General features: G+C 56.6%; 51 protein-coding genes and 2 tRNA genes (2 of these 53 only partly in view). 22 read left to right on the forward strand and 31 right to left on the reverse strand.

The window, feature by feature from the left end; genetic code table 11:
• From cckA to AC0TOF_RS16735, 4 genes are all read left to right on the forward strand, one after another.
• A protein-coding gene (gene cckA / locus AC0TOF_RS16720) for a cell cycle histidine kinase CckA (RefSeq protein WP_473769065.1) crosses the window boundary here: on the forward strand, positions 1 to 231 show its 3' portion. 2,343 nt of this gene lie to the left of the window's left edge; only the last 231 of its 2,574 coding nucleotides appear in the window; the start codon falls outside the window, past its left edge; the stop codon is at positions 229 to 231.
• Positions 232 to 255: 24 nt separating this feature from the next.
• Entirely contained in the window at positions 256 to 1,476 is a 1,221-nt protein-coding gene (locus tag AC0TOF_RS16725; protein WP_473769066.1) for a TIGR03862 family flavoprotein, read from the forward strand.
• 73 nt (positions 1,477 to 1,549) lie between these two features.
• Positions 1,550 to 2,674, forward strand: a complete 1,125-nt coding sequence (locus AC0TOF_RS16730; protein ID WP_473769067.1) for an NAD(P)-binding domain-containing protein — start codon at positions 1,550 to 1,552, stop codon at positions 2,672 to 2,674.
• A 31-nt stretch (positions 2,675 to 2,705) separates the two neighbouring features.
• Complete coding sequence (locus AC0TOF_RS16735) at positions 2,706 to 4,037, forward strand: serine hydrolase domain-containing protein (RefSeq protein WP_473769068.1); 1,332 nt, start codon at positions 2,706 to 2,708, stop codon at positions 4,035 to 4,037.
• On the opposite strand, the gene AC0TOF_RS16740 is transcribed toward AC0TOF_RS16735, so the two are convergent.
• From AC0TOF_RS16740 to AC0TOF_RS16770, 7 genes are all read right to left on the reverse strand, one after another.
• Positions 4,009 to 5,244 carry a mechanosensitive ion channel family protein gene (locus AC0TOF_RS16740; RefSeq protein WP_473769069.1) on the reverse strand — a complete coding sequence of 412 codons (1,236 nt, stop codon included), beginning with the start codon at positions 5,242 to 5,244 and terminating at the stop codon, positions 4,009 to 4,011. The genes AC0TOF_RS16735 and AC0TOF_RS16740 overlap by 29 nt on opposite strands.
• Positions 5,245 to 5,403: 159 nt before the next feature.
• On the reverse strand, positions 5,404 to 6,000 hold the full coding sequence (locus AC0TOF_RS16745) for a PRC-barrel domain-containing protein (protein WP_122001716.1): 597 nt from the start codon (positions 5,998 to 6,000) through the stop codon (positions 5,404 to 5,406).
• Between the two features lie 194 nt (positions 6,001 to 6,194).
• On the reverse strand, positions 6,195 to 9,983 hold the full coding sequence (locus AC0TOF_RS16750; protein WP_473769070.1) for a vitamin B12-dependent ribonucleotide reductase: 3,789 nt from the start codon (positions 9,981 to 9,983) through the stop codon (positions 6,195 to 6,197).
• A gap of 737 nt (positions 9,984 to 10,720) precedes the next feature.
• Positions 10,721 to 11,209, reverse strand: a complete 489-nt coding sequence (locus tag AC0TOF_RS16755; RefSeq protein WP_473769138.1) for an NUDIX hydrolase — start codon at positions 11,207 to 11,209, stop codon at positions 10,721 to 10,723.
• A 333-nt stretch (positions 11,210 to 11,542) separates the two neighbouring features.
• On the reverse strand, positions 11,543 to 12,040 hold the full coding sequence (gene gpt, locus AC0TOF_RS16760) for a xanthine phosphoribosyltransferase (RefSeq protein ID WP_006470476.1): 498 nt from the start codon (positions 12,038 to 12,040) through the stop codon (positions 11,543 to 11,545).
• Between the two features lie 281 nt (positions 12,041 to 12,321).
• Positions 12,322 to 13,167, reverse strand: a complete 846-nt coding sequence (locus tag AC0TOF_RS16765) for a universal stress protein (RefSeq protein WP_473769071.1) — start codon at positions 13,165 to 13,167, stop codon at positions 12,322 to 12,324.
• A gap of 78 nt (positions 13,168 to 13,245) precedes the next feature.
• Positions 13,246 to 14,004 (reverse strand): competence/damage-inducible protein A, encoded by a 759-nt coding sequence (locus AC0TOF_RS16770; protein ID WP_473769072.1) that lies wholly within the window; start codon positions 14,002 to 14,004, stop codon positions 13,246 to 13,248.
• Positions 14,005 to 14,173: 169 nt separating this feature from the next.
• On the opposite strand from AC0TOF_RS16770, the gene wrbA reads away from it, so the two are divergent.
• The gene (gene wrbA / locus AC0TOF_RS16775) at positions 14,174 to 14,773 is read left to right on the forward strand and encodes an NAD(P)H:quinone oxidoreductase type IV (RefSeq protein ID WP_473769073.1); all 600 of its coding nucleotides are present in this window, start codon (positions 14,174 to 14,176) and stop codon (positions 14,771 to 14,773) included.
• Positions 14,774 to 14,833: 60 nt separating this feature from the next.
• On the opposite strand, the gene AC0TOF_RS16780 is transcribed toward wrbA, so the two are convergent.
• Positions 14,834 to 14,919: transfer RNA gene (locus AC0TOF_RS16780), tRNA-Leu, on the reverse strand.
• Positions 14,920 to 15,115: 196 nt separating this feature from the next.
• Between AC0TOF_RS16780 and ilvA the strand changes: the two genes are divergently transcribed.
• From ilvA to AC0TOF_RS16810, 6 genes are all read left to right on the forward strand, one after another.
• Complete coding sequence (ilvA, locus tag AC0TOF_RS16785) at positions 15,116 to 16,375, forward strand: threonine ammonia-lyase IlvA (RefSeq protein WP_473769139.1); 1,260 nt, start codon at positions 15,116 to 15,118, stop codon at positions 16,373 to 16,375.
• 283 nt (positions 16,376 to 16,658) lie between these two features.
• On the forward strand, positions 16,659 to 18,050 hold the full coding sequence (locus tag AC0TOF_RS16790; protein ID WP_473769074.1) for a DEAD/DEAH box helicase: 1,392 nt from the start codon (positions 16,659 to 16,661) through the stop codon (positions 18,048 to 18,050).
• Between the two features lie 172 nt (positions 18,051 to 18,222).
• Complete coding sequence (locus AC0TOF_RS16795) at positions 18,223 to 19,251, forward strand: cysteine synthase A (RefSeq protein ID WP_473769075.1); 1,029 nt, start codon at positions 18,223 to 18,225, stop codon at positions 19,249 to 19,251.
• A 2-nt stretch (positions 19,252 to 19,253) separates the two neighbouring features.
• Positions 19,254 to 19,997, forward strand: a complete 744-nt coding sequence (locus tag AC0TOF_RS16800; RefSeq protein WP_122001723.1) for an alanyl-tRNA editing protein — start codon at positions 19,254 to 19,256, stop codon at positions 19,995 to 19,997.
• A 20-nt stretch (positions 19,998 to 20,017) separates the two neighbouring features.
• Complete coding sequence (gene sseA / locus AC0TOF_RS16805; protein WP_473769076.1) at positions 20,018 to 20,872, forward strand: 3-mercaptopyruvate sulfurtransferase; 855 nt, start codon at positions 20,018 to 20,020, stop codon at positions 20,870 to 20,872.
• A 2-nt stretch (positions 20,873 to 20,874) separates the two neighbouring features.
• Positions 20,875 to 21,396, forward strand: a complete 522-nt coding sequence (locus tag AC0TOF_RS16810) for a GNAT family N-acetyltransferase (RefSeq protein ID WP_473769077.1) — start codon at positions 20,875 to 20,877, stop codon at positions 21,394 to 21,396.
• 9 nt (positions 21,397 to 21,405) lie between these two features.
• On the opposite strand, the gene AC0TOF_RS16815 is transcribed toward AC0TOF_RS16810, so the two are convergent.
• The 4 genes from AC0TOF_RS16815 to AC0TOF_RS16830 form a co-directional block, all read right to left on the reverse strand.
• Entirely contained in the window at positions 21,406 to 22,197 is a 792-nt protein-coding gene (locus AC0TOF_RS16815) for a GGDEF domain-containing protein (protein ID WP_122001725.1), read from the reverse strand.
• Between the two features lie 359 nt (positions 22,198 to 22,556).
• On the reverse strand, positions 22,557 to 22,718 hold the full coding sequence (locus AC0TOF_RS16820; protein ID WP_006470469.1) for a Thivi_2564 family membrane protein: 162 nt from the start codon (positions 22,716 to 22,718) through the stop codon (positions 22,557 to 22,559).
• Positions 22,719 to 22,952: 234 nt separating this feature from the next.
• Positions 22,953 to 24,443, reverse strand: coding sequence for an acetyl-CoA hydrolase/transferase family protein (locus AC0TOF_RS16825; protein WP_473769078.1), 1,491 nt, complete (start codon positions 24,441 to 24,443; stop codon positions 22,953 to 22,955).
• 454 nt (positions 24,444 to 24,897) lie between these two features.
• Positions 24,898 to 25,728 (reverse strand): methyltransferase, encoded by an 831-nt coding sequence (locus tag AC0TOF_RS16830; protein WP_473769079.1) that lies wholly within the window; start codon positions 25,726 to 25,728, stop codon positions 24,898 to 24,900.
• 328 nt (positions 25,729 to 26,056) lie between these two features.
• Here AC0TOF_RS16830 and AC0TOF_RS16835 point away from each other — a divergent pair, with 328 nt between their 5' ends.
• Positions 26,057 to 26,857 carry a transporter family protein gene (locus AC0TOF_RS16835; RefSeq protein WP_473769080.1) on the forward strand — a complete coding sequence of 267 codons (801 nt, stop codon included), beginning with the start codon at positions 26,057 to 26,059 and terminating at the stop codon, positions 26,855 to 26,857.
• Positions 26,858 to 26,879: 22 nt separating this feature from the next.
• Here AC0TOF_RS16835 and AC0TOF_RS16840 read toward each other — a convergent pair whose 3' ends face one another.
• Positions 26,880 to 27,866: a bile acid:sodium symporter family protein gene (locus AC0TOF_RS16840; protein ID WP_473769140.1), complete on the reverse strand. Its 987-nt coding sequence runs from the start codon at positions 27,864 to 27,866 to the stop codon at positions 26,880 to 26,882.
• Positions 27,867 to 28,144: 278 nt separating this feature from the next.
• Positions 28,145 to 29,152 (reverse strand): UDP-glucose 4-epimerase GalE, encoded by a 1,008-nt coding sequence (galE, locus tag AC0TOF_RS16845; RefSeq protein ID WP_473769081.1) that lies wholly within the window; start codon positions 29,150 to 29,152, stop codon positions 28,145 to 28,147.
• Positions 29,153 to 29,294: 142 nt separating this feature from the next.
• Here galE and mazG point away from each other — a divergent pair, with 142 nt between their 5' ends.
• Positions 29,295 to 30,119 (forward strand): nucleoside triphosphate pyrophosphohydrolase, encoded by an 825-nt coding sequence (mazG, locus tag AC0TOF_RS16850; RefSeq protein ID WP_473769082.1) that lies wholly within the window; start codon positions 29,295 to 29,297, stop codon positions 30,117 to 30,119.
• Between the two features lie 8 nt (positions 30,120 to 30,127).
• Here mazG and AC0TOF_RS16855 read toward each other — a convergent pair whose 3' ends face one another.
• Together AC0TOF_RS16855 and AC0TOF_RS16860 are read right to left on the reverse strand one after the other, a co-directional pair.
• On the reverse strand, positions 30,128 to 30,739 hold the full coding sequence (locus tag AC0TOF_RS16855; RefSeq protein WP_122003385.1) for a flavin reductase family protein: 612 nt from the start codon (positions 30,737 to 30,739) through the stop codon (positions 30,128 to 30,130).
• A 40-nt stretch (positions 30,740 to 30,779) separates the two neighbouring features.
• Positions 30,780 to 31,367 (reverse strand): nitroreductase family protein, encoded by a 588-nt coding sequence (locus AC0TOF_RS16860; RefSeq protein ID WP_473769083.1) that lies wholly within the window; start codon positions 31,365 to 31,367, stop codon positions 30,780 to 30,782.
• 290 nt (positions 31,368 to 31,657) lie between these two features.
• Between AC0TOF_RS16860 and AC0TOF_RS16865 the strand changes: the two genes are divergently transcribed.
• Positions 31,658 to 32,593: a hypothetical protein gene (locus AC0TOF_RS16865; protein WP_473769141.1), complete on the forward strand. Its 936-nt coding sequence runs from the start codon at positions 31,658 to 31,660 to the stop codon at positions 32,591 to 32,593.
• A 104-nt stretch (positions 32,594 to 32,697) separates the two neighbouring features.
• Here the strand turns inward: AC0TOF_RS16865 and thrS are convergent, their stop codons facing one another.
• The 4 genes from thrS to AC0TOF_RS16885 form a co-directional block, all read right to left on the reverse strand.
• On the reverse strand, positions 32,698 to 34,674 hold the full coding sequence (gene thrS, locus AC0TOF_RS16870) for a threonine--tRNA ligase (protein ID WP_473769084.1): 1,977 nt from the start codon (positions 34,672 to 34,674) through the stop codon (positions 32,698 to 32,700).
• Between the two features lie 146 nt (positions 34,675 to 34,820).
• The gene (locus AC0TOF_RS16875) at positions 34,821 to 36,035 is read right to left on the reverse strand and encodes a serine hydrolase (protein WP_473769085.1); all 1,215 of its coding nucleotides are present in this window, start codon (positions 36,033 to 36,035) and stop codon (positions 34,821 to 34,823) included.
• Positions 36,036 to 36,175: 140 nt separating this feature from the next.
• Positions 36,176 to 36,547, reverse strand: a complete 372-nt coding sequence (gene yidD, locus AC0TOF_RS16880) for a membrane protein insertion efficiency factor YidD (RefSeq protein ID WP_473769086.1) — start codon at positions 36,545 to 36,547, stop codon at positions 36,176 to 36,178.
• Positions 36,547 to 36,987 (reverse strand): iron-sulfur cluster assembly scaffold protein, encoded by a 441-nt coding sequence (locus tag AC0TOF_RS16885; protein ID WP_473769087.1) that lies wholly within the window; start codon positions 36,985 to 36,987, stop codon positions 36,547 to 36,549. The genes yidD and AC0TOF_RS16885 overlap by 1 nt, the downstream gene beginning before the upstream one ends.
• 258 nt (positions 36,988 to 37,245) lie before the next feature.
• Between AC0TOF_RS16885 and folE the strand changes: the two genes are divergently transcribed.
• From folE to AC0TOF_RS16905, 4 genes are all read left to right on the forward strand, one after another.
• On the forward strand, positions 37,246 to 37,887 hold the full coding sequence (folE, locus tag AC0TOF_RS16890) for a GTP cyclohydrolase I FolE (RefSeq protein ID WP_122003379.1): 642 nt from the start codon (positions 37,246 to 37,248) through the stop codon (positions 37,885 to 37,887).
• 19 nt (positions 37,888 to 37,906) lie between these two features.
• Complete coding sequence (hisI, locus tag AC0TOF_RS16895; protein WP_473769088.1) at positions 37,907 to 38,332, forward strand: phosphoribosyl-AMP cyclohydrolase; 426 nt, start codon at positions 37,907 to 37,909, stop codon at positions 38,330 to 38,332.
• A gap of 224 nt (positions 38,333 to 38,556) precedes the next feature.
• Positions 38,557 to 39,504, forward strand: coding sequence for a patatin family protein (locus tag AC0TOF_RS16900; RefSeq protein WP_122003397.1), 948 nt, complete (start codon positions 38,557 to 38,559; stop codon positions 39,502 to 39,504).
• Positions 39,505 to 39,811: 307 nt separating this feature from the next.
• Positions 39,812 to 39,896: transfer RNA gene (locus AC0TOF_RS16905), tRNA-Leu, on the forward strand.
• A gap of 146 nt (positions 39,897 to 40,042) precedes the next feature.
• On the opposite strand, the gene AC0TOF_RS16910 is transcribed toward AC0TOF_RS16905, so the two are convergent.
• A complete protein-coding gene (locus AC0TOF_RS16910; protein WP_473769089.1) occupies positions 40,043 to 41,188 on the reverse strand; it encodes a CaiB/BaiF CoA transferase family protein in 1,146 nt (381 codons plus the stop codon).
• A gap of 72 nt (positions 41,189 to 41,260) precedes the next feature.
• On the reverse strand, positions 41,261 to 42,445 hold the full coding sequence (locus tag AC0TOF_RS16915) for an acyl-CoA dehydrogenase (RefSeq protein WP_162997393.1): 1,185 nt from the start codon (positions 42,443 to 42,445) through the stop codon (positions 41,261 to 41,263).
• Between the two features lie 102 nt (positions 42,446 to 42,547).
• On the opposite strand from AC0TOF_RS16915, the gene AC0TOF_RS16920 reads away from it, so the two are divergent.
• Complete coding sequence (locus AC0TOF_RS16920) at positions 42,548 to 43,456, forward strand: LysR family transcriptional regulator (protein ID WP_473769090.1); 909 nt, start codon at positions 42,548 to 42,550, stop codon at positions 43,454 to 43,456.
• Here AC0TOF_RS16920 and AC0TOF_RS16925 read toward each other — a convergent pair.
• From AC0TOF_RS16925 to AC0TOF_RS16935, 3 genes are all read right to left on the reverse strand, one after another.
• Positions 43,445 to 44,428, reverse strand: a complete 984-nt coding sequence (locus tag AC0TOF_RS16925) for an LLM class flavin-dependent oxidoreductase (protein ID WP_473769091.1) — start codon at positions 44,426 to 44,428, stop codon at positions 43,445 to 43,447. The two genes, AC0TOF_RS16920 and AC0TOF_RS16925, sit on opposite strands and share 12 nt — an antisense overlap.
• A gap of 100 nt (positions 44,429 to 44,528) precedes the next feature.
• On the reverse strand, positions 44,529 to 47,618 hold the full coding sequence (locus AC0TOF_RS16930) for an efflux RND transporter permease subunit (RefSeq protein ID WP_122003371.1): 3,090 nt from the start codon (positions 47,616 to 47,618) through the stop codon (positions 44,529 to 44,531).
• 9 nt (positions 47,619 to 47,627) lie between these two features.
• Positions 47,628 to 48,764, reverse strand: coding sequence for an efflux RND transporter periplasmic adaptor subunit (locus tag AC0TOF_RS16935; RefSeq protein ID WP_122003370.1), 1,137 nt, complete (start codon positions 48,762 to 48,764; stop codon positions 47,628 to 47,630).
• A 101-nt stretch (positions 48,765 to 48,865) separates the two neighbouring features.
• Between AC0TOF_RS16935 and AC0TOF_RS16940 the strand changes: the two genes are divergently transcribed.
• Complete coding sequence (locus tag AC0TOF_RS16940; RefSeq protein ID WP_473769092.1) at positions 48,866 to 49,483, forward strand: TetR/AcrR family transcriptional regulator; 618 nt, start codon at positions 48,866 to 48,868, stop codon at positions 49,481 to 49,483.
• Positions 49,484 to 49,527: 44 nt separating this feature from the next.
• Here AC0TOF_RS16940 and tgt read toward each other — a convergent pair whose 3' ends face one another.
• From tgt to coaD, 5 genes are all read right to left on the reverse strand, one after another.
• Entirely contained in the window at positions 49,528 to 50,661 is a 1,134-nt protein-coding gene (gene tgt, locus AC0TOF_RS16945; RefSeq protein WP_473769093.1) for a tRNA guanosine(34) transglycosylase Tgt, read from the reverse strand.
• Positions 50,658 to 51,749, reverse strand: coding sequence for a tRNA preQ1(34) S-adenosylmethionine ribosyltransferase-isomerase QueA (gene queA, locus AC0TOF_RS16950; protein ID WP_473769094.1), 1,092 nt, complete (start codon positions 51,747 to 51,749; stop codon positions 50,658 to 50,660). Before queA ends, tgt begins: the two co-directional genes overlap by 4 nt.
• A gap of 165 nt (positions 51,750 to 51,914) precedes the next feature.
• Positions 51,915 to 52,421 carry a peptidylprolyl isomerase gene (locus AC0TOF_RS16955; protein WP_006466795.1) on the reverse strand — a complete coding sequence of 169 codons (507 nt, stop codon included), beginning with the start codon at positions 52,419 to 52,421 and terminating at the stop codon, positions 51,915 to 51,917.
• A gap of 18 nt (positions 52,422 to 52,439) precedes the next feature.
• Positions 52,440 to 53,030: a peptidylprolyl isomerase gene (locus AC0TOF_RS16960; protein ID WP_473769095.1), complete on the reverse strand. Its 591-nt coding sequence runs from the start codon at positions 53,028 to 53,030 to the stop codon at positions 52,440 to 52,442.
• Between the two features lie 20 nt (positions 53,031 to 53,050).
• Positions 53,051 to 53,545 carry a pantetheine-phosphate adenylyltransferase gene (coaD, locus tag AC0TOF_RS16965; protein WP_122003363.1) on the reverse strand — a complete coding sequence of 165 codons (495 nt, stop codon included), beginning with the start codon at positions 53,543 to 53,545 and terminating at the stop codon, positions 53,051 to 53,053.
• Positions 53,546 to 53,739: 194 nt separating this feature from the next.
• On the opposite strand from coaD, the gene AC0TOF_RS16970 reads away from it, so the two are divergent.
• The gene (locus AC0TOF_RS16970) at positions 53,740 to 53,889 is read left to right on the forward strand and encodes a hypothetical protein (RefSeq protein WP_162929761.1); all 150 of its coding nucleotides are present in this window, start codon (positions 53,740 to 53,742) and stop codon (positions 53,887 to 53,889) included.
• Positions 53,890 to 54,043: 154 nt separating this feature from the next.
• On the opposite strand, the gene gyrA is transcribed toward AC0TOF_RS16970, so the two are convergent.
• Positions 54,044 to 56,815, reverse strand: a complete 2,772-nt coding sequence (gene gyrA / locus AC0TOF_RS16975; RefSeq protein WP_473769142.1) for a DNA gyrase subunit A — start codon at positions 56,813 to 56,815, stop codon at positions 54,044 to 54,046.
• A 286-nt stretch (positions 56,816 to 57,101) separates the two neighbouring features.
• Between gyrA and AC0TOF_RS16980 the strand changes: the two genes are divergently transcribed.
• A protein-coding gene (locus AC0TOF_RS16980) for a MarC family protein (protein ID WP_122003360.1) crosses the window boundary here: on the forward strand, positions 57,102 to 57,671 show its 5' portion. Its footprint extends 60 nt past the window's final position; only the first 570 of its 630 coding nucleotides appear in the window; it begins with the start codon at positions 57,102 to 57,104; its stop codon lies beyond the right edge, outside the window.

Genomic DNA, 57,671 nt, shown 5'->3' on the forward strand with positions numbered 1-57,671 from the left:
GTCGATATTGTTGTGTCGGATGTGGTCATGCCCGAAATGGATGGCCCGACGCTTCTGCGCGAGTTGCGCAAGACGCATCCGGACATCAAGTTCATTTTCGTGTCGGGCTATGCGGAGGACGCTTTTGCACGCAATCTTCCAGCCGATGCAAAATTCGGATTCCTGCCGAAGCCCTTTTCGCTCAAGCAGTTGGCCACTACAGTTAAGGAAATGCTGGAGAAGCAGGATTAATGCTTCGACGAGGCTTCGATCATAATGCCTGAGGGCGATATTGCTATTCTCGGCGGCGGCCCGTCTGGCCTGATGGCTGCCGAAAGACTGTCGGTGCGGGGATACCGTGTGACGGTGTACGAGCAGATGCCCACGATTGGCCGCAAGTTCCTGCTTGCGGGCAAATCTGGCCTCAATATTACGCATTCGGAGTGTTTTGCGGCTTTCGCAAAGCGCTTCGGCGCCAGTAGTGATCGGCTTCTTCCAGCATTGACTGTTTTCGGTCCGACGGAATTGCGAGCCTGGGCCGATAGTTTGGATGCCGATACTTTTGTGGGGTCATCCGGTCGCGTTTTTCCCAAAGCAATGAAGGCGTCGCCACTTCTGCGGGGCTGGGGAAAACGTCTTGAAGAACAGGGCGTTCGGATACTCAAACGGCATCGCTGGGTTGGTTTCAAGGGCAACGACCTTCTGATCGAGACCCCGGATGGCGTTGAGGCGATTGCATGTGACGCCGCGCTTTTTGCTTTTGGCGGTGGAAGCTGGCCGAAACTCGGCTCGAATGGACACTGGATCGACGAATTTCGACACAAATCAATCGACATCGCGCCTTTCCGCCCTGCCAATTGCGGTTTTGATGTTGCCTGGAGCGATTTCTTTGCTGAACGCTTTGCCGGGGAGCCTGTGAAGTCCGTTACCGCGACATCCGATGCAGGTACGATACAGGGCGAGTTCGTCATTACGCGCGGTGGAATCGAAGGAAGTCTCGTTTATGCGCATTCCGCAGCACTGCGCGACAGCTTGGAAGAAAACGGGAGGGTGTCTTTAACGCTCGATCTTGTTCCGGGGCGAAGCCTGGAGCGGCTGGAAAACGATATTGCCCGGCAGGATGCGAAGCTCAGCTTTGGCAATCTCTTACGCAAGAGCGCTGGCCTGACAGGTGTGAAAGCGGCCCTCGTGACGGAATTCACGCGTAACAAGAATCCGAAAGAGCTGGCCCGTGCGATCAAAGCGCTTTCGGTACCGCTTCTTCGTCCGCGCCCGCTTAGTGAGGCGATTTCATCGGCAGGTGGTATTCGCTGGCACGAAATCGACGAAAATTACATGCTTCCAAAGCTGCCCGGCATCTTCGTCGCTGGCGAAATGATTGATTGGGAAGCTCCGACGGGCGGTTATCTGCTGACAGCCTGTTTCGCGATGGGGCGCGCTGCAGCCGATGGAATTGATGCATGGATCAAGGCCAGAAATACGCGTAACCCGAGTTAAGTCAACGCGATCTTGACCGACCGCAGGCTAATGGCATTGAATGCATGTCGTCCGGGAAGGGAAAGCGCGCACTATGTCAGACACGCAGTCCGACGATCAACAAGCTGGTGAGCTCCATGTCAAGGTCGCCCGCAAGGTCGACATCGTGGTTATTGGAGCAGGGCAGGCCGGGCTTTCTTCGGCCTATCATCTGAACAAGCTCGGACTGGACGGCGAGCGGCAATTCGTGGTTCTCGATAAGGCTCCAGGACCGGGCGGAGCATGGCAGTTTCGCTGGCCATCGCTGACGCTCAGAACCGCGAATGCCATTCACAATCTCCCCGGCATGAAGTTGGAGGACGTTGTCGAACCAACCAATGGCGAGGTGCGGGCATCGGTCGCCGTCCCGCAATATTATCGCGCATATGAGGAAGCGTTCGATCTTCCCGTGCACCGGCCCGTCAATGTCAAGGTCGTTTGCGATCGCGGCGAACGGCTTCGCGTGGAAACGGATCAGGGCAACTATTCCGCACGGGGGATCATCAACGCAACAGGCACCTGGGAATCCCCTTACATCCCATCTTATCCGGGGGCAGAGCTGTTCAAGGGACAACAGCTTCACACGCGCGATTATCAGTCGGCGGACGTCTTCAAGGGCAAACGTGTTCTGGTTGTTGGCGCGGGTATTTCTGCTGTGCAGCTTCTGGATGAGATATCGCGCGTGACTGAAACCGTGTGGGTTACACGCAAAGAGCCCGCTTTCCGTGAGGGACCATTTACACCGGAACTCGGTCGTGCCGCCGTCGCCTTGGTTGAAGAGCGTGTGCGTCGAGGTCTGCCGCCGGGATCAGTTGTTTCGGTAACAGGTCTGCCGTTGACGCCCGCAATCGAAGCGGCCCGCGCTCGCGGCGTGCTGGACCGACTGCCGATGTTCAGCGAAATCACCGAAACGGGCGTTCGTTGGGAAGACGGAACCGAACAATCCTTCGACGTGATTTTGTGGTGTACTGGATTTCGCAGTTCGCTGGATCATCTGGCGCCGTTGCAGTTGCGCAATCTTGAAGGCGGGATTCTCATGACCGGACGTCTGGCGACACAGGTGGCTGCCGATCCCCGGGTTCATCTGGTTGGCTATGGTCCGTCAGCTTCGACCATCGGGGCAAACCGGGCCGGAGGCGCTGCTGCCCGGGAGTTGGCAAGCTATCTTGGCTTGGTATGATCTGATGCAACGATTATGTGCGAGGGGCGGCATGAAGCGCATCTTGAAGTTTGTCGGTGGTCTTCTGCTTGCCATCGTGTTGGTTGCAATGCTCTGGCTTTCGATTCGACCGCCTGAATTGCTGCGCGTTGGCACCGGTTACGCCGCCAAGATCATCTGTTCGAATGTTTTCATTGCTGGCCGGGATGCCGAGACCGTAATGGCAGACGATGTCCAGGCGCCGGGGCATCCGCTGCTGCGATTTTTGAATGTTTCCGTCGACAAGAATAGCAACAGCGTGACGGTGCGGATTTTCGGCTTTTTCGCACCGAGCACCGCTACCTATCGGCAGGCACTTGGATGCGCGAATATTCAGCAGGATGACTTGCGGCCAGAACTTCCAACCGGGCCGCAAGTGCCCGCGGAACCTCTCCAAGTTCAGGCCGATCCGGCAGTGCAGACCGTGATCGAGGATCAGGCTCTGGCTGGCCCCGGCATGCGGGCGATAGCTGTTATCCGCGATGGCAAACTGATCGCCGAGAATTATGGTGCGGGTTTTAGCGCCGATACGCCTTTGCTCGGCTGGTCAATGACCAAATCCGTCATGGCGACACTGATCGGCATGCGCATTGCCGAAGGACGTATGGCGATGGAAAGCACCGGCCTGCTGCCGGAATGGAAAAGCGATGATCGGGCAAAGATTTCGCTTGCCAATCTGATGGCGATGGCCAGCGGCCTGCGCTTCGATGAAGACTATGGCACTGTGGCAGATGTCACGCGCATGCTCTATCTGGAGCCGGATATGGCCGGCTTTGCTGCATCCTTGCCGCTGGAGGCAATGCCTGGCACGAAGTTCAACTATTCAAGCGGAACCGCCAACATCTTGTCAAAGCTCTTCATGGATAGTTTCGACAGCCGTGAAGAAGCTCTCATTTATCCGCGGCTGGCGCTTTTCGGCCCGCTAGGGATGCGCAGTACCATTCTGGAGGCGGATCAGACCGGTATTTTTGCCGGTTCCTCCTATATGTACGCGACGGCGCGTGATTGGGCCCGCATTGGTGCGTTTCTCGCGGATGACGGAAAGCTCTACGGAAGACAGGTTCTGCCTGTCGACTATGTTTCGTTCATGCGGAAGCCCACGCCAGAGTCGGAAGGACGTTATGGTTCGGCGCAGGTCTGGTTGCAGCTCGGCGGTGTGAAAGCAGGTGAGAACGGTATTCCGGAAGATGCATTTTGGATGTCCGGGCATGACGGGCAAAGTGTCATGGTCGTTCCTTCGATGCATCTTGCGGTGGTTCGTCTCGGCCTGACGCCATCACGGTCGGGCTACAACGTCCAAAAGCTGAACGCCAAGATTATTGAGGCTGTCCAACAGGAGCGTTGATCGTCAGTTTGCGGAAATCATTGCCGCTCGGATTCTGGAACGCGCTAAGGCCAAATTCCGGCATCACCGCATAGAGGTGATCGAAAATATCCGACTGGATCTGCTCGAAGGACGCCCAGACAGTTGTGTTCGCGAAACAGTAAATTTCGAGCGGCAATCCGTCGGGCGTCGGGTCCATCTGACGCACGAGTAGGGTCATTGCCTTGTGCACGCCGGGATGATTGCGCAGGTAGTTTTCCACATAGGCGCGGAACGTGCCGATGTTGGTCACCTGCCGTCGATTGACAGGATTCCTGGCGCGATCGCCAAGCCTTTCGTTCCATTCGGCGATTTCCCTTGCTTTCTTCGGCAGGTAATCAGCGAGCCAGTCGACCGATGCGAGTTTTGTCTGTTCCTCATCCGACAGAAAGCGGATCGTATTCTGATCTATGTAAAGCGCGCGCTTGATCCGTCGCCCGCCGGATTCCTGCATGCCGCGATAATTCTTCATCGGCTCGGTGATGAGCTTGCGGATCGGAATGGTGGTGATCGTCTTGTCGAAATTCTGCACCTTGACGGTATAGAGCGCGATCTCCGTAACGTCACCATTGGCGTCGAGGTTTTTCATTTCGATCCAGTCGCCGACACGAACCATGTTGGACGAAGCGATCTGCATACTGGCGACGAGCGAAAGCAACGTATCCTGGAAAACGAGGATCAGCACTGCCGCCATGGCGCCAACGCCTGAAAGAAGGATAACTGGGGATTTGTCCAGCAATGTCGCAATGATAAGTACCGTCGCGACTATATAGACCGCCAGCTTGGCGACCTGAATATAGCCCTTCATGGGGCGGAATCGCGCCTCCGGGCGACGGTGATAGAGCGTATCGACAAGCCCGAACACCGAATTAACCGCCAGTGCCAGCGTCAATATGATGAAGGCTATCGCGACATTTCGAATGACGGTGATACCACCTTCCGGCAGCCCGGGCACAGCCATGATCCCGGATGAAATGATCAAAGCGGGAACAATATTGGCAAGCCGGCTGATGACACCGTGCTTTTTAAGCTCTTCATCCTGTCCAAAAGATGTTTTCTGGACAATACGATCCAGAAGTTTCAATAGGATCGCTTTGATGAGAAAATTTGCAATAAATGCTGAAAGGAATAATCCGCCGAGAGCAGCAAGCGTTTCCGCCCAAGGATAAGCGATCAGGAATTCCGACAATATTCTTTCCCGTTAAATGGTTTGATGCGGACTTTTATTGTTGCGTAGCGTGGTTGCGTGCTGAATTCAACCATAGGGGTGCGTTTTGCTCACGCGAAAACCCCGGCTGGAGCGCCGGGGATTTGGTTTTAGCCTGTTATGGCGGAATTTGTCGGCTTCTTACTGTGCAGGGGGTGGTGATGCTGGTGCGGGCGTTGTGCCATTTGCAGGCGCCTCCGTGGCCGGAGCGTTCGTCTCGGTTGCAGCAGACGGGTCGGCTACGCCATCGGCAAAGAACTTCGAACGGTCAAAGGCCGGTGCGTCATTCAATTGCTGCTTGTTGGCCTTGATGACCAACCATGTTTTTCCGTCACTGCGCGTGGCGAGTTGCAGTTGGTCAGGGCTGACCGCCACATCTTTTTCACCGACGCCAAGGAAACCGCCTACACCGATGACAGCTGCTTCGATCTGCCCATCAGGGCTGGCGATCAGGTCATTCAGCTTGCCGACCGATTGGGCGTCCGGTGCATCGCTTTCATAGACGCTTTGCCCGATGAATGAGGAGACAAGGAGTTGGCCTTCCTTGGGTTCCACAAAGCCAACCTTGCCGGTTTCTCCGGTCATAGGCTTGCCGAACATGTCCTTGGATGAAACCGGCATGTCTTGCGTGGTTGCAGGGGCTTCCGCCGGAGCAGGCGAAGGAGCTGTTGTTTGGGCGAGAGCCGATCCCCCAATCAGCAATGCACAGGTCGTTGTCAGAAGTGTAGTTTTAAACATAACTATCTCCTTGATACGTTCCGGTTACATTATCCGAACGCTGAAATAGTCACTTCGTTCCAAAATTCATTCCAATTCAGTGGCCGTTACAGTTCTGATTATGGGGGAAGATCTTTCCTCTGCTACCATTTGACAAACCAAAAGCCCGCGCGAGGCGGGCTTTCAGTATTGCTGGTTTTACCGGCGATTGAGCTTTAGCTGCAGCCGCTCGTTGCGCCGCAGGTGTCGCACTTCAGGCAAGTGCCGTTACGCACCATGGTGAAGTTCTGGCACTCGGTGCAGCTGTCGCCCGTATAGCCCTGCATCATTGACTTGATGCGGCGGTCGGCTTCCAGCTTCTTGGCGGCACTGGCGGTTTCGGCACGGGCCGAAGCGGCGTCTGCGGCAGCCTTGTCCGAGAACAGTTCGGTTGCCGATGCGCTCTCCTGCTGTTGCGCCGGTGCAGGCTGTTCCTCAAACTCACGCTTGAAGGCCGTTGCGCCATCCGTGACCAAGCCGATTGTTGCCGGGCGATTGCCCGCCGGAGCGGATGCTTTCAAGGTGGTGACGTTGGAAGCCTGCGGCGCGGAGCTCGTCGATCCTTTGGCTTCGTTAGACGAGTTCGTCACCAGAGTAGGCTTGTAACCGCGCGTCCACCCGGTGGAAACCAGATTGGTCTTGCCTTCCTTGATGCCCTTGCCGAGCGCCGTATTGCCGAAATCGCTGGTATCGACATGGGCGAGGTCGTTGCGTCCGAGATAGGACACAGCCAGTTCGCGGAAGACATAATCGATGATCGACGTCGCGGTCTTGATGGCATCGTTGCCGATAACCATGCCAGCCGGTTCGAATTTCGTGAAGGTGAAAGCCTCCACATATTCTTCCAGCGGCACGCCATATTGCAGGCCGAGCGATACGGCAATGGCGAAGTTGTTCATCATTGCGCGGAAGGCGGCACCTTCCTTGTGCATGTCGATGAAGATTTCGCCGAGGCGCCCGTCACCAAATTCGCCCGTGCGCAGATAGACCTTGTGTCCGCCGACGACTGCCTTCTGGGTATAACCCTGACGGCGGTTCGGAAGCTTCTCACGTTCATGGACGATCTTCTCGACAACCTTCTCAACGATGCGCTCGGTAACCTGAACAGCACGAGCGGCTGCCGGTGCTTCAATCAGCGCCTCGATGGCATCGTCTTCGTCCTCATCATCTGCAATCAGAGATGCATTGAGTGGCTGGGACAGCTTCGAACCATCGCGATAAAGCGCGTTAGCCTTAAGTGCCAACTTCCAGGACAGCATATATGCGTCCTTGCAATCCTCGACGGTCGCATCGTTGGGCATGTTGATCGTCTTGGAGATTGCGCCGGAAATGAAAGGCTGGGCAGCAGCCATCATACGGATATGGCTATCCACCGACAGGTAACGCTTGCCAATCTTGCCGCACGGGTTGGCGCAATCGAATACGGCGTAATGCTCTTCCTTCAGGAACGGTGCGCCTTCCAGCGTCATCGCGCCGCAAACATGGATATTGGCGGCTTCGATTTCCTTGCGGGTGAAGCCCAGGGCAGGCAGCATTTCGAAGGAGAAATCGTTGAGCTGCTCATCCGTGAACTTCAGCACGTCCTTGCAGAAATCTTCGCCCAGTGTCCACTTGTTGAAAGCGAACTTGATGTCGAAGGCGCTCTTGAGTGCGGCATTCAGTGCTTCGATTTTTTCATCGGTGAAGCCCTTGGACTTCAACGAGGCCGGATTGACGCTCGGTGCCTGATTGATATTGCCATGACCGACAGCATAAGCTTCGATTTCGGCGATCTGGCTTTCCGAGTATCCGAGCGTACGCAGCGCTTCCGGCACGGCACGATTGATGATCTTGAAATAGCCGCCGCCAGCAAGCTTTTTGAATTTCACCAGAGCGAAGTCGGGTTCGATGCCGGTTGTGTCGCAATCCATGACGAGGCCGATCGTGCCGGTTGGCGCGATAACTGTTGCCTGTGCATTGCGGTAGCCATGTTTTTCGCCGAGTTCCAGCGCCTTGTCCCAGGCCGCACGGGCATGGAGGATCATATCCTGATCCGGGCAATCTTCGGCAATCAGCGCGACCGGGTTGACGGCAAGGCCTTCATAACCCTGCGTTTCACCATGTGCGGCGCGGCGATGGTTGCGGATAACGCGCAGCATGTGCTGGGCGTTCGGCTCATAGCTCGGGAAGGTTCCGAGTTCCTTCGCCATTTCGGCGGAGGTGGCATAGGCCACGCCGGTCATGATCGCCGTCAGCGCGCCGCAAATAGCGCGACCTTCATCGGAGTCATAAGGAATGCCGGAAGTCATCAGCAGGCCGCCGATATTGGCGTAGCCGAGGCCGAGCGTGCGGTATTCATAAGAGAGGCGGGCGATTTCCTTCGACGGGAATTGCGCCATCATCACCGAGATTTCGAGAACGATGGTCCACAGGCGCGCCGTGTGCTCGTAAGCCGCAATGTCGAACGAACCGTCCTTGTTGCGATAGGTGAGCAGGTTGATCGACGCCAGATTGCAGGCCGTATCATCAAGGAACATATATTCCGAGCACGGATTGGAGGCGCGGATCGGACCAGCCGTCGGGCAGGTGTGCCAGTCGTTCATGGTCGTGTTGTAATGCAGGCCCGGATCGGCGGAAGCCCATGCGGCATAGCCGATCTTTTCCCACAGGTCGCGCGCCTTCAGCGTCTTCATGACGCGACCGTCGCGACGCGCCGTCAGGTTCCAGTCGCCATCGTTTTCCACGGCGCGCAGGAATTCATCCTTGAGCGAAACGGAGTTATTCGAATTCTGGCCCGAAACCGTGAGATAGGCTTCCGAATCCCAATCCGTGTCGTAGGTCTTGAACTGAATGTCAGTATAGCCCTGACGCGCAAACTGGATCACGCGCTTCACGTAGTTTTCAGGAACCTGGTTCTTCTTCGCGGCCTTGATCTCGCGCTTCAGGGCAGGGTTCTTCGCCGGGTCGAAGCAATCGTCCCGAGTGGCTTCAGAGCCGGCTTCGCAGTTGACGCAAGCTTTCATGATCGCGGTCAGATGCTGCTTGACGATTTTTGAACCGGTGACGAGCGAAGCGACCTTCTGCTCTTCCTTCACCTTCCAGTCGATATATTCCTCGATATCCGGATGGTCGATGTCCACGACCACCATCTTGGCAGCGCGGCGCGTCGTGCCACCGGACTTGATCGCGCCCGCAGCGCGGTCGCCGATCTTGAGGAAGCTCATAAGGCCGGAAGACTTGCCGCCGCCAGAAAGCTTTTCGCCTTCGCCGCGCAGATAGGAGAAGTTGGAGCCTGTGCCTGAACCGTATTTGAACAGTCGCGCTTCACGCACCCACAGGTCCATGATGCCGCCTTCATTGACGAGATCGTCGCCAACCGACTGGATGAAGCAGGCATGCGGCTGCGGATGTTCGTAAGCGGACTTGGACTTGGTCAGCTTGCCGGTCTGCCAGTCGACATAGAAATGGCCCTGGCCGGGACCATCGATGCCGTAGGCCCAATGCAGGCCGGTGTTGAACCATTGTGGGCTGTTCGGTGCCACGCGCTGCGTTGCAAGCATATAGGCAAGCTCGTCACGGAAGGCGAGGGCGTCTTCCTCCGCATCGAAATAGCCGCCCTTCCAGCCCCAGTAGGTCCAGGTGCCAGCGAGACGGTCGAACACCTGGCAGGCATCCATTTCGGAGCCATAGCGTTCGCCTTCTGGCAGCTTGGAGAGCGCGTCCTCGTCGGCGACGGAGCGCCAGAGCCATGAGGGAACGTCGTTCTCTTCGACCTTCTTCAGCTGCGCGGGGACGCCAGCCTTGCGGAAATACTTCTGTGCGAGAATATCAGCGGCTACCTGGCTGAACTGCGCAGGTACATTGATGTTTTCAAGGCGGAACACAACGGACCCATCGGGATTCTTGATCTCGCTGGTCGCAGTCCGGAACGCGATGTCCGCATAGGCCGACTGATTCTCTTTCGTGAAACGGCGTTCGATCTTCATCTGTCCCATCCAAACGTTCTATATATAGTAGCTCTAGTGACGGTTTTCAGCCACGGCCTGTCTGTATCGCGTCTCTGTCAAAACAGCTCCTCTACGGGGAGGAGCGCCTTGTTGGGGAGAAAACTCCCATAAATCCGCTTCCGCCTCATCGGAACTCGTGAAAAAGGGCCTCAGGAAGCTTGCTCGCAACCTTGCTGGCACTATCACGATCACAAATCAGCAGAACGAGAAATACCTTATCTTGTAACCAGCATGAGCGCAAATACTAAATCTAGTGTTAATGCGGTTTTTGCTCGATGCTGCATCAGCTTCCTCAGAGAAGAATGCACCCAGAATTTGGGCGCAAAAAAGCACCGAGCGAAAACCGCGCTTTCAAAGCGCAACGCCCGTTCGATACTCAACTTGACCGAAAAAAAGACCGGCAGATTACAACGCCCGATCACGCCACTTACGCAACGATAGCATCATAAAAAACGACTCGGCTGTGAGCGTCAAGCAATGGTTTGCGATAACGCTCCGGCATCTAGATATTGTGCGTAACCGGTTGGGGCAAATGTGGATAACGGGGAGAAGCGACGCTTTTGCGAACCAAGCCGGCTATATGATTCAAGAAGAAGAGCCGCTTGCTATCAGCGCTATCTGCAACAAGTCCGCCGGCTTGCCGTGTTCGGTGAGGAATTCCCTGCGAAAGCGCCCATATGTGAAATATGTCACCAGCGAGGCCAGGTCGGAGCTGCTTATTCGGCGGCGGCAGCGATGCCCGAATCACCAAATTGATTCAATATTTGCTTCAACTCCGTCTCTTCGACGCGCTTTGCTGCTTCCTGCGGAGAAACCCATTCGCAAATGCGCTGATCCCGTTCGGGCCAGTCTTTTTCCTGGCTGGTGAACTGCACGGCAAATACAGCTGCCGTGAACTGATTTATCCGTTCTGGCGGAAGGTCCGTCTTGCAGTAGCAGAAACTGCCGATTGGCTCGGGAGAAACTTCGCCGCGAATACCAGCTTCTTCATAGGCTTCACGGAGTGCTGTCTCAGCGAGCGTCCGGCCAACTTGCGGCCAGCCCTTGGGTATGATCCAGCGGCCTGTACCGCGGCTCGTGATGACGAGAACCTTGAGAGCTCCCATGTCGCGACGATGAACAAGTGCTGCAACCTGCTGCAAACGGCCTGAAGGCGTAAGAATACGCTTTTCGGTTGCAATCAGTTGTTTTACCTGCGATTTCACCGCGAAAATCCCCTCTTTTCTTACAGAATGATCCGATTCGTCAAAATAACAACTGATTAGTTCGGCAACGGACCTTTGAAAATTTTTCAAAAAATCTTTTATTTTAAAGGCATTACTGAAATTGCGCGGTGGGTTGGCGACCCTGGAAAGGCACTGTGCCCTCTATCTGCGTTATTTGAAGGCACTTTCTATAAGGTGCGATTGCGGCGGAAATATCGCCGCAATCACATTCGTTTATTTTCGTTTCGTAGCGTTCCGATACGACACGCATGAAAGCCGCCGGTTCCAACGGAAGCGGCTTCGAAAAGGTTTAAGCATCAGTCCGCTTGGGTTCTAGCCGCGCTTTCCGCCTGCAATCGGTTCCTGATATGTGAAGCCCATGTCCCACGGGAAGTAAATCCACGTGTCCTGCGATACTTCCGTTACAAAAGTATCGATCAGGGGGCGGCCTTTCGGCTTGGCGTAGACCGTTGCAAAATGGGCCTTTGGCATCATTTCGCGCACAATGGCTGCGGTCTTGCCGGTGTCGGTCAGATCGTCAACGACGATGACGCCTTCGCCGCCATTTTCCAGAAGCGTTTCGCTCACGCCCTTCAGAATCTGCATGTCGCCCTGCGACGTGTAGTCATGGTAAGAGGCGATGCAAACGGTTTCGATGAGGCGAATGCCGAGTTCGCGGCAAACGATGGCCGCCGGAACGAGACCGCCGCGTGTGATCGCGACAATGGCGTGCCAATCGCGATTCATGCCGGCAATCCGCCAGGCGAGGGCGCGGGCATCGCGGTGGAACTGATCCCAGGAAACGGGAAAGGCTTTATCTGGCAAGGACATCGAAACGCTCCGTGGAACGATCCGGAGTTTGTGCTCCGGACCTTTAAAAACCAAAAATGCGCTATGACGGGTTGCCAAGCGCTGTAACTGTCAGGATCTGCAGCTCTTCTTCATCCGCACCCATTCCGGTGGGCGGCGGGAGAGGAAAAGGCTCTCCACCCGGCACAGTCAGCGCCGGGTGATGCTGATAACCGCAAAAATGGTGTTCTTGCAAGCGTGTCGTGTCATCTGACGCCAGTTGTCGGCTGGCTGCCGGATCAAACTGGCTTTAGTCGTGGCTTTTAACGCGAGAAAAGCGTGAGAATGGGTAATTCGTTCAGCATGGATCGCGTCACGCCGCCAAAAACCAATTCGCGCAGCCGGGAGTGGCTGTAGGCTCCCATGACAAGAAGGTCAGCGCGCGCGGAAATGATATGTTCCCGCAATGCGTCCTGCGCATAGCGTCCGTTGGATGCGATTGCGGCCGGCGTTATGTTAATGCCATGTCGCGAAATCGACTCCGCGATATCGTCGCTCGCCAAAGCCTGATTCTCGCCTTCGATTTCCGGCGGATCTACCCAGACGATTTCCGTTCTGTCCGCATGCTTCATTAAAGGGAGGGCATCAAATGCCGCGCGGGCTGCTTCACGCTTGCCGTTAAAGGCGACCACGATGTGATCGAGCGAAACCATCGGCAGAACCGGCGCATAGGGAACAAGAATAACCGGGCAGCTGGAATTGAAAACAATCGTATCTGCTGTTTCGTCATTCGTGGCTGGATCGTCGGGATCAGGCTGACCGGCGACCAGCAATTCCGCTCCCAGACACGCGGTGAGTACGCCATCAGCAGCCGTGCCGGTTTCAGAACGGGTAATACGGTATTCGCAATTGATGCCCTGACGGCGCATTTCCTCTTCAAAAATGCGTTTCAGCCTTTCGGAAAGTTCTTTGTGCTGCTTGTCATGCAGCTCGAACATTCCGGGATCGATGAAGCCGTTCGGGTCGGCGTAAACGATGGGTGAAGGAATGGAGTAAAGCCCGATGACGTGAATATCGGGCACTTTCTGCTTCAAAAGTCCAACGGCAGACATGACCCGCTTCAACTCGGATTCACTGCGAGAATAGGCAACCACCGTCTTGTAGGACATGACCGAACTCCTTCCGGCTGTGTGTTTTTATTTTAGCATAGAATGCAACGAGTTGCGCGGGTAAAAGGTTGCAGAGGATTAAGCTGCCCCCTCAGTCTCCAGCGATGCGATCATTTTCTCGATGGCCTGGATCGCCATATCTATTTTTTGCGGATCACTCCCGCGGACGACCAGCTCAGTGCTGAAACGCCCGTTCTCGAATTTCGGATAGGAACCGATGATGGTTTCCGGGTTTTCCTTCTGGATTTCGGTCAAGGGGGTGCCGATGACACCCTCGCCAAAAGGACAATGGACCGATCTCGACAGAAGCTTGCGACCAGTCTTCAATGTAGGCAGCACATTGTCGAGCATCGCCTGAAAAACGGATGGCACGCCGGCCATCACATACACATTGCCGATATGAAAACCGGGGGCGGCGGAGATAGGGTTCGCTATATGCTCCGAGCCTTGCGGCATACGCGCCATACGCTTGCGTGAGTCCGTGAACTCCAGCCCGCGTTTCGCATAATTGTCGCCAAGCAACTTCATGGCTTTTTCGTCGTAGATGCACGGCACGCCAAAGGCGGCAGACACCGCGTCGGCGGTGATGTCATCATGGGTCGGGCCTATTCCGCCAGACGTGAAGACGTAATCATAGTGTGGCCGCAGTGCATTGAGGGCGGTTACGATGGCGATCTCGTCGTCCGGAACGATCCGCACTTCCTTAAGATCAATGCCAGCTGCAGTCAGGACATCAGCAAGATGCCCGATATTCTTGTCCTTGGTGCGTCCTGAGAGAAGCTCGTCGCCAATTGCGAGCATGGCTGCCTTGACGGTTTGCTGCGGATTGTCGGTCATATTCAGACTCCATTTCTGGCATCAGTTAAGCGCCAGCAAGACAAGGCTGCAACTGCTTTATTTCGGCGTTTCATTCGTTTGGGAGAAGTTGCGCCTTCCCAAAAAGGGACGCTCCCCTAATTGAGACTGTCGAGGTTGGGCCTCACAAAACGGGATATGGAGACGTCACATGGTTAAGGTGCTGGTGCTATATTATTCGGCCTACGGCCATATGGAGAAAATGGCCAAGGCTGCGGCAGAAGGGGCGCGGGAAGGCGGCGCGGAGGTTACTCTCAAGCGTGTGCCCGAACTGGTTCCGCCTGATGTCGCGAAGGCGTCGCACTATAAGGTGGATCAGGATGCCCCCATCGCCACGCCAGCTGAACTGGCGGATTACGATGCGATCATCATTGGCACCGCAACTCGCTATGGGATGATGGCGGCCCAGATGAAGAATTTTCTCGACCAGACTGGCGGGCTTTGGGCTAAGGGGGCCCTTATCAACAAGGTTGGATCGGTGATGGTATCAACAGCGACGCAACACGGTGGCGCAGAACTGGCACTGATTTCCACACAATGGCAGATGCAGCATCACGGCATGATCATCGTTCCGCTTTCCTATGCCTATCAGGGGCAGATGGGCAACGATGTGGTGCGCGGCGGCGCGCCCTACGGGATGACAACTACTGCCGATGGCGACGGTTCGCGTCAGCCGTCGGAACAGGAACTCGACGGTGCCCGGTTCCAGGGGAAACGCGTTGCCGAAATTACCGCGAAATTGTACGGCTGATGGAATCAGCGCCAACCAAGAGCCGCCGGTAAAACGGCGGCTTACTTATGCGGAAATCGGTGGTGCGGTCGGCGGGACTTGAACCCGCAAGCCTAAAAGGCGACGGATTTTAAGTCCGTTGCGTATACCAATTTCGCCACGACCGCAGCAATTGCCATTGTCTATGTCATGATTTGCATCACGAATTCAAGCCGCAAAGCCTGCTAACATCAACAGTTAGCATTGCTGAATATATGCGCACTCCAATTCGTTGATTTAGCAACCTGACGCCCTTCAACCTTGTCTGCGTTGTCAAAGCCATGTAGCGGTGGTCAAAATCCAGTTGGAAATGCAGAAAGTCGAATAATGACCGCCTTTGTCAAATCCGTATCCGAGGCCGAAAAGGCAATGCGTGCGCTGTTTCCCGAAACGCCGCTGCAACTCAACGACTATTTGTCGCGGAAATACGGCGCGGAGATTTGGCTCAAGCGCGAAGACCTGACGCCCGTCCGCTCCTACAAGATACGCGGCGCCTTCAATTTCATTTCCAAGGCCGTCGAAACGACCGACAAGAATGCGGTGTTTGTGTGCGCTTCCGCAGGCAATCATGCACAGGGCTTTGCATTCGTCTGCCGTCATTTCGGTCGTAAGGGCGTGGTTTTCATGCCGGTGACGACGCCGCAGCAGAAAATTGACAAAACGCGTGCTTTTGGCGGCGAGTTTATCGAAATCAGGCTGGTGGGCGATATTTTTGACGTTTGCTATGCCGCCTCGCAGGAGTTTGCCGCAAGCCATAAGGGCGTGATGGTGCCGCCTTTCGATCATCCCGGTATAGTCGAAGGACAGGCAACGGTAGCGCTGGAAATCGAACGGCAATTGCCTGACGACAGGAAGCCTGATTTTATCCTGTTGCCCGTCGGGGGCGGGGGACTTTCCGGCGGCGTCACGCACTATGTTTCCGATCTCGGCTGGAAGACGAGTTTCCGCTTTATCGAGCCACAGGGCGCGGCGAGCCTGAAAGGAAGCCTTGAAGCGGGCAAGCGTATCAAGCTCTCGCAGGTCGATACTTTTGTCGATGGCGCGGCTGTTGCCGAGATCGGCAAGGAAAACTTCAAGCTGCTCAAAGGGTTTGATCCGAAAACTGTCATAACAGTTCCGGAAAACCGGCTTTGTGCGACGATCATCGAGATGCTGAATATCGAGGGCGTGGTGCTTGAACCCGCTGGCGCACTCGGCATCGATGCGCTCAAGGATTTCAAGAAGAGCGATATAAAGGGCAAGCGGATCGTCATTGTTGTTTCGGGCGGCAATTTCGATTTCGAGCGCCTGCCCGATGTGCGCGAGCGTGCGCTTCGTTTCGAAGGACTGAAGAAATATTTCATCTTCCGCTTTCCGCAGAGGCCTGGCGCGCTTCGTTCGTTCCTCGATCTTCTGGGGCCCGAGGATGATATTGCGCGTTTCGAATATCTGAAGAAATCGGCGCGCAATTTCGGCTCGGTACTGATCGGTATCGAAACGAAGAACGCGTCGAACTTCAAGCTTCTGGAAAAGAAGTTCGCCGAAGCGGGCTGGGCCTATCAGGACATTACGGACAATCAGGTGCTTGCTGACTTCATCATCTGATTTTGGTGGCTTAAGCAAAATCAGTTGCTTTTTCGGCGAAAACACCCCATATGCCGCGTCAGGCGCATGGGCCGACGTGTTCGTCGGCTTTCCCGGCATTGGACTTGTTGCGTCTCGCCTCTGTTTTTCGGAATGGTCCGAAAGCGGGGAGACCCGAGAAATGTTCGGGCACGGCAGCGCAAGTCGCCAGGAGATTAAAAGTTCCGGCGTCCCGTCGTTATCATTGAAGAGATAGAGTTCGGCAAGTTGCGCTTGACCGGCATTGGATGTGGACCATGACAGCATGGTGCCACTGAGAGAGATTGAATTGACAAAAGAAATTACGGGCGGTTTTGCCGCTCTTGGCGTTACCGGCATTTTGCTCAAGGGCGTCGAAGCCGCTGGCATGACCGAACCGAAGCCGATCCAGTTGCAGGCGATCCCGCACCAGCTTGAAGGCCGAGATATTCTCGGCATCGCCCAGACGGGCTCCGGCAAGACGGCGGCTTTCAGCCTGCCTATCCTGCAAAAGATCATCGGCCTCGGCGACAAGCGCCGCCCGAAGACCGCGCGCGCGCTGATCCTGGCCCCAACGCGTGAACTCGCAGTGCAAATCGAACAGACGATCCGCAATGTTTCCAAACACGCGCATATCTCGACGGCGCTTGTTCTTGGCGGCGTTTCCAAGCTTTCGCAGATCAAGCGTATTGCACCGGGCATCGACGTTCTGATCGCTACGCCGGGTCGTCTCACCGATCTGATGCGTGACGGTCTGGTAGACCTTTCGCAGACGCGCTGGCTCGTCCTCGATGAAGCCGACCGCATGCTGGACATGGGCTTCATCAACGATGTGAAACGCATTGCGAAGGCAACGCATGCCGATCGTCAGACAGCACTGTTTTCGGCCACCATGCCGAAGGAAATCGCATCGCTGGCCGGGAGCCTGCTGCGCGATCCCGTCCGCGTCGAAGTTGCCCCGCAGGGAACGACGGCTGCTGAAATCACGCAGGTCGTGCATCCCGTGCATACCAAGGAGAAGCGTCGTCTTCTTTCTGCGCTGCTGGGCGACAAGGCCATGCGTTCGGTCATCGTTTTTACGCGCACGAAGCACGGCGCCGATGCGGTTGTCCGCCATCTGGAGCGCGATGGCTACGAAGTCGCCGCCATCCACGGCAACAAGTCGCAGAATGCCCGTCAGCGTGCGCTGAATGGTTTTCGTGATGGATCGCTGCGGATTTTGATCGCAACAGATATTGCTGCACGTGGTATCGACGTGCCGGGTATCAGCCATGTCGTGAACTACGATCTGCCGGACGAGCCGGAAACCTACGTTCATCGCATCGGTCGTACTGGCCGCAATGGAGCCAGCGGCGCTTCGATCACGCTCTATGATCCAGCGGCGGAAGAATCCAAGCTGAGGGCGGTTGAGCGTGTGACGCGCAGCAAGCTTCCGATCAAGGACGCACCGGTGGAACTCGCACCGGCTCCGGCACCCCGCGCGGCAGCTCCAGGCGAACGCCCGCAGAAGACCCATCGCAAAGGCGCGACGCCGCCGAAGCCGCGCCGCGCAGCCCCAAAGGCAGCCGATCATCGTGCAGGTGGTCATGCAACTGGCGAAGCCGCTCCGAAAGCAAAGCGTCCGTTCCGTCGCAAGCGCCGCAATGCCAACGGCAATGGCGGTCAGCGCGCGGCATAACTCCGGTTCTCAAACATTTTTCCAAAAAGCCGCCCATTTCGGGCGGCTTTTCTATTTATGACCCGGAAACGGGTTGTGCTTTGCGTATTGGCGGGGAAAAATATTCCCTGCTTGCTTGAAGGGCAGGGCTGTTCCTCATAGTTTCCTCTGCGAAACAGGAAGGACGGATGCCATGTTCCAATCGGTGCTCGACGCTATCGGCAATACGCCATTGATCCACTTGAAAAAGGCTTCCGAACTGACCGGCTGCGCCATTTACGGCAAGGCCGAGTTTCTCAACCCGGGTCAGTCGGTGAAGGATCGAGCCGCGCTCTACATTATTCGCGATGCGGAAAGGCGCGACCTCCTGAAACCCGGCGGCGTCATCGTTGAAGGTACGGCCGGCAATACCGGCATTGGCCTCACCATGGTCGCGAAAGCGCTTGGCTATCGCACCGTCATCGTTATTCCCGAAACGCAGAGCCAGGAAAAGAAGGACGCCTTGCGTCTGCTTGGCGCCGAACTGATCGAAGTTCCGGCCGCGCCCTATCGCAATCCGAACAATTATGTCCGCCTCTCTGGACGGCTGGCCGAGCAACTCGCCAAAAGCGAGCCGAATGGTGCCGTGTGGGCCAACCAGTTCGATAATCCGATCAATCGGCAAGCCCATGTCGAAACCACCGCACAGGAAATCTGGCGCGATACCAGTGGCAAGGTTGATGGTTTTGTCGCAGCGGTCGGGTCGGGTGGAACGCTTGTCGGCACGGCATTCGGCCTGAAGGATCGTAATGCCGATATCAAGATCGCACTTGCCGATCCGTATGGAGCCGCACTCCATTCCTTCTACACGACAGGCGAACTGAAAGCCGAGGGCGACTCGATTACCGAAGGCATAGGGCAGGGGCGTATCACCGCCAATCTCGAGGGTTTCACCCCCGATTTCTCCTATCGCCTTTCCGATGCGGAGGCGCTCGATATCGTGTTCGATCTCGTGGAAAATGAAGGGCTTTGCCTCGGCGGATCGTCGGGCATCAACATTGCAGGCGCAATCCGGCTTGCAAAAGATCTCGGGCCGGGCCACACAATTGTAACGGTGCTTTGCGACTATGGTAATCGCTATCAGTCCAAGCTGTTCAATCCTGCTTTCCTGCGCGGCAAGAACCTGCCTGTGCCCGGATGGCTGGAGAAGAAAACCGAGATAGACATACCGTTCGAGGGATAATCATGGCATACGAGACCGAAGCGCTTTTCCGCGAAGATTCCTATCTTTCAACGGCGGAGGGCACGGTGCTCGCCATTACCGAAAGCGGCGGGATTATTCTCGACCAAACCAATTTCTATGCCACCTCCGGCGGCCAGCCGGGGGATATAGGCTTTTTCGAACGCGCTGACGGCTCTCGCATCGAGATTGCGACCACCGTTACCGGCGAAAACAAAAACGAAATCATTCACGTTCCGGCAGAAGGGCAGGCTTCGCCTGCAGTCGGCGAAAAACTGGTCCTGCACGTCGACTGGCCGCGCCGCTACAAGCTGATGCGCATGCATACGGCCTGCCACCTGCTGTCCGTCGTCTGCCCTTTCCCGATTACCGGCGCTGCTGTCGGTGAGGATGAAAGCCGCGTTGATTTCGATCTTCCCGATCCGACCTACACCAAGGAATTCGTGACCGAAAAGCTCATGGAGCGGGTGAACGCCAATGACGCGGTTGCCATTCGCTGGATCAGCGATGAAGAGTTCCTTGCAAATCCGGATATCGTGAAATCAAAGAATGTGCGTCCGCCGGTGGGCCTTGGTCGTATACGCCTTGTTCTCATCGGTGAAAACGGCGCGGTGGATTCGCAACCTTGCGGCGGCACGCACGTTTCCGAGACGCAGGAAGTGGGTGAAATCCACATCGGCAAGATCGAAAAGAAGGGCAAGGAAAACCGCCGTTTCCGCATTCGTTTCGGCGCTTTGCCGGAATCTTGAGCCATATGGGAGTGATTGTCATGGCTGAGAAGAGCGCTTTCGTCGTTTCACGCGACTGGTTGAAAGAACGGCTCGATAAGCCGGGCATCGCGATTGTCGATGCATCCTGGTATCTTCCCGCGGCTGGGCGCAATGGCGAGGGCGAATACAACGCTGCTCATATTCCGGGCGCGGTTTTCTTCGATCAGGATAAAATCGCCGACAAGGAATCCGGTTTGCCGCACACGCTGCCGTCGCCGGAACTTTTCGCCCAGCATGTCGGTGCGATGGGCATCACGGCCGATGAAACAGTCGTGGTCTACGATGGGCCGGGCATGTTTTCCGCGCCACGCGTCTGGTGGATGTTTCGTGTCATGGGCGTGAAGAATGTCTATGTTCTCGACGGTGGCTTCGATGGCTGGAAGAAGGCTGGTTATCCAGTGACCGATGAAGTTACGAAGATTGCACCCACCTTGTTCACGCCGTCCTTCAACGAGGCCGCAGTGGTCGATTTTGCGCAGATGCGGACGATTGTGGACGAACGCGGCTCGCAGATCGCCGATGCACGCGCCGCCGGGCGCTTCACAGGCCGCGATGCGGAACCGCGCGCTGGCATGCGATCCGGTCATATGCCTGGCGCACGCAACGTTCCCGTCGGTACTCTGTCGGAAAACGGTGAGTTGAAGGACCTGGACAGCCTGCGCAAAATTTTCGATGAGGCGGGGATCGATCTTTCCAGGCCGGTTGTTACGAGCTGTGGATCGGGCGTGACGGCTGCGGTCATTACGCTGGCCCTCATATCGCTCGGTCATACGGATAACCGTCTTTACGATGGCTCCTGGAGTGAATGGGGCAGCAGGCAGGACACTCCTGTCGTGACAGGTGAAGCCGAATAAGCATGTCGGAAAAACTGGTTGCCCGCATCACCCATCTGGAAATGTCTGCCCGTCAGACTGTCCCGGTGCCCGTACCTTCCGGTATCCGGCTGGCAATGATGCGTGCGGGCAATATGCCTGTACATTATTACCGCTATCTCTATGAACGGGTGGGACGAAAGCATCACTGGATGATGCGTCGTGTCCAGACAGACGCGGAGGTTGCGGCCGCTATCCATGCGGACACGACCGAAATTCACGTCCTCTATGCGGAAGGGTGCCCGGCGGGATTTGTCGAACTGGACCTGTCGGCGTTACCCGCTACCGCGGAAATCCTGTATTTCGGTCTCGTTGATGATTTTCAGGGGCGGGGACTGGGCAAGTTCTTTTTGAGCGAGGCTATTTCAGCCGCTTGGGCGCATGGGCCGGAAAAGGTGACGATCCACACCAATACGCTCGACAGCCCGCGCGCATTGCAGCTTTACCAGAAAATGGGGTTTGTGCCGGTTGGATGGTCCGAAGAGGAAATCGAACCCTGGAAATGAGATGCGGCGCTATCCGCGCGCCACTTCGCGAGCGCTCGCGATGGAAACGACAGACGCGCTGGCCAGACGCCCGCTTTCCTCATCGAAGACCACACAATTGCGCCCACGTTGCTTTGCCATGTACAGGCAGCGGTCAGCACGGCTTAGCACCTGCGAGTTCGTCTCGTTCTTCGGTGCAGAGGCGACACCGATACTGATCGTCAGCGGATAGACCTGATACTCGGTCGTGTGAAATGGGGTATTTTCCACTTCTGCGCGTATGCGCTGCGCAACGCGCATGCCGGTTTCGCCGCTCGCGCCCGGTAGAAACACACAAAACTCTTCTCCACCGATACGCCCCACGAGATCACCTTTTCTCGTCACGTTTTGAAGCGCGAAAGCGATCAGCTTTAGGGCACGGTCGCCAACGCCGTGGCCGAACGTATCGTTGATCGCCTTGAAGTGGTCGGCATCGATAACGAGCAGAGTACCCGTTTCGATGCGGGAACGGCTGATCTTCATGGCCTCAAACAGCGCTTCGCGGTTGAGAAGACCAGTCATATGGTCGATCCGCGACCGCGCCTGTAGTTCAACATGGGCCTTTTCCAACTGAAGATAGGCGTCTTTCAGCTTGCCGTGCTGGTGGAAAATATAGGCGAGGGAAGGGAAGGCCGTTGCCGCAGGAATGCCCGCGCTGAGGCCGAGCGCAACGAGGCCGGGAGTGGCACCAGCAGAAAAGGCCACTATCGATGTCGCCGCCAGCGAAAACGCAACGACAGACAGCGTTATCAGTGCTGCTTTCAAAAGAGCAGACTTCTTCATTCCCTCGAACTCCCAACCCTGAGTGAGGATGATTAACGACCCCGCCTGAACCCATCATGAATGGGCTTTATTTTGCGGGCCTTATAAAAGGAACGCCTGAGAGGGGAAAGGTATCACCATGCGCCCCTACAATTTTTTGTTGATGAGTGCCATTAATGACACAATCATAGGTAGCATGATGTTTATATATTACGAAGAAATGTAAATAAGCACAACTATGTTTAAAAGAACGATCCCGACAAGACATAAATCATCAGTAGCTAATATAAGTATGAAGCGCCTTTAGCAAGGCAATTCGGAAAATCCCGGAGTAGCGCGGGGCCGAAAACTCCGGGATCGTAGCTGCTGAAGGCTTTTAATCAGAAGACCGCCAGATATTTCAGAAGTGAAATAATGCCGATAATGATCACGATAACTTGAGCGATCTGTTTGACCTTGGCATCCAAAGGCAGCATGTTGATCAGATAAAGTATGAGGAAGATAACGAGAATTGTTATCAGCAGGCTGATAAGGATGGACATGGGCGGTCTGATCCTTCCCGGAACTTGGGGTTGCGTTGCCCATCAAACGACCGTTCCTTCGCGCCGCCCGATTGAGCCTGTTTAAGCCGGAAGGAAGAGCAGGGCTCTTGCAGCCGGCACATCGTTTCCAATCCAAAAACAATGTGCCGGTTAACGTTCCAAGAAAAAGAAGGTTCCGCTTTATAAGCAAGAACTTAAAATGGCGCGCTGCTTAGCGCCGGAGCTTGCAGATCGCTATTTGCGCATACTGCCCGTTTCGCGACGGCGCTGATGCCAGCTGAAAGCTTCTTCGATCAGGTGAGGGGTGTGCCCACCGCGTGCGCACGCCCGGTCGAAATAATCGTTGAGCTGGTCGCGATAGTCAGGATGCGCGCAGTTATCTATGATTGTCCGTGCGCGTTCACGAGGGGCGAGGCCGCGCAGGTCGGCAAGACCTTGTTCAGTCACAAGAATATCCACGTCATGTTCGGTATGATCGACATGGGTCACCATCGGCACGACAGACGATATGGCGCCATTTTTGGCTTCGGATTTGGTCACGAAGATGGAAATAAAGGCGTTGCGGGCAAAGTCGCCTGAACCGCCGATCCCATTCATCATGTGGGTGCCATCGACATGCGTGGAGTTCACATTACCATAAATATCGAGTTCCAGCGCCGTATTGATGCCGATGATGCCTAGGCGGCGGATGACTTCCGGGTGATTGCTGATCTCCTGCGGACGCAGAATGAGTTTGTCGCGGTAACGGTCGATATTGTTGAAAACACGCTCTCCGCAGGCGGGGCTGAGCGTGATGGACGATCCCGATGCAAAGTCCAGTTTTCCGGCATCGAAGAGATCAAAGGTACTGTCCTGCAGCACTTCGCTATACATGCGCAGATTATGGAACGGGCTGTCGGCAAAACCGTTCAATACCGCATTGGCGATTGTGCCTATACCGGCCTGAAGCGGGTTCAGCGTCAGGTCGAGACGCCCGGCAGCTACTTCCTGCATCAGAAACTCGATGAGATGGCCAGCGATGGCAATCGTTTCACTGTCAGCCGGTTCCACGGTTGATGCGCTGTCATTTTCCTTCGTGATGACTATGCCCGCGATTTTTTCCGGTGGGATCGGAATGTAGGGCAGGCCAACGCGGCTGTCGCATGCCGTGACCGGGATAGGATCGCGGGAAGGGCGCTTCGTAGGAATATAGATGTCGTGCAGCCCTTCAAGCGCCATAGGCTGGTTGAGATTCACCTCCACGATGACCTTGTCGGCCAGAATGGCAAAGCTCGCCGAATTGCCGATTGATGTAGTGGGAATGATCCCGCCACTCTCGGTGATGGCAAGCGCTTCGACGACGGCATAATCGATCGGGCCGATCTGGTTCGAGCGTAATTGCTCGACGGTTTCGGAAAGATGCTGGTCGATGAACATCACTTCGCCGCGATTGATGGCGGCACGCAGGGTTCTGTCTACCTGGAACGGCATGCGCCGTGCGAGAACATGCGCTTCCGTGAGCAGCTTGTCGACATCGTGGCCAAGCGAGGCGCCGGTAATCAGCGTGATCTTGAACGGATCTTTCGCAGCGCGTGCGGCCATGGCGACCGGAACGGCCTTGGCGTCGCCAGCGCGCGTGAAACCGCTCATGCCGACTATCATGCCGTCTTGAATCAGGCCCGCAGCCTGTTCTGCGGTAATGATCTTGTTCCGAAGCGATGTGTTTCGAATACGTGCTTCCAACATCTGTAAATCTACCTTCCTTCCCATCCGGACCGTTTTTCTGGGGAGGTGATCCGGAAATGGTACTCGCTATTTCGAAAACGGAATGCCATTGCGTTCCCGCTCTCGAAAAATGGCGCCGCAGGGTAATAGCCCATATGGATCGACAGTACATGCATGCTTTGGTCTTAGATGCCAACACAGATTACCGTGATACGGAATCTGTTTCCCACGCGATGCGATTCTTCGAAATGATTGAAATCAACGAGTTGGAACGGCGACGCATATCGGTTTGACCGTAAAGGGCGCAAGCGTATCCCATCCTGTCAGAGCAACACACGAAGGTCGCATAAGATAGATTATGGAACTAACGTGTAGGTGCTGTATGATGGTGACTGGCGCGTTCCAGCAAAACAGTGAAACGGTTTTGCGTTAGAAAATGCGACACTCGCTGAAGCATTTGCCATCAGCATGAATATCAACGGCGCTGCGCGATATAGAGATGTCCAGGAACTGGCGCTCCCTGTTCACTGCGAACGACAATATCTTCACAACGCACACAATCCATTTCGTGGTTGTCGAGCATCGCTCGCACATAGGATTGGGCATGGGCGAAACGTTGATAGTCTCCCACCATGAATGCACGCCCGGCAAGGCGCGCATCGTCCAGCGTCTCGCTGGAAAAGCCGAAATGTCCGCCCGGTAACAAATGCGCGGCAACGCCCGCGAAAAATTTGTCGAGTTCGCCCATGTAAGGCAGGACATCGGTGGCGACGATAAGGTCCCAACGCGGTTCGCTTGTGGTTTCGAGAAAACGCACGGCTTCGCCGACGAACAATGCCTGATAGTCGCCTTTCTCGTAGGCAACTTCGATCATGTTTTCAGATATGTCGACACCGGTTTTATGTCCGGCCATGTCATCGAGCGCGTCGGCGGACAGACCTGTGCCGCAGCCGAGATCAAGCATGCGCTCTGCGAAAAACTCTTCATTCATTTCAAGGAGCATTTCGCGCAGCTGCAGCGGAACGTCATAGCCTAGCTGGTCGACAAGGATCGTATCGAACATTTCGGCGTGCTGATCGAAAAGCGTGGAGACATAGGCGTCCGGCGCCTTTAGCGGCACAGCGCCGCGTCCCATGCTCGCAAGCCGCACGGCAGCACCACCATGGTCCTCGGGATCGATGCGCAACACATCTTCATATGCTCTGGCAGCGGCATCGAAATCACCAGCCTTTTCCAGTGCGAGCGCCCGGTTATAGGCTTCTGCAAGCGCTTCCTGATCAAAAGCCCGGCTATCGTCCTCAGCCATTGATACCTGCCTTTCCCGTCTTGCACTGCAAATGTGCAAGGACAGCGCAAACCGCGCAAATCTCGTTAGAACATATTTCGATATGAGGACCAGAAACCCGCATCACGGGAGCAGGGCCCCTGCCCGTTCTCCTACGCCGATCCTCTTGTTCCCGCAAGCACCGTGACGGAGGCATGTTTTATTCAGGCCTTAAAAAAGATTATACTAATATTACTATTATAGTTGTGAATAACAAAAGTATTCAATGAAAAATACAAAATGGATGGTAGCCTAAAGACGATATTCTGCTGCTTGAATAAGTATATTATACACCCCTAATGAGGCGCCAATGTACAGTTCAACTTTGAAACCATTATTCTTTTTGATGGCAATGATGGCTGGCATTGTGCATGCGCATGCCGATGACGATCAGGAATTGGCCAAAAAACTTGCGAATCCCATCTCCAGCCTTATCAGTGTTCCGTTGCAGAGCAACTACGACTGTTGTTTTGGCCCCAAAGACGCCTACCGATACACACTCAACCTTCAGCCAGTCGTGCCATTTTCACTGAACGAGGATTGGAACCTTATTGTCCGCACGATTGTTCCGATCGTTTACCAACAGGCTCCGGCGGCTGGCTTCGACGATCGTTTCGGACTGAGCGACACTACGCAAAGCTTCTTCTTTTCGCCTGCCCAGACTGTAGACGGCGTAACCTGGGGCGTCGGCCCGGTATTTCTGTGGCCAACTGCTACCAATAGCGAACTTGGCACTGGCAAATGGGGCGCTGGCCCTACCGGTGTCGTGCTTAAACAACATGGCAGTTGGACCTACGGTGCATTGGCGAACCATATATGGTCCTATGCTGGGCACAGTGACCGCGATACCGTTAGCCAGAGCTTTGTCCAGCCGTTTCTTACCTATACGTTTCCCGATACGACTGCGCTAAATTTCTCGTCGGAAATGACCTATGACTGGAATTCGGAACAATGGACCGTACCGATTAATGCGGGCATATCGAAGGTCTTCAAGTTTGGCGAACAACGGGTCAGCATTGGCGTATCAGCGCGATATTACGCAGAGGCACCGTCGAACGGCCCCAAATGGGGAGCTCGCTTCGTAACCACGTTCCTGTTTCCCGAAAAATAACGCAAGGCGCGGTTGGAGCCCCCTACTCCGCCGCCGCTGTGACGCGCTCGTCATGGCCTTTATGGTCAGCGAGTTTTCGGGCAATCACTGCACAGGCCATAAGCTGGATCTGGTGAAAGAGCATCAGGGGCAGAACGATGCTGCCGACATTCGCACCGGCGAAAATCGCGCTTGCCATCGGGGCACCGCTGGCGAGGCTTTTTTTCGAACCGCAGAACATGATGGTGATGCGGTCCGGACGGTTGAAGCCAAGCCACTTGCTGCCGTACCAGGTGGCAAGCAGCACGGCGACCAGCAGAACGATATTGACGCCGACCATCATGCCGAGGTCATCCCAGGAAACAGTGCGCCAAAGACCTTCCACGACCGCCTCGCTAAAAGCCAGATAAACGACCATCAGAATCGAGCCGCGATCAACGAAACCGAGCGCCTTGCCGTGACGACGCATGAAACTGCCAATCCATGGCTGTAAAATCTGGCCGAGCACGAATGGCGCCAGCAATTGGAGCAGGATGGATTCCAGCGCATCGACCGATATTCCGCCACCGCCATTGACTGCGAACAAGAGGCCCACCAGCAACGGGGTGAGAAACATACCGAAAATGTTCGAGGCCGAGGCGGATACGATGGCCGCCGAAACATTGCCTCCCGCTATCGAGGTGAAGGCGATGGACGACTGGACGGTCGAAGGCAGAACGCAAAGATAGAGGAGACCTGTATAGAAAGCCGACTGCGACAAACCCGGGATGGTCCATCCCGCCGCCAGGCCAAGGATCGGAAACAGGATAAATGTCGACGAAAGCACCGCCAGATGCAGTCTCCAGTGGGTTATGCCCGCAATCACGGCCTCGCGGGAGAGCCGTGCGCCATGCAGAAAGAAAAGCAGCCCGACAGCGAATTTCGTCGCCAGCGCAAACCAGTCTGCAAAATCACCGCGCACGGGCAGCACCGACGCGAGCAGAATGGTCACGATCAGCATGCTGGTGAATTTGTCAGGCAGGAAACGCATCATATCGTCCAATCTTGCCGGCATCGCGAAATGCGACGACCGCTTCATTCTAAGGGCATTTCCAGCAAAAGTGAGAAACGGTTTTGCTTTGAAAATGCGACAAAACAAATAGTTGGAGCGGTTCCGGTGATTCAGTGAAAATAGGAACCGCTCCAAGTGCTAGCAGGCTTTTGCTCGTTCATAAACTTCTCGGGAGGGGTTTCAATCCTCCCGAGGCCTAAACGATACGCAGCTTCGAGACAGAGCCTCGAATCGGGTGTCCCGGAAACCCTGTCAGGTCACTCGTAGCCGTTGGGATTCTTGGATTGCCAATGCCACATGTCCTGACACATTTCCCGGAGGTTCTTCTCGGCTGACCATCCAAGGAAATCCCGCGCGAAAGTTGGGTCGGCGTAGCATTCCGCCACGTCGCCCGGACGGCGCGGTGCAAGCTCATATTTGATCTCGCGGTTCGAAACATGCTCGAAGGCCTTGACGACATCGAGAACGCTATAGCCCTGCCCTGTTCCCAGATTGACCGAAAAGCATTGCGGCTCATCCAGCTTCTTGAGAGCTTTCAGGTGACCTGCAGCCAGATCGACCACATGGATATAGTCGCGAACGCCGGTGCCGTCAGGTGTAGGGTAATCATTACCCCACACATTCAGTTTTTCGCGGCGACCCGTGGCGACCTGAGCGATGATCGGCATCAGATTGTTGGGAATGCCCTTCGGGTCTTCACCGATCAAGCCGCTCTCATGCGCGCCAACCGGGTTGAAATAACGCAGGATGGCGATCTTCCAGCTATTGTCGCCATTGTAGATATCGCGAAGCATATCTTCGATGACGAGCTTGGTACGGCCATAGGGGTTTGTCGCCGTCAGCGGCTGATCCTCGGTGATCGGCAATTTCTGCGGATCGCCATAGACCGTAGCCGATGAGCTGAAAACCAGCGTCTTGACACCCGTTGCTTCCATCGCTTGCAGCAGGCGAAGCGTGCCCACCACGTTGCAGTCGTAATAGAGCATCGGTTTTTCGTTCGATTCGCCTACGGCTTTCAGGCCCGCAAAGTGAATGACGGCCGTGCATTTATGATGCCGGATAACCTGTTCGAGAAAAGCGCGATCCCGAATATCACCCGCTTCGCGGCGTGGTGCCCGCCCGGTGATCTGTTCGATGCGATGCAGGGCTTCCGGGCGGCTGTTATCAAAATTGTCGACCACAACAACGTCGTGGCCCGCTTCGATGAGCTGCACGCAAGTGTGGGAGCCTATATAACCAGCGCCGCCAGTCACAAGAATTGTCATCGTTTATGTATCCGCTTGTTGAACATGCCGCCCCGATGTGCGATCCCGGCTGACTATGCAAAATCAGCAACAGACTTCAAGTCATCCGGCGCGATTCTCTGGAATTGACAGCCATGGATTAGCCAAGTTTGATGGAGCGAAGATGAAGCCATCCCGCAATATTGATCGTCTGCTCGAGATCATGGCAGCGCTCCGCGATCCCGAAACCGGCTGTCCGTGGGACGTGGAACAGAATTTCCAGTCCATCATGCCCTATACGCTTGAGGAAACCTATGAAGTCCTCGATGCGATAGAGCGCAACGACATGGATGATCTGCGCGAAGAGCTTGGCGATCTGCTGTTGCAGGTGGTTTTCCACTCCCGCATGGCCGAGGAACAGGGCAGTTTTGCATTCGGCGATGTTGTCGAAGCCATAACCCGCAAGATGATACGTCGCCATCCGCATGTTTTTGGCGATGCCGAAGCCAGAAGCGCTGGCATGGCCAAGGGATCGTGGAATCGCATCAAGGCAGAAGAAAAAGCCGAGCGGGTCGAACGACGCTCAAAACTCGGGCTTGAAACGACCGAGAAGAACGGTTTTCTGGATGATATTCCGCAAGCCTTCCCTGCCCTGCTGCGCGCGCTGAAGCTCCAGCAGAAAGCAGCGAAAGTCGGCTTTGACTGGTCTGAAGCTGCACCAATTCTCGACAAGATCGCCGAGGAAACCGCAGAGCTTAAGGAAGCTATGGCGGCGAAAGAACGTGCGGATATCGAAGAGGAATATGGCGACCTGCTGTTTGCCATGGTCAATCTCGGTCGCCATCTCGAAATAGACGCGGAAACCGCGCTTGTCGCCGCCAATGAGAAGTTCAGGCGGCGTTTCCATTTCATCGAAAAGACGCTCGGTGAAACCGGAAGCGATCTCGATGCCGCGACCCTTGATGAGATGGAAGCAATTTGGGGCGAAGCGAAGAAAAAGGGGCTGTAGTCAGGCCCTTATTTTGCGTCTTCCCATTTTGGGCGGAACATCTGATAGACGCTTTCCGTCGTGGCGAAATCCATATAGCCAAGCCTGCTGACGGGCTTCGCTTTCGCGATGTCGATGAGACCGTCGGTCAGGACCTGTTCATCAATATGAACACCGACGACTTCGCCAATCACCATATAATTATCGGTTAGTCTGCCCTCTTTGTCCTGCAATCGCTTGATTTCCACCGCCACACACTCAAGCGCGGCATAGGCTTCCCTGACGCGTGGAGCTGCAATAAGTCTGCTGGGTGCTCTGGTGAGGCCAGCATATTCAAACTCGCTGACGCCGCGCGGCGCGTTGACGGATGATGCATTCATCGGTGTCTTCAAATGATCGCTCACCAGGCTGGCGGTGAACTCACCGGTTTGCTCGATGAACGAAACGCTGTCCTTCGCGCCGTTCGACGAAAACATGACCATGGGCGGCGTGTCGCAGATCGCGTTGAAGAAGGAATAGGGGGCGAGATTGACCGCCCCTTCCTTCGATTGCGTCCCTATCCAGCCAATAGGCCGGGGAGCCACGATTGCCTTGAACGGATTATGGGGCAGCGGGTGCCCTTCCCTCGGTTCGTAAAACATATGCTTATCCGTTGATTAGCAAGGATTGTTAAAGCTGAATCTAGGCTCGCTTCCATGGGCCAGAATATTCGGCAACAATCTTATCCATCTCAGCTCTCGGGCGTTCGGGCATTTTGTTCGCTGCCGTTCCTATATGGACGAATCCGGCAACGCGTTCATTGGGAGCCAACCCCAGAAAAGAACGGGCGGGCGCGTCGTCCGAGTACCAGTTGGTGATCCAGTTGGTGGCATATCCGAGCGCGTTGGCGGCGATGCAAAGGTTCATCGCGACAGCTCCGGCGGACAGGAATTGCTCCCATTCCGGAATGCGTTCATGGGCGACGGGCGACGAAACGACGCCGATAACGAGCGGTGCGCGTGAAAAGCGCGTCAGCTCTTTTTCTTTCCGCCCTTCCGGCATTGGACCTTCGATTTCTTCAGCACGTTGGGCCAGATACTCGCCGACTTTAAGGCGCGCGTCACCGCGATAAAGGATGAAGCGCCAGGGCGTCAGGCGTCCGTGGTCTGGCACGCGCGCGGCGACTTTCAGCAGTGCTGCAAGTTCCTCGCCCTCGGGGGCCGGTTCGGAAATAGCCGAAATCGGGGTGGAACTGCGCTGCGCCAGAAAATCGAACACCGGGTGGGTCACGGATAACCTCATCACTAAAAATGCTGCTTATATTGCTCCACTTATTTGGGGCTGCCTCTTCTCGCCCGTTGCATGCGAAGTGTAAAGTCATAATTCAGGAATGGATCAATTGAGGGAAGTTGGAAAAATTGGGGTGACGGAAGCGATTTGGCCTTGAATTCGCCACCCGCATGGGCTCAAAAATAATCATGTCGGATCGCTTGAACCTGTTTTACCCGAAAAGAAAAATCGCCGTGCGTGGGGGGTCGTTTTTGACAGCGGTCTTGCTTGCTGTCAGTGCAGTGCCAACGATGGCTCAGAGCCTCGATCCGCAGGCACATATCCCGCAGTTGCAGACCACCACGACCGGACTGCCCGACTTGCCGCAACCGGCGCTCAATCTTCCGACACTGAACAATTACGCTTCGCCCTCAAGTCCGGAGAACAATCCGCTTGTCCAGACGCGTGAACTCGATCTCAAGGCACGTTTGAGCGAAGATGGCGGAGACATTCCCGCAGGGCTTGTTTGGCGAGTGTTTTCGCCCGATGTCGGCCCCGACGGGCAGCTACCGCTTATCGCGAGCGCACAGGGCGGCAGCGCAGTTTTCAATCTGCCGGAAGGCAGCTATCTGGTGCATGTCGCCTATGGGCGTGCGGGTGCCACGAAGCGGATCACGGTTGGAAATGCAACGCGTCATGAAGTGATGATGCTGGATGCAGGCGGGATGAAGCTTAGCGCTATCTTGCCCGATGGCGGCAAGATCAACAACGACCTCCTGCGCTTCTCAATTTATGCCGACGAGGACAATAATGACCGTTCGCTGATCGTCCCCGACGTCAAGCCGAATACGATCATTCGCCTCAACAGTGGCACCTATCACGTTGTTTCCAATTATGGTTCCGCGAACGCCATCATTCGAGCAGATATTCGGGTGGAAGCGGGAAAATTGACCGAAGCGACCGTTCAGCATCGCGCCGCGGAAGTGACGTTGAAGCTTGTGCGCGAGCGCGGCGGCGAAGCACTTGCCGATACGTCATGGTCTGTCCTGAACGCTTCTGGTGACGTGGTGCGCGAAAGTGCGGGCGCTTATTCATCGATGGTTCTCATCGAGGGCGATTATGTTGCGGTCGCCAAGAACAAGGACCGGATTTATCAGCGGGATTTCAAGGTTTCATCCGGCAAGAATGACGAAGTCGAGGTCGTCGCCAATGGCGAGTCCGAGTCTGTTTCAGACAGCATGGATTGAGTTCTAATCATCCGCAAAACAAAAGGCCGCGCATTGCGCGGCCTGATTGTTTCGTAGCGCGCATCCCGAAAACCGCTTCGCACTTTTCGGGATAGGCTCAAATATCAAGCACCATTCTTGAGGCGGAGCAGATCGGGCGGGGTCGCCTCTTCCACCAGCCTCGCGATGGCTTCATCCAGCGTCATGGATTCCTGATCCCGCGAACCGAGACGACGCATATTGACGGTATTTTCTTCCGCCTCACGCTTGCCGCAGACGAGGATCACCGGAACTTTCTGCAACGAATGTTCGCGAACCTTGTAGTTGATCTTCTCGTTGCGCAGATCGGTGGCAACCTGAAGACCTGCCGCCTTCAACTTGGCTGCGGCCTTGGCTGCGTATTCATCTGCATCCGAAGTAATCGTGGCAACGACGACCTGCACCGGCGCAAACCACAAAGGCATGTGACCGGCGAAGTTCTCGATCAGGATGCCCAAAAAGCGTTCCATCGAACCGCAGATCGCACGGTGGATCATTACCGGCTGGCGCTTTTCCGAATCCTTGTCGATATAGAAAGCGCCGAAGCGTTCCGGCAGGTTGAAGTCGACCTGCGTGGTGCCGCACTGCCATTCACGGCCGATTGCGTCCTTTAAGGTATATTCGAACTTCGGCCCGTAAAACGCGCCCTCGCCCGGTAAAATGCCGGTCTTGATGTTGTTCGACTGCTGCTGGATTTTCTCCAGAACACCCATCATCACGCTTTCGGCACGATCCCACAGTTCATCCGAACCGACGCGCTTTTCAGGGCGGGTGGAGAGCTTGATGGTGATCTCCTCGAAACCGAAATCCTTATAAACCGACAGGATCAGGTCATTAATGCGCAGGCATTCGGCCGCCATCTGCTCTTCGGTGCAGAAGATGTGCGCATCGTCTTGCGTGAAGCCGCGCACGCGCATCAGCCCATGCAGCGCGCCCGAGGGTTCGTAGCGATGCACATTGCCGAATTCCGCAAGCTTGATCGGCAGGTCGCGATAGGACTTGAGGCCATGCTTGAAGATCATCACATGGCCGGGGCAGTTCATCGGCTTCAACGCGAACACGCGATCGTCGTCGGTTTCCTCACCGGCGACAGTCACCTTGAACATGTTGTCGCGATACCAGCCCCAGTGGCCCGAGGTTTCCCAGAGCGACTTGTCGAGCACCTGCGGCGCGTTCACTTCCTGATAGCCGTGGCTATCGAGGCGGCGACGCATATAGCTCACCAAATTCTGGAACATCTTCCAGCCCTTGGCGTGCCAGAACACGACGCCCGGCCCTTCTTCCTGGAAATGGAACAGGTCCATTTCGCGGCCAAGGCGGCGGTGATCGCGCTTTTCGGCTTCCTCAAGCATATGGAGATAGGCCTGAAGATCGCTATCGTTCGCAAATGCGGTGCCGTAGATGCGGGTCAGCATCGGATTGTTGGCATCGCCGCGCCAGTAAGCGCCAGCAACCTTCATAAGCTTGAAGGAGTTGCCGATCTGGCCGGTCGAGGCCATGTGCGGGCCACGGCAGAGATCGAACCAGTCGCCCTGATAATAGATCTTGAGGTCCTGTCCGGCAGGAATGGCGTCCACCAGCTCGACCTTGTAGTACTCGCGCTTGTCGGCAAAAACCTGCTTGGCCTTTTCACGCGACCAGACTTCCTTGGTGAAAGGCTTGTTGCGCTGGATGATCTCGCGCATCTTCTTTTCGATCACCGGAAGATCGTCAGGCGTGAATGGCTCATTGCGCGCAAAGTCGTAATAGAAGCCGTTTTCGATGACGGGACCGATCGTAACCTGCGTGCCGGGAAAAAGCTCCTGCACGGCTTCGGCCAGAACGTGCGCCGTATCATGACGGATGAGTTCGAGCGCGCGCGGGTCTTCGCGGGTCAAAATCTCAATCTTGCCGGAAGCGCCGAGAGGATCGGAAAGATCGCGCACGGTGCCATCGACGGCATAGGCAACAGCTTTTTTGGCAAGTGATTTGGAAATCGACTCTGCAAGGGCCGCGCCGGTCATCGACGCGTCGTATTCACGCACAGAGCCATCGGGAAATTGCATGGAAACGGTATTCGACATTCTGATCATCCTTATCCAGTCCCGCCAACGATTGCGGGTGGGTTCATGCGTATGAAAATGAAGATTGGGTTCTAGTCTCTTTTCCCCAGCCAGTAAAGCGCGACAGACTTACCGCGTCTGATCTCGCTTTTGCCGGGAATAAGGAATCAGTTCCGAATTGGCAGGCAGTCGATCTTCTGCTGTTTCAGCTGAGCGCATGCCTTTTCGGCAGAGGCCGAATCTCTGAAACCGGAAAAACGCGCGCGATAAACCTTGCGACGCTTTTCTGCCGGAGAAATTTCAGCCTTCAAACCCGGTGCGACCTTGTCGACCGCAGGTCGATACTTGGCCAGCAGTTCCTTCGCTCCGGCAAGAGTCGGGGGAGCGCCGAGCTGGATTGTCCAGGCCGAGGCACCGGCGGCAGAGGCGATCAGGAAACCGCCATCGCCCTGCTCGATGCGGGAATCGTCGATGAGGTCGGCCACCAAATCAGCTTTCGGCTGAACAGCACTTGCTCGCTTCGCGACAGGCTGCGGCTTGGCCATTGCAACGAGTTGCTCCTCGGGCTCAGCGCCTTCCTTGCTGAACCGTGTCAGCAGTTTTGCCATCTGGTCGTCGCGCTGCCGCGCCGATCCTGCGCCAAGAACAACGCCAACCAAGTGTTTGTCATTGATAATGGCCGACGAAACAAGATTGTAGCCGGATACATCCGTATAGCCGGTCTTGATACCATCCACCCCCTGATAACGGTACATCAGGTTATTATGGCCGTTCAGCACGCGGTCGCGAAAGGTGAAGGAGCGCGTGGAAAAAAGCGCATATTGATCAGGGAAATCACGGCGCAGCGCCATGCCAAGAACCGCCATGTCGCGAGCGGTGGTGAGCTGGGTCGCCTTTGCCGTCAGCCCCGAGGGATTGACGAAGAAGGTGCTCTTCATGCCGATCTGGCGCGCGCGCTGGGTCATCAGTCGACCGAAAGCCGCTTCCGATCCGGCCATATATTCGCCCATCACCGTCGCCGCATCATTCGCGGATATCACAATCATGCCGTAGATGGCGTCGTGCACAGTGATCGTTTCGCCCGGCTTCAGCCAGAGCTTCATGCGAACCTTCGAAGCGGCGTTCTTCGATATCGGCATCGCATCGTCCCAATGCAGCCTGCCGGTCTTGAGCGCTTCAAAAGCGAGGTAAAGCGTCATCATCTTCGCCAGCGAAGCAGGCGCGCGCTGCACATTTGCATCGTCCTGGCCGAGAATCCGCCCGCTATCGGCATCGAAAACCACCCAGGAGGTGCTTGCCATCGCCGCAGACGTACAAAGCACACTCGCACCGAGTGCCAGGGATGCAATGAGACGCGAAAGACGGGACGATGATTTCAGCATATTAGCTCGCAGGAATAGGAACGCGCAGGGGTCATGCAGGCAAATTGCGGCCCGAAAAAGACCACAGCACTGCCTTAAATTCCAATTCTCAATGAAACGTTGATATCCTTAATGAATTATAATCAGCTAACAAAAAACTGTCAGAATTCACGGTTGGGCTGCGAGCAACGCCAATACCGCCAGGGCAGATACCATTTGAGATCATCGGCAAGTGTCCGGGGCACAGGATCGAATCCATGGGTTCCGAACGGCCCGCAGCGCATGACGCGGAAAAGCCCCATCCAGCCACCGCTCCAAAGGCCGTGGCGGGCTATCGCTTCATAGGTATATTCCGAACAGGTCGGCAGATGCCGGCAGGAATTGCCGATCAGGGATGACAAGGTCACCTGATAGAATCGTACGAATGCCGTGCCGACTAGCCTCCCCGGCGTCTTGCGCCAGGCATCGGTGAAGTTTCGGCTGTAGCGCTTCCGCGCGCCCTCGCCCGCATGATCCTTGCCGCAGACACACATCAGGCAGCTTTGGCCTTTTCCTCTATCTGCCGGATGCAATCGACAACCGCATCGAAGGTAAGCAGCGTGGAGGCATGGCGTGCCTTGTATTCGCGTACCGGCTCAAAATACTTCAGATCGGCAAAGCGTCCTTCCGGCGCCGGGCCTTCTTCCTTGAGCATCCTGTACATTTCCTCGCGAACCGCTTTCAGCTCCTCCGCCGAGGCGCCGATGATATTACGCGCCATGACGGAGGACGAGGCCTGTCCAAGCGCGCAGGCTTTCACCTCATGCGCGAAATCCGTCACAATCCCGTCTGCCATCTTGAGGTAAACAGTGACCGTTGATCCGCATAGCTTGGAGTGCACCTTGGCGACCGCATCGGGCTCCGGAAGACGTCCCAGGCGCTCCATGTTTCCGGCGAATTCCAGGATACGTTTGTTATAAATGTCATCAATCATGGGCGAACCTTCCGCCGTGCCGGAGAAAAACATAATTTTGTCGCCCGGCTGCGGTTTGAAGTTGCAAATTATTGTCTATATAATAGGCAAGTAGCGTCTGCGCCATGGGTAACAATAGCACAGACCCGGGGGCAGTCGCACGAAAACCTGTCCGGTGACCTTAAGCGCCGGATCAATACATCGCCCGCTCGCAAAGCGTATCGTTGTATTGTCCGTTTAACTCGTCTCCTCCTTGAAGGAGACTACTGGAGAATACTGATGGACGCTCGCATCCTCAAAGAAGATGACGAATCCGGCCTGCCGAACAAGCAGGCAGACGTAGCTCTTTTGCATGGCAAGCCGACGCAGGCCGATGCAGAAGCCGCCGTACGCACGCTTTTGCTCTGGGCCGGAGACGACCCGCAGCGCGAAGGTCTTCTGGAAACGCCAAAGCGCGTGGCCAAGGCCTATAAGGAACTGTTCGCAGGCTATACGGAAAGCCCGGAAGAAGTCCTCGGCACGGTGTTCGAGGAAGTCGGCGGCTATAATGATCTTGTTCTCGTGAAGGACATTTCGTTCCATTCGCATTGCGAGCACCATATGGTGCCGATCATCGGCAAGGCGCATGTCGCCTATCTTCCTGACCATAAGGTGGTTGGCCTTTCCAAGATTGCCCGCGTGGTGGATATCTTTGCGCGCCGCCTGCAAACGCAGGAAAGCATCACCGCCCAAATCGCCGACAGCATCCAACGCATTCTGAAGCCTCGCGGCGTTGCCGTCATGATTGAGGCGGAACATATGTGCATGGCCATGCGTGGCATCCGCAAACAGGGTTCGACGACCATCACCACCACATTTACAGGCGAAATGCAGGTGAATGCGGAGGAGCAGGTTCGTTTCATGACCCTCACCCGCAGATAAGCGGCAGGCGATCGGGACAATGAGCTTTTTTCCAGCCCAGCCTTCCGACAAGAAGGTCATTGAAGAAGGCGCGGCATTTATGCCGCGCTTCGACGCATCAGGTCTCATCACCGCAGTCGTCACCGACGCGCGGGACGGCGAATTGCTGATGGTCGCCCATATGAACGAGGAAGCCCTGCGCCTTACGCTTGAAACGGGAATAGCGCATTACTGGTCGCGTTCACGCGGAAAGCTCTGGAAGAAGGGCGAGACGTCAGGCAATCTGCAAAGCGTGGTTGAGTTGCGCACCGATTGCGATCAGGACGCACTTTGGCTGAAAGTGCACGTCGCTGGCGACGGCCCGACCTGCCATACAGGCCGGCGTTCCTGCTTTTATCGGCAGGTTCTCTCCGAGAATGGCGATATATCGCTGGCCATGGAAGACACTTGCGATCACGAGCATTAACCTCGGTCAAAAGGATGTGATGGCGTGAATATGAGTCGCGCCATCAATTCGCAGCATTTATTCTTTGGATACTATGTTTCACTAACCTGAAACGGTTCCCGCCAAACGGAACTGTCGGAATCGTTTTAGCTATTTGCCTGTGCATTTTCTGACGCAAACCGTTTGCCCGCTTTCTGGGCCCTTTTGCGGGAATTGCTTCAGGCGGAAACGAAGAGGTGTCTATCGTGATGCTGGCGTGGGGGCAGAAGCGGAAGGCTGCGAATAGCGACCTTGCACCGCCCGCAGAAGAAACCGTCGAAAAGCCTGAAACCAAGCGTGAGCCGCGCCGGATAGCCTTGGCGCTTGGCGGAGGCGCTGCGCGGGGCTGGGCGCATATCGGCGTGCTGCGCGCGCTGGACGAAGCCAATATCGATATCGAGATGATCGCCGGAACCTCCATAGGTGCCCTTGTTGGCGGCTGTTATCTGGCCGGTAAGCTGGACGAACTGGAAGAATTCGCCCGCAGTCTCACCCGACGGCGCATGTTCAATCTTCTCGACATCACATTTCGCGGTAGCGGACTGTTTGGCGGCATGAAGCTCGACGGACGTCTGCGTGAACATCTGGACGGGCTGCGCATTGAGGAACTGGATCGCCCCTTTGTTGCGATCTGCACCGAATTGCGTACCGGTCACGAAATCTGGCTGTCCTCCGGCCCTCTGGTAGAGGCCATGCGCGCCTCCTACGCCCTGCCCGGCGTTTTCGAGCCAGTGCGCTGGCAGGAGCGCGTGCTGGTGGACGGCGCGCTGGTTAACCCGGTGCCCGTATCCGTATGCCGTGCCTATGAGCAACGCCTCGTCCTGGCGGTCAATCTCCATTATGACCAGTATGGCCGCGCTGCGGTCATCAAACATGCTCAATCACGCCAGGAAGGGCTTGCCGACGCCATTCATGGAGAAAAAGAAGCGCGTCTCGGCATTACCGGGGTGATGATGGAAGCCTTCAACATTATCCAGGACCGCATTTCGCGTGCCCGCATGGCGGGCGACCCGCCGGATGTCATGCTCATGCCGACTGTGGGGCAGATCGGGCTCGCCGATTTCCATCGCGCATCCGAGGCAATCGACGCGGGATATACAGAAACATTGAAGCGCCTGGAGGATATCAGGCGGCTGCAGGGCATCGCGAGCTGAGTTTTTCGGCAGCCCAAACGAATCCGATTGAATCGGATTCGCCGGATTCGCTTCATATTGCTCCCTCGCGCTCTTTCGTTGCTTGCCACACGTCCCTTCAACGAAGTTTTTTAGAAGTTTTTCTGAATTGTGGAAGTCTTTGAAAAAGCCCGGAAAATCGGGGTTTCGCCGTTGTCGGGGTTGAGTAAGCAGCAGCTTTTTCACATTCTTTTTCAAAAAGATTGCCGGAAGATGCAGATGGGGCTTGTGCACCCCAAAGTGATTTGCTAAATGCCCACTCGCCGACGGAGTTCGGCTCCTACCACGGGCGGTCGTGGCGGAATTGGTAGACGCGCAGCGTTGAGGTCGCTGTGGGGCAACCCGTGGAAGTTCGAGTCTTCTCGACCGCACCATCTTCTCTCAAGAACAATTTAAAATGCTTTCCCCGCAAGGGGTTAAAGTTGTTTCTTGATTAGAGACTTTTACTTCTCATCAGTGCATACGAACAAAAACGCGCCCTTCGAGGAAGAGCGCGTCGATAGAGCGGCTAACCGTTCAATCAGCCTTTGCCGATTTCCGAAAGGATCGCATCGCTGTGTTCTCCAAGCTTTGGCGAACGCTTGTCGAGCTTCAATTCGGCATCCGAGAAGAGAATAGGCGTCCGCAAGCCTGGAACCCCTTGCGGGTCGATCTTCATCGCCCTCGCCTCAAACTGCGGGTCAGCGAATACATCGGCCACCGTGTTGATCGGGCCGGCAGGCACGCCGATTTTGGCAAGTTCAGCCAGCAGATCGTCACGCTTCCATGTCTTGGTCTTTTCTTCCAGAAGGGCCGTCAGTGCCGCGCGGTTGGCGACGCGTGCCGAATTGCTGGCGAAACGCTCGTCGGTCGCAAGATTGCCGATGCCAAGCAATGAAGTCAGTTTCCCGAACTGTCCGTCATTGCCGCAGGCGATGATGAAATGGCCGTCGGAAACCGGCAGTGTCTGATAGGGCGCGATGTTCGGATGCGCATTGCCCATGCGCTTTGGCGAAACGCCCGACGCCAGATAGTTCATGGCCTGATTGGCAAGTACCGCTGACATGCAGTCGAACAGCGCCATATCGATATGCTGGCCGGTGCCGGTGCGCTCGCGCATGATGAGCGCCGACTGGATCGCAATCACGCTATAAAGCCCGGTAAAAATGTCGGCAAAGGCCACGCCGATCTTCTGCGGCTCGCCTTCAGGATCGCCGGTGAGATCCATGATTCCGCCCATGCCCTGGATCATGAAATCATAGCCTGCGCGCTCGGCGTAGGGGCCGGTGTGGCCGAAACCAGTGATCGAGCAATAGATCAGGCGTGGATTGATGGCCTTCAGGCTCTCGTAATCGAGGCCGTATTTGTCGAGCCCGCCCAACTTGAAGTTTTCGATGACGACATCGGCATCAGCGACAAGCTGGCGCACCAGTTCCCTGCCCTCGTCGGTGCGAAAATCCGCTGTAATCGAGCGCTTGCCGCGATTGCAGGCGTGGAAGTAAGCGGCTGACCGTTCGCCTTCCACATCGATGAATGGCGGGCCCCATTTACGCGTATCGTCGCCTTCGGGGCTTTCCACCTTGACAACGTCAGCTCCAAGATCGGACAGCGTCTGCCCTACCCATGGCCCGGCAAGAATGCGCGCCAGTTCTACCACCTTGAGACCGTCAAGCGGTGTATTCTGCATGATGTAACCTTTGTAAAAAAGCCCGCCCGCGAACTGCGAACGGGCCCGAATGGAAGGCTGGCGGTACAGCGATCAGAAGAAAGCCTGAATACCGGTCTGGGCGCGGCCCAGGATCAGCGCATGAACGTCATGCGTGCCTTCATAGGTGTTCACTGTTTCCAGATTCTGCGCGTGGCGCATGACGTGGTATTCGATCTGAATACCGTTGCCGCCATGCATGTCACGGGCCTGGCGGGCAATATCGAGCGCCTTGCCGCAATTGTTGCGCTTGACGATGGAAATCATTTCCGGCGCCATCTTGCCGTCGTCGAACAGGCGACCGACGCGCAACGAAGCCTGAAGGCCGAGAGCGATTTCGGTCTGCATGTCGGCAAGCTTCTTCTGGTAAAGCTGCGTACCGGCCAGCGGCTTGTCGAACTGCTTGCGGTCGAGACCATACTGACGCGCGCGGAACCAGCAATCTTCGGCGGCACCGAGCACGCCCCAGGAAATGCCGTAACGGGCGCGATTGAGGCAGCCGAACGGCCCCTTGAGGCCGGAAACATTCGGCAGAAGCGCATCTTCCGAAACTTCGACACCGTCCATGACGATTTCGCCGGTGATCGAGGCGCGAAGCGAAAGCTTGCCGCCGATCTTCGGTGCGGAAAGGCCCTTCATGCCCTTTTCAAGCACGAAGCCGCGAATGGCGTTGTCGTGCGCAGCAGATTTTGCCCAGACGACAAACACGTCGGCGATCGGCGAGTTCGAGATCCACATCTTCGAGCCTGTGAGGCGATAGCCGCCGTCGATCTTTTCGGCGCGGGTCTTCATGCCTGCCGGATCCGAGCCTGCATCAGGCTCGGTCAGGCCGAAGCAACCGATCAGTTCGCCGGAGACGAGGCCCGGAAGATATTTCTTGCGCTGTTCGTCCGAGCCATAGGCATAGATCGGATACATCACGAGCGACGACTGCACGCTCATCATCGAACGATAACCAGAATCGACACGCTCGACCTCGCGGGCCACCAGACCATAGGCAACATAGCCTGCATTGGCCGCGCCGTACTCTTCAGGAAGCGTCACGCCCAGAAGACCGGCCTGCCCCATCAGGCGGAACAGCTCAGGATCGGTCGTTTCGTCCAGATAAGCCTTTTCAACGCGGGGCAGCAGAACATCCGTCGCGAAAGCCTTGGCCGAGTCGCGGATCATGCGCTCGTCTTCGGTCAGCTGGTCATCCAGCAGAAACGGGTCTTCCCAGCTAAAAGCCGCACGTGACATCAGTGTATTCTCCTCAATGAAAATTTGCAAGAAATATGGACCGGGCAGCGGTTCGGTGCAATCGACGTTTACTCATCGATCTATTCCATTTAGTAATGGATCATGACTTCAATATCGCGACGCCTGCTTCCTTCCACCAGTGCGCTTGCCGCCTTCGATGCGGTTGCGCGGCATGAGAGCTTTTCGGCAGCAGCCGAGGAACTGTCGCTGACGCAAGGCGCGGTGAGCCGACAGATTGCAGCGCTTGAAGAACAGCTGGGGACAGCGCTGTTCGACCGCACCAGCCGCCATGTGGTGCTGTCGGATGCCGGACGCGCCTATCTGAAGGCGGTGGGTCCGGCGCTGGCGTCGATCCGCGCCGCCTCGCTGCAAGTCATGTCGCAGATGCGCGGCACCACGCTCAATCTCGCTTTCCTTCCCACATTCGGGACGCGCTGGCTGATACCGCGCATTCCACGTTTCGTGGCGAAATACCCGGACATCATCCTCAATTTTGCGACCCGTATCGGCCAGTTCGATTTCGATCGCGAAGGATTGGATGCGGCGATCCATATCGGCCAGCCGGACTGGCCCAATGCCGATAGTGTGTTCCTGATGGATGAAACGGTGGCGCCTGTCTGCAGCCCCGCATTTCTTCAGCACAACCCGGTGCATGCGCCGAGCGATCTTCTGCCACTTCCGCTGTTCAACATGGCCTCGCGCCCCGGTGCGTGGGACCACTGGTTCAAGAGCCTCGACATGGCCGCGCCGGTGTCTCCGGGCATGCGCTTCGAGCAGTTTTCCAATGTCTCGCAGGCCTGCATTGCCGGTCTCGGCGTTGCGCTGATGCCGCTCTTCCTCATTCGCGCCGAGATAGAGAGCGGCCAGCTTGTGGTTGCCTGCCCGCACACGGTCAAAAGCCCGAGCAGCTATTATTTCGTGACGCCGAAGGCTCGTTCGAGCACTCCGGCCGTGTCGTCTTTCCGGGAGTGGCTTCTGGCAGAAAGCAATAGCGAGCGATCAGGCAATTGACCGGCTTGCGATCTCGTATGAATGCAGGCGCTTCTTGTGGTCATGGATCATGCCGGTCAGCATCAGCTCATCGGCGCCGGTGCTTTCCGCAAAGGCCTTGATGCCCTTCGCCACAGTCTCCGGCCCGCCGACCACACGGCATGACAGCATCTGGCGGACGAGCGCCTGTGCTGTTGGATCAAGGCGCTCCGCATAGCCCTCGACTGGCGCCGGAAGCTTGCCGGGGCGACCGCTGCGCAAATTGACGAAAGCTTGCAGCTGCGAGGTGAAAAGATGGTTCGCCTCTTCGTCGGTATCGGCAGCAATCACATTGAGGCCCAGCATCACATAGGGCTTCTGCATATATTCCGAGGGTTCGAACCGCTCGCGATAAAGCGCGATGGCGCGTTCCATCTCCGCAGGCGCAAAATGCGACGCGAATGCGTATGGCAGGCCAAGCATGGCGGCAAGCTGCGCACCGAACAGGCTGGAGCCGAGAATCCAGACCGGCACATTCAATCCTTCGCCCGGCACTGCGCGCACGCGCTGGCCCGGTTCAGCCGGTTTGAAATAGTTCAGCAACTCGACCACATCCTGCGGAAAGGCGTTTGCATCGCTGTCGAGATTGCGACGCAGCGCATGGGCGGTGATCTGGTCGGTGCCGGGTGCGCGCCCAAGCCCGAGATCGATACGGCCTGGAAACAGGGAGGCCAGCGTACCGAACTGTTCCGCAATCACCAAAGGTGAATGATTGGGCAGCATGACGCCGCCCGCGCCGACGCGGATTTTCGAGGTGCCGTTGGCGACGTAACCAATGACCACGGATGTCGCGGCGCTGGCGATGCCCGGCATATTGTGGTGCTCGGCGAGCCAGTAACGGTGGAAGCCGAGCCGTTCGGCATGTTGCGCAAGTTCCAGCGTGTTGCGCAGCGACTGCGCTGCATCGCTACCTTCGGGTACGGGCGAAAGATCAAGAACGGATAAGGGAATCATACCGGCTCATATGGGTTGGAACGCAGCGTTTGCAACGTCGGGGAAACAAAAAGGGCGACCTATTTCTAGGCCGCCCTTTGTCATTGGTTCAACGCAAGTTTCAGTGATGTGGCGCGGGGGCCGGTTCGCCGCCCTCTTCGGAGGACGCCACATACTCGCCTTCCACATCCTTCTTCGCAATGAAGGTGTAGAACATCGGCACCACGAACAGCGTGAAGATGGTGCCGATCACGATGCCGGTGAAGATCACCAGACCCATCGAGTAACGAGCTGCCGCACCCGCACCCGTGGCGATGATGAGCGGAACAACGCCGAGCGCCATGGCCGCCGTGGTCATCAGGATCGGACGCAGGCGGGTTTCAGCCGCGACGATGATCGCCTCCCGGCGGGAAAGACCATGCAGGCGGCGTTGCTGATTGGCGAATTCCACCATCAGAATGCCGTGCTTGGTAATCAGCCCGACAAGGGTGATGAGACCGACCTGCGTATAGATGTTGAGCGTGCCGAGACCGATATTCAGCGGCACGATTGCGCCGAAGATCGACAGCGGAACCGACATCATGATGATGAACGGATCGCGGAAGCTTTCAAACTGCGCAGCAAGCACCAGATAGATCACAATCACCGCGAGGCCGAAGGCGATCAGGATCGTGTTGCCCTGCTCCACTTCCAGACGCGATTGACCGGAATAATCCAGGAAGAAGCCTTCCGGCATCTTGGACTTGGCCAGATCAACCAGTGTTTGCAGGCCCTGCCCGGTGGTGACGCCCGGCAGAGGCAGCGCCGAAATCGTTGCCGAATTCAGCTGGTTGAACTGCTCGATAGCCGCAGGCGATGCGTTCTGGCCGACCTTGATAACCGAAGACAGCGGGATCATCGAGCCGGACACGCTGCGCACATAAAAGTCGCCCAGCTTTTCCGGATTCGAACGATAGCTATCCGGCACCTGCGTAATGATGTCATAGCTGTTCGAATCGCGGTCGAACTTCGCGACCGATGCACCACCGGTCAGGAGACCCAGTGTCGAACCGATATCGCTGATCTGCACGCCCAGCGTCGCCGCGCGGTCACGGTCGATGGTGATCGTGACCTGCGGTGCGTTGAAGGAGAGCGAGTTCTGCACGATGATATACTGACCGGAAGCCTGCGCTTCGTTCTTGATTTCCTCGGCGAGTTCGAAAACCTGATCTGCCGGGCCGGTCGATTGCAGAGCAATCGAAATCGGCAGACCGCCGCCCGTTCCCGGCAGGGATGGAGGCGCGAAGATGAAGGCTTCGACACCTGCGACCTTGGAGATGCGTGCGGTCAGGTCTTCCTGAATCTGCTTCTGCGAACGGGTACGTTCGTTCCAGTCGTTCAGCACCCAAAGCGCAATACCCGATGTCGTGCCGCCATCCATGCCGACGATCTGGAAGCGGGTCTTCAGTTCAGGAAGATCCTTGGTCAGTTCGTCGATCTGTTCGGCGTAGAGATTGGTATAGGCCGAGGTTGCATATTGCGGAGCCTGGAACATCGAGAACAGCGCGCCGGAATCTTCTTCCGGTGCCAGTTCGCTCGACGTATTCATGAACAGGAAGCCCGTCAGGCCCATCAGCGCCACCACGATCATCAAAGTGATGCCGCGATAGTTGAGCGAGTTGGAAACGCGGCGGTGATACCACTTCTCGAAACGCGAGAAGGTCCGGTCGATGAACATCTGGAACCGGGTCTGGTCGCCGTGCTTGAGCATGCGTGCGCACATCATCGGCGAGATGGTCAAGGCCGCCACACCGGAAATGATAACCGCGCCAGCCAGCGTGAAGGCGAATTCGCGGAACAGAGCGCCCGTCAGTCCGCCAGTGAAGCCCAGCGGTGCGAACACCGCCGCCAGCGTGATCGTCATGGCGATGATCGAGCCGGTGATTTCCTTCATGCCCTTGAACGCGGCATCCATGGGGCGCAGGCCCTCTTCGATATGCCGGTGGATGTTCTCCAGAACCACAATCGCGTCATCGACCACAAGACCGATGGCGAGGACCATGGCGAGCAGCGACAGGAGATTGATCGAGAATCCGAGCACATAAAGGAAGAAGCACACGCCGATCAGCGAAATCGGGATCGTAACGATCGGAATCAGCACCGAGCGGAACGAGCCGAGGAAGACGATGATGACCAGAATGACGATAGCCACGGCTTCGCCGATGGTCGTGAAGACTTCCTTGATCGAAGAGCTGATCTGCTCGGTCGCGTCGTAAACCAGAACCAGCGACATGCCTTCCGGCAGCGAGGACTGGATGGACGGCAGTTCCTTGCGGACGGCAGCGGCCATGTCGATGGGGTTTGCCGCCGGTGTCGGAAAGACGCCGAGAAATGTACCAGCCGAGCCGTTGAACGAAACGATGGTGTCCGTGCTTTTCGCCGCCAGTTCGACCCGCGCCACATCGCGCAGACGAACCACGTCGTCTCCCGAAGCCTTGATCGGCATGGCGCCAAAAGCTTCCGGGGTCTGCAAGGTTGATTTCAGCGTGATCGAAGACGCGACATATTCGTTCTTCGTCGTGCCCGGTGCCGACAGGAAGTTGGAGGCATTGATTGCGGCCAGAACTTCCGGTGCAGTGATCTGACGGGCCGCAAGCTGGATCGGATCCAGCCAGACGCGCATCGAATAGACCTGACCGCCCAGAATTTCGGCCTTTGCAACGCCCTGAATGGTGGACATACGTGGCTGGATGACGCGCTCCAGATACTCGGTGATCTGTTCGCTCGTCATGTTCGGGTTCTGCGCCGCCAGATACATGGTGGCGAAGTTCTGGCCCGTACCCTTCACGATGACCGGATCGTCGGATTCGTCCGGCAAGTCACCGCGAACCTGATTGACCTTGGCGATGACTTCCGTCAGCGCCGCATCAGGGTTTGCGCCAAGCTTCATCTGCACGGTCACTGTGCTCGACGACGGACGGCTTGAAGACGTCACGTAGTCGATGTTTTCAGTGGTTGCGACCGCTTCGGCGATCGGTGCGGTGATGAAGCCCTGAATAAGATCGGCGCTCGCACCGGCATAGGTGGTTGTAACCGTAATGACGGTTTCGTCGACCTTCGGATATTCGCGCACCGTCAGCTGCGCGATACCCTGAAGGCCCAACAGAATGATCATGAGGGCAACCACCGTGGCAAGCACGGGGCGCCGGATGAAAATATCGGAAAAGCTCATCGGGGTCGCCTATTGCTTGTCAGCCGGCTGTCCGGCCGGGATCGGATTGACGGTGTTGTCGATTTTCACCGGCACACCGGGCGAAAGCCGGTTCTGGCCTGCCGTGATGACGATATCGCCAGCCTTGAGGCCGCTCGTCACTTCAACAAGACCGGAATAGCGGCGTCCAAGCTTGATGAAGACCTGCTGCGCGACCTGTTTGGCCTCTTCGCCAGCCTTTGCGCCTTCCTGCTTCTGTTCCGGACGGACCGCATAGACATAGTCACCATAGAGGCTGGAAATGATCGTGGTCTGCGGCAGGGCAACGACGTTGTTCTCTTCCGGCAGTTCCACACGAACCTGCACAAACTGTCCCGGCGTCAGTTCATGATCGGGATTCTGCACTTCGGCGCGCACCGAAACGAGGCGGGTCGCGGGGTCGATCTTCGGGTCGATACCGACAATCTTGCCCGTAAAGTTGAGCGCTTCCGCGGTCGAGCCGATCTTCACCGTCTGTCCGAGCTTGATAGACGGCAGCGACTGTTCCGGAACGGTGAAGTCGATGCGCATTACATCGGTGTTTTGCAGCGTGGCGATGACCGTGCCGGGTGTCAAATATTGTCCCAGGTCAACCTTGGAAATGCCGATGACGCCGGAGAACGGAGCCTTGACCGACTTCTGCGCCAGCGTTGCGCGCATTTTTTCAACGCGTGCGCGTGCAGCATCAGAGGCCGAAGCTGTCGTATCGACATTCGACACAGCACCCACGCCACGGGTCCGCAACGTGTCTGCTCGCTTCAGGTTCTGCTGGGCAAGAACGGCTTCGGCTTCAGCGGCTGCGAGGTCCGCCTTCTGAATGCTGTCTTCCATCTGAAGCAGCAGATCACCTTCCTTGACTTCCTGATTGGCCTTGAAGTTGATCTTCTGCACGACGCCGTCGAGCTGTACGGTCAGGTCAACGCCATTGAGCGCGTTGGCCGTGCCGATGGCCTCGACACCCGGCTTCCAGACGCCCGGCTCCACCGTGACGGTAGAGACCGTCTGGGCGGGCTGCTGCATGTTCGCGAAAAAGTCTTTAATGGCCTGTGATCGGAACATATTAAAGCCAACGAGGCCTCCAACGACGATCACGAGGAATATTATTGCCAGAATAAGGCGCTTGATCATTGCGGATGCACTCCAGATGGCTCCCTGATCAATCAGGGTTGGGGGATGGACCGCGGCGCCCTCTTTCGCATTCACGCAAAGGTCGCGCGTATTTTACTTGAATGAAAGTGGCGAATAACTGTACCGTCCGGACGGTATTGTCAACACAGGAACTGTCAGGAGACACCGGTAAGTTGCTAACAAAAAAGAAAGCCTCGTCGCGCGAGCGTATTTTGCGCGCTGCTACCGAGCTTGCCCGTGAGATCGGACCCGCTCATCTCTCTCTCGATGCCGTAGCAGCCCGTGCGGGGCTTTCAAAAGGCGGATTGCTCTATTCTTTTCCGACAAAGGCCAAACTGCTTGAGGCAGTTGTCGAAGAATATATGAAAGAGCACGAACACGCCATGGAGGTTCAGGAAACACTCCAGAAAGGCGACAAAAATCGCGTGGCGCGGGCTTTTCTCGATGTTTACCGGGTTCAGGCCGATGACGAGCCGCCAGCTTGCGGTGTCCTTGCCGCACTTGCCGAGGACCCCGGCTTCATGGTGCCGGTCCGGCAATATCACAGGGCGTTTCTCGACCGGATGATCGAAGACACAACCGATCCCGACACGGCGCTGATTGTCTATCTCGCCGTCGCCGGCCTCGAATGCTCCAGATTGATGGAATGCGAAATCCTGAACGATGAGGAGCAGCGCTCCGTTCTCTGCCGTCTGGAGAACATGCTGACAGAAAATTGACAACAGAAACGGAAAAGGGCGCTTAGCGCCCTTCAGCGCGCGAATCAGAGCGCCGGAATATCGCCCCTCGCCCATCCTTCCGAGGTTTTGGCGGCGAAATCGGTGAAGCGGCCGTCAGCAATTGCCGCGCGGATACCCTTCATCAAATATTGATAGTAGGCAAGGTTGTTCCAGGTAAGCAGCATGGCGCCGAGCGCTTCACCCGATTTCACCAGATGATGCAGATAGGCGCGGCTGTAGTCGCGCGATGCCGGGCAATCCGATTCCGGATCGAGCGGACGATGGTCGTCCGCATGGCGCGCATTGCGCAAGTTGACCTTGCCGAACCGCGTGAAAGCGAGACCGTGACGGCCTGCCCGCGTCGGCATAACGCAATCGAACATGTCGATGCCACGGGCGACCGACTTCAGGATATCGTCCGGCGTGCCGACGCCCATCAGATAGCGCGGCTTTTCCGATGGCAGGATCGGGCAGACCACTTCCAGCATGTCGAGCATGACCTGCTGGGGTTCGCCCACCGCAAGCCCGCCGACCGAATAGCCCTTGAGGTCCATGGCCTTCAGCGCTTCCGCCGATTTTTCGCGCAGGCGTGCCACGTCGCCGCCCTGGACGATGCCGAACATCGCCTTGCCCGGCTGATTTCCGAAAGCGACCTTGCAGCGCTCGGCCCAGCGCAGCGACAATTCCATCGCCCGCTCGGTATTCTTTTCCGGCGAAGGCAGTGCCACGCATTCGTCGAGCTGCATCTGAATATCGCTATCGAGCAATCCCTGAATCTCGATGGATCGCTCCGGCGTCATTTCATAAGGCTTGCCATCGATATGCGAGCGGAAGGTGACACCGTTTTCGTCGAGCTTGCGCAATTGCGCGAGCGACATGACCTGAAAACCACCGGAATCGGTGAGGATCGGGCCTTTCCAGCCGCCGAACTCATGCAGGCCGCCAAGACGCGCCACGCGTTCGGCACCAGGCCGCAGCATCAGATGATAGGTATTGCCGAGGATAATATCCGCGCCAAGCTCTTTCACCTGGTCCATATACATGGCCTTGACCGTGCCAGCAGTGCCAACCGGCATGAAGGCAGGCGTGCGCACCACGCCGCGCGGCATGGAAATTTCGCCCTGACGAGCAGCGCCGTCCGTCGCCAGCACCTTGAATTCGAAGTTTTCCGTTGTCATGCCATGTCTCTAGCGTTGTCGGCACGTTCAAGCAAGCTGCCGTCGCCGTAGGAATAAAAGCGATAGCCGCTGGCGATCGCATGCCGATAAGCCGCGTGCATCGTATCGAAACCGGCGAAGGCCGATACCAGCATGAACAGCGTGGAGCGCGGCAGGTGGAAATTGGTCATCAGAAGATCGACTGCACGGAAGCGATAGCCGGGAGTTATAAAAATATCGGTCGCGCCGGACCACGGACGGATAATACCGTCCTCATCAGCCGCACTTTCGATCAGGCGCAGGGATGTCGTGCCGACGCAGACTACCCTGCCGCCCCGCTTGTGCACGGCATTGAGCGCATCGGCAGTGCGTTGCGACACATATCCGATTTCCGAATGCATCTTGTGGTCTGCCGTGTCGTCGGCCTTGACGGGCAGGAAAGTCCCCGCCCCCACATGCAGCGTTACGAAATGTTCTTCAACGCCCTTGGCCTTGATCTTTTCCAGAAGCTCTGGCGTGAAATGCAAACCGGCGGTTGGGGCCGCGACCGCGCCTTCTTCGCGCGCATAGACTGTCTGATAGTCCTTGCGGTCGCGCTCATCTTCGGCGCGCTTGGATGCGATGTAAGGCGGTAGCGGAATGTGCCCGGCCGAGGCAATCGCCTCATCCAGCATGGCGCCGGAAAGATCGAACACCAGAAGCGCCTCTCCCGCATCGCCCTTTTCCGCCACGGTGGCATCGAGCGTGCCGAGGAAGCAGCTTGATCCCGAATGGCCGAAACGGATGCGGTCGCCCTCTTTCACGCGCTTGGCCGGGCGCAGGAATGCCTTCCAACGGTCAGGGCCGGTGCGCATATGCAGCGTGGCGCTGACTTGCGAAATATTGCCCTCACGCTCGCGCATGCCTTCCAGCTGCGCGGGAATGACCTTTGTGTCGTTGAACACGAGCGCATCGCCCGGTTGCAGCAGATCAGGCAATTCGAATACCTGTCGATCCTCGAATGGCTGACCGGGACGGACACGCAACAGCTTGGCGTGGTCACGCGGCTCGACCGGGCGCAGAGCGATGCTCTCTTCCGGCAAATCGAAATCAAAAAGATCAACACGCATGGAGAACCTCAAGAGCATTTCCAGCAAAAGTGCGAAGCGCCTACGCGGGGAAATCAGTTCACTGGACTGATTTCTGATCCCGCTTCGATGCGTTCGGAAATGCGGTAAACGAATCACGGCCCCGGCATGAACCGGAGCCGTAATTTCTCATTGAAACAAGCAGGATCAGATGTCAGCAGCGATACGCGCCGTCACGATCTGGTCCGGATCGGAGACCGGTTCGCCGCGCTTGATCTTGTCGACATTGTCCATGCCTTCGATGACCTGGCCCCAAACGCTGTACTGGCGGTCGAGCCATGGAGCATCGGCAAAGCAGATGAAGAACTGCGAATTGGCCGAATTCGGGTTGGCGGAACGCGCCATCGAAGCCGTGCCGCGCTTGTGCGGCGTGTTGGAGAACTCGGCCTTCAGGTCCGGCTTGTCCGAACCGCCCATGCCAGCGCGCGAGCCGTTGAAATGAGCGCCGCCCGTCTTGCCGAACTTCACGTCGCCGGTCTGTGCCATGAAGCCGTCGATCACGCGGTGGAACACCACGCCATCATATGCGCCTTCGCGAGCCAGTTCCTTGATGCGCGCCACATGATCCGGCGCCAGGTCCGGATAGAGCTCCAGAACAACATTGCCCTTGGTGGTTTCGAGAACGAGCGTGTTTTCAGGGTCTTTGTAAGCCATTGGGCCTCTCCTTGTATTTTACTTCTTGTCGGCCTGAAGCGTGGCCTTGATGATCTTGTCCGGGTTTGTCACGGCGCCATTATCGGCTTCGCTGCCCTTCTTTATCTTGTCGACGACATCCATGCCGCTGACAACCTTGCCGACCACTGTATATTGGCCGTTGAGGAAGGAGCCGTCCGCAAACATGATGAAGAATTGCGAGTTGGCCGAATTCGGGTTCTGGCTGCGGGCCATGCCGACCGTGCCGCGCACGAAGGGTTCCTTCGAGAATTCTGCCGGAATATCCGGATAGTCCGAGCCGCCGGTGCCGACGCGTGAAGCATCGAAGTTTTTTTCCATGTTGCCGAATTTCACATCGCCGGTCTGGGCCATGAAGCCGGGAATGACGCGATGGAAAGCAACGCCGTTATAAGCGCCTTCACCGACCAGCTTTTCGATCTGGGCTACATGCTTCGGCGCGAGATCGGGCCGGAGCTGGATGGCAACGTCGCCGTCTTTCAGCTTGAGAACCACAGTGTTTTCAGCATTGGCGGCGGAGGCCATCTGGACAGCGCCCTGCGACAGCGCGAAAAAAGCAGCAGCGGCAAGCGCTGAACGAATGAAAGACATGATCGAAAAACTCCCTGTGATCAGGATTTGAATTTGGCGTTCAAGGCGGCAGCAACAGCCGCAGGAACGAAAGGCTTTATATCGCCGCCCATGGAGGCAATCTGTCGAACCAATGTGGCGGTAATCGTGCGCACCGCCGGGTCCGCCGGGAGGAACACGGTCTGCAATTCCGGCGCCATTGTGCCGTTCATGCCTGCCATCTGCATTTCATAGTCGAGATCGGTGCCATCGCGCAAACCGCGCACCATCAATTGAGCGGCATGTTTGCGCGCCGCATCGATGACCAGCCCGTCGAAGGAAATGACAGAAACCCGGCCTGCATCCGCGCCCAGACCAGCCTTACAGCTTTCACCGATAAGCGCCACGCGCTCCTCGAAGGTGAAGAGAGGCTTTTTGCCGGGGTGAACGCCAATCGCGACAATAACCTTGTCGGCAAGGCGCAGGGCACCTTTCAGGACATCCATATGGCCGTTTGTCACCGGGTCGAACGAGCCCGCATAGATCGCAATCGTCATTTCTTCCAGCTAGCCTTTTCTGACAGGATTTTCAACAAGAACCACTGCGATAAGAAAACAGAAACCAAGAAACCAGATGAACGCGATATGAACAGTGATTTCACGACAAGTTCACAACCGATTTACCAAGATGGGTGCAAGCTCGGTGCAACCTTTTCGCTTCCTGAGCGTATGTATGTCGAAAGGATAACACGATGATGATCTTTCTTCTGGCATTATCCATGATGGTCGCGATGGCTGCATCGGCAATCATACTGCTTCTTGAAGAGAATGAGGCCAAGCGTCAGCGCGTGCGTCAGGTGGCATTCGACATCAATAGCCTGCGCAACATGCGTTCGCGCTGAGTATTCACAGTCGAGTTCACGCAACAGCGTTGGAGCTTGCTGGAAAAAAGTTTGTGTGATCGCCAATTCCTCCAGTCTTGGCATCTGAAAAAGGCCGATGGTTCCCACCATCGGCCTTTTTCATTGTTCAGAACAAAGAGCCCCAGCCCTTTGATTATTCTTCGGTGTCTCCGATTGGCGCTTCGCCTTCGGAAGCCGCTTCGCCACCATTGCCGTTTTCTTCTTCGCTATCCGTTTCAGATATGCGTTCGACCGAAACGACCTTTTCGCCGTCTGCGGTATTGAAGATCGTGACGCCCTTGGTGGAACGTCCGGCAATACGAATTCCATCCACCGGCACGCGAATAAGCTGTCCGCCATCGGAAACGAGCAGAATCTGGTCGCTCGCCTCGACCGGGAACAGGGCAACCAGCTTGCCAATTTCGTCGGTTTTCGACGTATCGGTGGCGCGGATGCCCTTGCCGCCACGGCCCGAAACGCGGAACTCATAGGACGAAGACCGCTTGCCATAACCATATTCGCTGACGGTCAGCACGGTCTGCTCGCGTGCTTTCAGCTCCTGATAGCGTTCGTCGTTGAGCTCGGTTTCGTTTCCGACTTCCTCGCCAACCACCACGATATCATCCGCGTCATCGGCGCCCTGCGCGCGACGTTCGGCAATCGAACGCTTGAGATAGGCCGAGCGCTCGGCCGCGTCGGCGTCGACGTGATGCAGGATCGCCATGGAGATGACCTTGTCGCCATCGGCCAGATTGATGCCGCGCACGCCGATCGAATTGCGGCCTGCGAAGACGCGCACATCGGTAACGGGGAAGCGAATGCACTGGCCACCGGCGCAGGTCAGAAGCACGTCGTCGAATTCCGTACAGGTATCGACCGAGAGGATCTCATCGCCCTCGTCTTCGAGCTTCATGGCGATCTTGCCGTTGCGGTTGACCTGAACGAAGTCCGACAGCTTGTTGCGGCGAACCGTACCGCGCGTCGTGGAGAACATGACGTCGAGGTTTGCCCAGCTATCCTCATCTTCCGGCAGCGGCATGATGGTGGTGATGCGCTCGCCCTGCTGCAATGGCAGCATGTTGATGAGCGCCTTGCCACGCGATTGCGGCGTGCCAACCGGCAGGCGCCAGACTTTCTCCTTGTAGACAATGCCACGCGAGGAGAAGAACAGAACCGGCGTATGCGTGTTGGCCACGAACAGGCGCGTGACGAAATCCTCGTCCTTCGTCGCCATGCCGGAGCGGCCCTTGCCGCCGCGGCGCTGCGCACGATAGGTCGTGAGCGGCACGCGCTTGATATAGCCTGCATGGCTGACGGTGACGACCATATCCTCACGGGCGATCAGGTCTTCGTCATCCATTTCGGCGCCGCCGAAACCGATTTCGGTGCGGCGTGGGGTCGCAAACTCGTCGCGAACCGCGATCATCTCTTCCTTGACGATATTCATCACGCGCAGGCGCGAACCGAGAATGTCGAGATAGTCGCGGATTTCCTCGCCGATCTTGTTCAGCTCGTCAGCCACCTCGTCGCGACCAAGCGCGGTCAAGCGCTGCAGACGCAGATCGAGAATGGCACGCGCCTGTTCCTCGGAGAGATTATAGGTGTTGTCATCGTTCAGCGTGTGGCGCGGATCGTCAATCAGACGGATCAGCGGAGCCACATCGACTGCGGGCCAGCGGCGTTCCATCAACTGCTCGCGGGCCGTTGTCGGATCGGGTGCCCGGCGAATGAGCGCGATCACCTCATCGATATTGGCGACGGCGATTGCAAGACCGACCAACACATGCGCGCGGTCGCGCGCCTTGTTGAGCAGGAACTTGGTGCGGCGCGTCACGACTTCCTCGCGGAAGACGACGAAGGCACGCAGCATGTCGAGCAGGTTGAGCTGTTCCGGCTTGCCGCCGTTCAGCGCCACCATGTTGCAGCCGAACGAGGTTTGCAGCGGCGTATAGCGGTAAAGCTGGTTCAGCACGACATCGGCAACGGCATCGCGCTTCAGTTCCACCACGACGCGATAGCCTTCGCGGTCGGATTCATCGCGCAGATCGGAAATGCCTTCGATGCGCTTGTCGCGCACCAGCTCGGCCATCTTCTCGATCATCGAAGCCTTGTTCACCTGATACGGAATCTCGGTGATGATAATGGCTTCGCGGTCGCCGCGCATTGGTTCGATTGTAGCGCGCCCGCGCATGACCACCGAACCGCGTCCGGTCGTGTAGGCGGAATTGATGCCAGAGCGTCCGAGGATGATGCCGCCCGTCGGGAAATCCGGCCCCGGAATGATTTCCATCAGTTCCGACAGTTCAATGGCCGGATTGTCGATCAGCGCAACGCAACCGTCGATGACTTCGCCGAGATTGTGCGGCGGAATGTTGGTCGCCATGCCGACCGCAATACCGCCCGAACCATTGACGAGCAGGTTCGGAAAGCGCGCAGGCATGACCACCGGTTCCTGCTCGCGACCGTCATAATTGTCCTGAAAGTCGACCGTATCCTTGTCGATATCCGACAGGATGGTTTCTGTCAGCTTTTCCAGACGGCATTCGGTGTAACGCATCGCCGCCGGGGGATCGCCATCGATGGAACCGAAATTGCCCTGCCCGTCGACCAGCGGATCGCGCATGGAAAAATCCTGCGCCATACGCACGAGGGCGTCATAGATGGAAGCATCGCCATGGGGGTGATACTTACCCATAACCTCACCGACCACACCCGCCGACTTGCGGTACGGGCGGTTATAGGCGAGGCTCATCTCGTTCATGGCGTGGAGAATGCGGCGATGCACGGGCTTCAGGCCGTCGCGCACATCGGGCAGCGCACGGCTCACGATAACGCTCATCGCGTAATCGAGATAGGAGCGCTGCATCTCCTCGATGATGGAAATCGGTTCGATACCGCTAGGGCCGCCGTTTGGGCCACCATTCATATCGTCGGAACCGGGTGGAGGCGTTTGATCTGACACTATTCAGATTTCTTTCTCAACAGAATCGATAAAGTCACTTTATAACGGAAACCAGCAAAAAACGCCAATTTCACGGCCTTTTAGGCGGGTCATTTCCGCTCGTTAATTCAATGACTTAAAAGATATTCACATAAAGATTGAGCAACGATGTTGCCCGACCTCGCGCTTTGCATCGACCATCTGCTCCTGATCGTCTACAATCCATGTATCCGATTGAGCATAACATGCCAACAAGAAGGGCGCGTGCAGTATGGGGTTCTACGATACGGTTTTCAGCGCGTTCGTCACCCTGCTTGTTACAATCGATCCGCCCGGACTGGCGCCGTTGTTCCTGGCGCTGACGCCGGGGATGGAGCGGCACCACCGCGGACAGGTGGCGCTTCGCGCCTCCATCATCGGTTTTATCGTGATGGCGCTCTTTGCCATTGCAGGCGCGCAGATACTTGGCATGTTCGGCATTACCATCGGCGCGTTCCGCGTGGCTGGCGGTCTTCTCCTGTTCTGGATCGCCTTCGAAATGATTTTCGAGAAACGGACAGAGCGCAAGGAAAAGAGCGCCGAGGTTGCCATCACCAAGGACCATATCCGCAATATTGCCGCCTTCCCGCTCGCCATTCCGCTGATTGCCGGTCCGGGCGCGATTTCGGCCATTGTGCTGACCTCAAACTCCTTCGAAGGCGTGGGGCCTAAAGCAGCCCTCCTCGGCGTCATCTTCGTCTGCCTGTTCATCACCTATCTTGTGCTGCTGCTGGCGGAGCGCGTCGACCGGTTCCTTGGCGAAACCGGCCGTTCCATCCTGACCCGCCTCCTTGGCGTCATT

It is taken from the genome of Ochrobactrum sp. PL_is501 (assembly GCF_055816895.1).

Coding starts and splice junctions, on each gene's coding strand:
- AC0TOF_RS16915 (WP_162997393.1), bottom strand. CDS start 42,445: ATGTCACGTGCGGCTTTTAGCTGGGAAGACCCGTTTCTGCTGGATGAC.
- AC0TOF_RS16745 (WP_122001716.1), bottom strand. CDS start 6,000: ATGTTTAAAACTACACTTCTGACAACGACCTGTGCATTGCTGATTGGG.
- AC0TOF_RS16800 (WP_122001723.1), top strand. CDS start 19,254: ATGGCATACGAGACCGAAGCGCTTTTCCGCGAAGATTCCTATCTTTCA.
- AC0TOF_RS16970 (WP_162929761.1), top strand. CDS start 53,740: ATGATGATCTTTCTTCTGGCATTATCCATGATGGTCGCGATGGCTGCA.
- AC0TOF_RS16770 (WP_473769072.1), bottom strand. CDS start 14,004: ATGACCGACAATCCGCAGCAAACCGTCAAGGCAGCCATGCTCGCAATT.
- AC0TOF_RS16815 (WP_122001725.1), bottom strand. CDS start 22,197: ATGAAGAAGTCTGCTCTTTTGAAAGCAGCACTGATAACGCTGTCTGTC.
- AC0TOF_RS16725 (WP_473769066.1), top strand. CDS start 256: ATGCCTGAGGGCGATATTGCTATTCTCGGCGGCGGCCCGTCTGGCCTG.
- AC0TOF_RS16765 (WP_473769071.1), bottom strand. CDS start 13,167: ATGTCCTACAAGACGGTGGTTGCCTATTCTCGCAGTGAATCCGAGTTG.
- AC0TOF_RS16835 (WP_473769080.1), top strand. CDS start 26,057: ATGTACAGTTCAACTTTGAAACCATTATTCTTTTTGATGGCAATGATG.
- AC0TOF_RS16960 (WP_473769095.1), bottom strand. CDS start 53,030: ATGTCTTTCATTCGTTCAGCGCTTGCCGCTGCTGCTTTTTTCGCGCTG.
- AC0TOF_RS16925 (WP_473769091.1), bottom strand. CDS start 44,428: ATGATTCCCTTATCCGTTCTTGATCTTTCGCCCGTACCCGAAGGTAGC.
- tgt (WP_473769093.1), bottom strand. CDS start 50,661: ATGACAACGGAAAACTTCGAATTCAAGGTGCTGGCGACGGACGGCGCT.
- AC0TOF_RS16735 (WP_473769068.1), top strand. CDS start 2,706: ATGAAGCGCATCTTGAAGTTTGTCGGTGGTCTTCTGCTTGCCATCGTG.
- AC0TOF_RS16875 (WP_473769085.1), bottom strand. CDS start 36,035: ATGCTGAAATCATCGTCCCGTCTTTCGCGTCTCATTGCATCCCTGGCA.
- AC0TOF_RS16830 (WP_473769079.1), bottom strand. CDS start 25,728: ATGGCTGAGGACGATAGCCGGGCTTTTGATCAGGAAGCGCTTGCAGAA.
- yidD (WP_473769086.1), bottom strand. CDS start 36,547: ATGTGTGTCTGCGGCAAGGATCATGCGGGCGAGGGCGCGCGGAAGCGC.
- folE (WP_122003379.1), top strand. CDS start 37,246: ATGGACGCTCGCATCCTCAAAGAAGATGACGAATCCGGCCTGCCGAAC.
- wrbA (WP_473769073.1), top strand. CDS start 14,174: ATGGTTAAGGTGCTGGTGCTATATTATTCGGCCTACGGCCATATGGAG.
- AC0TOF_RS16820 (WP_006470469.1), bottom strand. CDS start 22,718: ATGTCCATCCTTATCAGCCTGCTGATAACAATTCTCGTTATCTTCCTC.
- AC0TOF_RS16955 (WP_006466795.1), bottom strand. CDS start 52,421: ATGGCTTACAAAGACCCTGAAAACACGCTCGTTCTCGAAACCACCAAG.
- thrS (WP_473769084.1), bottom strand. CDS start 34,674: ATGTCGAATACCGTTTCCATGCAATTTCCCGATGGCTCTGTGCGTGAA.
- AC0TOF_RS16795 (WP_473769075.1), top strand. CDS start 18,223: ATGTTCCAATCGGTGCTCGACGCTATCGGCAATACGCCATTGATCCAC.
- galE (WP_473769081.1), bottom strand. CDS start 29,152: ATGACAATTCTTGTGACTGGCGGCGCTGGTTATATAGGCTCCCACACT.
- AC0TOF_RS16730 (WP_473769067.1), top strand. CDS start 1,550: ATGTCAGACACGCAGTCCGACGATCAACAAGCTGGTGAGCTCCATGTC.
- AC0TOF_RS16855 (WP_122003385.1), bottom strand. CDS start 30,739: ATGTTTTACGAACCGAGGGAAGGGCACCCGCTGCCCCATAATCCGTTC.
- AC0TOF_RS16930 (WP_122003371.1), bottom strand. CDS start 47,618: ATGAGCTTTTCCGATATTTTCATCCGGCGCCCCGTGCTTGCCACGGTG.
- AC0TOF_RS16840 (WP_473769140.1), bottom strand. CDS start 27,866: ATGCGTTTCCTGCCTGACAAATTCACCAGCATGCTGATCGTGACCATT.
- AC0TOF_RS16865 (WP_473769141.1), top strand. CDS start 31,658: ATGGCTCAGAGCCTCGATCCGCAGGCACATATCCCGCAGTTGCAGACC.
- AC0TOF_RS16920 (WP_473769090.1), top strand. CDS start 42,548: ATGACTTCAATATCGCGACGCCTGCTTCCTTCCACCAGTGCGCTTGCC.
- AC0TOF_RS16940 (WP_473769092.1), top strand. CDS start 48,866: ATGAAAGTGGCGAATAACTGTACCGTCCGGACGGTATTGTCAACACAG.
- gpt (WP_006470476.1), bottom strand. CDS start 12,040: ATGTCCTTGCCAGATAAAGCCTTTCCCGTTTCCTGGGATCAGTTCCAC.
- AC0TOF_RS16935 (WP_122003370.1), bottom strand. CDS start 48,764: ATGATCAAGCGCCTTATTCTGGCAATAATATTCCTCGTGATCGTCGTT.
- sseA (WP_473769076.1), top strand. CDS start 20,018: ATGGCTGAGAAGAGCGCTTTCGTCGTTTCACGCGACTGGTTGAAAGAA.
- coaD (WP_122003363.1), bottom strand. CDS start 53,545: ATGACGATTGCGATCTATGCGGGCTCGTTCGACCCGGTGACAAACGGC.
- AC0TOF_RS16825 (WP_473769078.1), bottom strand. CDS start 24,443: ATGTTGGAAGCACGTATTCGAAACACATCGCTTCGGAACAAGATCATT.
- gyrA (WP_473769142.1), bottom strand. CDS start 56,815: ATGAATGGTGGCCCAAACGGCGGCCCTAGCGGTATCGAACCGATTTCC.
- AC0TOF_RS16790 (WP_473769074.1), top strand. CDS start 16,659: ATGGTGCCACTGAGAGAGATTGAATTGACAAAAGAAATTACGGGCGGT.
- AC0TOF_RS16810 (WP_473769077.1), top strand. CDS start 20,875: ATGTCGGAAAAACTGGTTGCCCGCATCACCCATCTGGAAATGTCTGCC.
- mazG (WP_473769082.1), top strand. CDS start 29,295: ATGAAGCCATCCCGCAATATTGATCGTCTGCTCGAGATCATGGCAGCG.
- queA (WP_473769094.1), bottom strand. CDS start 51,749: ATGCGTGTTGATCTTTTTGATTTCGATTTGCCGGAAGAGAGCATCGCT.
- hisI (WP_473769088.1), top strand. CDS start 37,907: ATGAGCTTTTTTCCAGCCCAGCCTTCCGACAAGAAGGTCATTGAAGAA.
- AC0TOF_RS16910 (WP_473769089.1), bottom strand. CDS start 41,188: ATGCAGAATACACCGCTTGACGGTCTCAAGGTGGTAGAACTGGCGCGC.
- AC0TOF_RS16750 (WP_473769070.1), bottom strand. CDS start 9,983: ATGAAGATCGAACGCCGTTTCACGAAAGAGAATCAGTCGGCCTATGCG.
- AC0TOF_RS16885 (WP_473769087.1), bottom strand. CDS start 36,987: ATGATTGATGACATTTATAACAAACGTATCCTGGAATTCGCCGGAAAC.